This is a genomic window from Pandoraea sp. XJJ-1 (assembly GCF_026802345.1).
Taxonomy (GTDB): Bacteria; Pseudomonadota; Gammaproteobacteria; order Burkholderiales; family Burkholderiaceae; genus Pandoraea; species Pandoraea cepalis.
This window is the reverse complement of the sequence record NZ_CP113827.1, coordinates 402107-458514: the sequence shown is the minus strand read 5'-3', so window position 1 is coordinate 458514 and position 56408 is coordinate 402107. Positions and strand designations below refer to the sequence as shown.

Annotated in this window: 56 protein-coding genes (2 of these 56 running past the window's edge); 44 read left to right on the top strand and 12 right to left on the bottom strand. The window is 65.0% G+C overall.

Annotated features, from left to right (window positions below):
• A protein-coding gene (locus OYT13_RS02020) for an ABC transporter substrate-binding protein (RefSeq protein WP_017233771.1) crosses the window boundary here: on the bottom strand, positions 1 to 421 show its 5' portion. Its footprint begins 731 nt before the window's first position; only the first 421 of its 1152 coding nucleotides appear in the window; its start codon is at positions 419 to 421; the stop codon falls past the left edge of the window.
• A 276-nt stretch (positions 422 to 697) separates the two neighbouring features.
• Positions 698 to 1684, bottom strand: a complete 987-nt coding sequence (locus OYT13_RS02015) for a fumarylacetoacetate hydrolase family protein (protein WP_268567180.1) — start codon at positions 1682 to 1684, stop codon at positions 698 to 700.
• A gap of 249 nt (positions 1685 to 1933) precedes the next feature.
• On the opposite strand from OYT13_RS02015, the gene OYT13_RS02010 reads away from it, so the two are divergent.
• From OYT13_RS02010 to OYT13_RS02000, 3 genes are all read left to right on the top strand, one after another.
• Positions 1934 to 3091 carry a DUF3108 domain-containing protein gene (locus OYT13_RS02010; RefSeq protein WP_261939331.1) on the top strand — a complete coding sequence of 386 codons (1158 nt, stop codon included), beginning with the start codon at positions 1934 to 1936 and terminating at the stop codon, positions 3089 to 3091.
• 214 nt (positions 3092 to 3305) lie between these two features.
• A complete protein-coding gene (pcaD, locus tag OYT13_RS02005; RefSeq protein WP_017232001.1) occupies positions 3306 to 4100 on the top strand; it encodes a 3-oxoadipate enol-lactonase in 795 nt (264 codons plus the stop codon).
• A 172-nt stretch (positions 4101 to 4272) separates the two neighbouring features.
• Complete coding sequence (locus tag OYT13_RS02000; RefSeq protein WP_017232000.1) at positions 4273 to 4530, top strand: BTH_I0359 family protein; 258 nt, start codon at positions 4273 to 4275, stop codon at positions 4528 to 4530.
• A 134-nt stretch (positions 4531 to 4664) separates the two neighbouring features.
• Here OYT13_RS02000 and OYT13_RS01995 read toward each other — a convergent pair whose 3' ends face one another.
• Positions 4665 to 5057, bottom strand: a complete 393-nt coding sequence (locus OYT13_RS01995; RefSeq protein ID WP_017231999.1) for a rhodanese-like domain-containing protein — start codon at positions 5055 to 5057, stop codon at positions 4665 to 4667.
• Between the two features lie 146 nt (positions 5058 to 5203).
• Between OYT13_RS01995 and OYT13_RS01990 the strand changes: the two genes are divergently transcribed.
• The 3 genes from OYT13_RS01990 (at position 5204) to OYT13_RS01980 (ending at position 10116) form a co-directional block, all read left to right on the top strand.
• Positions 5204 to 6346 (top strand): homocysteine S-methyltransferase family protein, encoded by a 1143-nt coding sequence (locus OYT13_RS01990; RefSeq protein WP_017231998.1) that lies wholly within the window; start codon positions 5204 to 5206, stop codon positions 6344 to 6346.
• A gap of 170 nt (positions 6347 to 6516) precedes the next feature.
• Entirely contained in the window at positions 6517 to 9222 is a 2706-nt protein-coding gene (gene metH, locus OYT13_RS01985) for a methionine synthase (protein ID WP_232424500.1), read from the top strand.
• Between the two features lie 183 nt (positions 9223 to 9405).
• Positions 9406 to 10116, top strand: a complete 711-nt coding sequence (locus OYT13_RS01980) for an MgtC/SapB family protein (RefSeq protein WP_026131610.1) — start codon at positions 9406 to 9408, stop codon at positions 10114 to 10116.
• 216 nt (positions 10117 to 10332) lie between these two features.
• Here the strand turns inward: OYT13_RS01980 and OYT13_RS01975 are convergent, their stop codons facing one another.
• The gene (locus OYT13_RS01975) at positions 10333 to 10659 is read right to left on the bottom strand and encodes a DUF1840 domain-containing protein (RefSeq protein ID WP_017231995.1); all 327 of its coding nucleotides are present in this window, start codon (positions 10657 to 10659) and stop codon (positions 10333 to 10335) included.
• 227 nt (positions 10660 to 10886) lie between these two features.
• Here OYT13_RS01975 and argS point away from each other — a divergent pair, with 227 nt between their 5' ends.
• The 6 genes from argS to OYT13_RS01945 all read left to right on the top strand — a co-directional run bounded on the left by argS (position 10887) and on the right by OYT13_RS01945 (position 17337).
• On the top strand, positions 10887 to 12608 hold the full coding sequence (argS, locus tag OYT13_RS01970) for an arginine--tRNA ligase (protein WP_369751547.1): 1722 nt from the start codon (positions 10887 to 10889) through the stop codon (positions 12606 to 12608).
• A gap of 66 nt (positions 12609 to 12674) precedes the next feature.
• A complete protein-coding gene (locus OYT13_RS01965; protein WP_261939332.1) occupies positions 12675 to 13346 on the top strand; it encodes an SPOR domain-containing protein in 672 nt (223 codons plus the stop codon).
• Between the two features lie 249 nt (positions 13347 to 13595).
• Complete coding sequence (locus tag OYT13_RS01960; protein ID WP_017231729.1) at positions 13596 to 14279, top strand: thiol:disulfide interchange protein DsbA/DsbL; 684 nt, start codon at positions 13596 to 13598, stop codon at positions 14277 to 14279.
• A gap of 46 nt (positions 14280 to 14325) precedes the next feature.
• Positions 14326 to 15180 (top strand): SDR family oxidoreductase, encoded by an 855-nt coding sequence (locus OYT13_RS01955; protein ID WP_261939333.1) that lies wholly within the window; start codon positions 14326 to 14328, stop codon positions 15178 to 15180.
• A gap of 99 nt (positions 15181 to 15279) precedes the next feature.
• On the top strand, positions 15280 to 15792 hold the full coding sequence (locus tag OYT13_RS01950; protein ID WP_017231727.1) for a hypothetical protein: 513 nt from the start codon (positions 15280 to 15282) through the stop codon (positions 15790 to 15792).
• Positions 15793 to 16017: 225 nt separating this feature from the next.
• Positions 16018 to 17337, top strand: coding sequence for an MFS transporter (locus OYT13_RS01945; RefSeq protein WP_150562212.1), 1320 nt, complete (start codon positions 16018 to 16020; stop codon positions 17335 to 17337).
• Positions 17338 to 17530: 193 nt separating this feature from the next.
• On the opposite strand, the gene OYT13_RS01940 is transcribed toward OYT13_RS01945, so the two are convergent.
• The gene (locus tag OYT13_RS01940) at positions 17531 to 18613 is read right to left on the bottom strand and encodes an MBL fold metallo-hydrolase (protein ID WP_017231725.1); all 1083 of its coding nucleotides are present in this window, start codon (positions 18611 to 18613) and stop codon (positions 17531 to 17533) included.
• A gap of 128 nt (positions 18614 to 18741) precedes the next feature.
• Between OYT13_RS01940 and OYT13_RS01935 the strand changes: the two genes are divergently transcribed.
• The 20 genes from OYT13_RS01935 to OYT13_RS01840 all read left to right on the top strand — a co-directional run bounded on the left by OYT13_RS01935 (position 18742) and on the right by OYT13_RS01840 (position 41221).
• Entirely contained in the window at positions 18742 to 19179 is a 438-nt protein-coding gene (locus OYT13_RS01935) for a MerR family transcriptional regulator (RefSeq protein WP_261939334.1), read from the top strand.
• Positions 19180 to 19401: 222 nt separating this feature from the next.
• Entirely contained in the window at positions 19402 to 19887 is a 486-nt protein-coding gene (locus OYT13_RS01930; RefSeq protein WP_017231723.1) for a PaaI family thioesterase, read from the top strand.
• A gap of 98 nt (positions 19888 to 19985) precedes the next feature.
• On the top strand, positions 19986 to 21167 hold the full coding sequence (locus OYT13_RS01925; RefSeq protein ID WP_268567179.1) for an isovaleryl-CoA dehydrogenase: 1182 nt from the start codon (positions 19986 to 19988) through the stop codon (positions 21165 to 21167).
• 84 nt (positions 21168 to 21251) lie between these two features.
• A complete protein-coding gene (gene aceK / locus OYT13_RS01920; RefSeq protein ID WP_268567178.1) occupies positions 21252 to 23057 on the top strand; it encodes a bifunctional isocitrate dehydrogenase kinase/phosphatase in 1806 nt (601 codons plus the stop codon).
• Between the two features lie 48 nt (positions 23058 to 23105).
• Positions 23106 to 23786, top strand: coding sequence for a carbonate dehydratase (can, locus tag OYT13_RS01915; protein ID WP_017231720.1), 681 nt, complete (start codon positions 23106 to 23108; stop codon positions 23784 to 23786).
• Positions 23787 to 23930: 144 nt separating this feature from the next.
• On the top strand, positions 23931 to 25115 hold the full coding sequence (locus OYT13_RS01910) for an acetyl-CoA C-acetyltransferase (RefSeq protein ID WP_268567177.1): 1185 nt from the start codon (positions 23931 to 23933) through the stop codon (positions 25113 to 25115).
• A 40-nt stretch (positions 25116 to 25155) separates the two neighbouring features.
• On the top strand, positions 25156 to 25833 hold the full coding sequence (locus tag OYT13_RS01905) for an SDR family oxidoreductase (RefSeq protein WP_150562206.1): 678 nt from the start codon (positions 25156 to 25158) through the stop codon (positions 25831 to 25833).
• Positions 25834 to 25960: 127 nt separating this feature from the next.
• The gene (locus OYT13_RS01900; RefSeq protein WP_017231717.1) at positions 25961 to 26566 is read left to right on the top strand and encodes a 2-hydroxychromene-2-carboxylate isomerase; all 606 of its coding nucleotides are present in this window, start codon (positions 25961 to 25963) and stop codon (positions 26564 to 26566) included.
• 19 nt (positions 26567 to 26585) lie between these two features.
• Positions 26586 to 27008: a YchJ family protein gene (locus OYT13_RS01895; RefSeq protein ID WP_261939336.1), complete on the top strand. Its 423-nt coding sequence runs from the start codon at positions 26586 to 26588 to the stop codon at positions 27006 to 27008.
• 67 nt (positions 27009 to 27075) lie between these two features.
• Positions 27076 to 28683: a carboxyl transferase domain-containing protein gene (locus OYT13_RS01890; protein WP_017231715.1), complete on the top strand. Its 1608-nt coding sequence runs from the start codon at positions 27076 to 27078 to the stop codon at positions 28681 to 28683.
• 34 nt (positions 28684 to 28717) lie between these two features.
• Positions 28718 to 29509, top strand: coding sequence for an enoyl-CoA hydratase/isomerase family protein (locus OYT13_RS01885; RefSeq protein WP_017231714.1), 792 nt, complete (start codon positions 28718 to 28720; stop codon positions 29507 to 29509).
• Positions 29510 to 29822: 313 nt separating this feature from the next.
• Positions 29823 to 31199, top strand: a complete 1377-nt coding sequence (gene bioA / locus OYT13_RS01880) for an adenosylmethionine--8-amino-7-oxononanoate transaminase (protein ID WP_268567176.1) — start codon at positions 29823 to 29825, stop codon at positions 31197 to 31199.
• Positions 31196 to 32404, top strand: a complete 1209-nt coding sequence (gene bioF, locus OYT13_RS01875) for an 8-amino-7-oxononanoate synthase (protein WP_261939338.1) — start codon at positions 31196 to 31198, stop codon at positions 32402 to 32404. Before bioA ends, bioF begins: the two co-directional genes overlap by 4 nt.
• Positions 32397 to 33167: a dethiobiotin synthase gene (gene bioD, locus OYT13_RS01870; protein ID WP_017233229.1), complete on the top strand. Its 771-nt coding sequence runs from the start codon at positions 32397 to 32399 to the stop codon at positions 33165 to 33167. The genes bioF and bioD overlap by 8 nt, the downstream gene beginning before the upstream one ends.
• Before the next feature lie 59 nt (positions 33168 to 33226).
• On the top strand, positions 33227 to 34285 hold the full coding sequence (bioB, locus tag OYT13_RS01865; RefSeq protein ID WP_150562202.1) for a biotin synthase BioB: 1059 nt from the start codon (positions 33227 to 33229) through the stop codon (positions 34283 to 34285).
• Between the two features lie 203 nt (positions 34286 to 34488).
• Entirely contained in the window at positions 34489 to 36510 is a 2022-nt protein-coding gene (locus tag OYT13_RS01860; RefSeq protein ID WP_268567175.1) for an acetyl/propionyl/methylcrotonyl-CoA carboxylase subunit alpha, read from the top strand.
• A 278-nt stretch (positions 36511 to 36788) separates the two neighbouring features.
• Positions 36789 to 37985, top strand: coding sequence for a porin (locus OYT13_RS01855; protein ID WP_017233231.1), 1197 nt, complete (start codon positions 36789 to 36791; stop codon positions 37983 to 37985).
• A 959-nt stretch (positions 37986 to 38944) separates the two neighbouring features.
• Positions 38945 to 39190 (top strand): hypothetical protein, encoded by a 246-nt coding sequence (locus OYT13_RS01850; RefSeq protein WP_017233232.1) that lies wholly within the window; start codon positions 38945 to 38947, stop codon positions 39188 to 39190.
• A 262-nt stretch (positions 39191 to 39452) separates the two neighbouring features.
• Complete coding sequence (locus OYT13_RS01845) at positions 39453 to 40265, top strand: helix-turn-helix domain-containing protein (RefSeq protein WP_017233233.1); 813 nt, start codon at positions 39453 to 39455, stop codon at positions 40263 to 40265.
• Between the two features lie 578 nt (positions 40266 to 40843).
• Positions 40844 to 41221 carry a helix-turn-helix domain-containing protein gene (locus OYT13_RS01840; protein ID WP_017233235.1) on the top strand — a complete coding sequence of 126 codons (378 nt, stop codon included), beginning with the start codon at positions 40844 to 40846 and terminating at the stop codon, positions 41219 to 41221.
• 97 nt (positions 41222 to 41318) lie between these two features.
• Here OYT13_RS01840 and OYT13_RS01835 read toward each other — a convergent pair whose 3' ends face one another.
• Positions 41319 to 42155: an alpha/beta fold hydrolase gene (locus tag OYT13_RS01835; protein WP_017233236.1), complete on the bottom strand. Its 837-nt coding sequence runs from the start codon at positions 42153 to 42155 to the stop codon at positions 41319 to 41321.
• A gap of 141 nt (positions 42156 to 42296) precedes the next feature.
• Here OYT13_RS01835 and OYT13_RS01830 point away from each other — a divergent pair, with 141 nt between their 5' ends.
• The 9 genes from OYT13_RS01830 to OYT13_RS01790 all read left to right on the top strand — a co-directional run bounded on the left by OYT13_RS01830 (position 42297) and on the right by OYT13_RS01790 (position 49036).
• Positions 42297 to 42848: a YaeQ family protein gene (locus OYT13_RS01830; RefSeq protein WP_017233237.1), complete on the top strand. Its 552-nt coding sequence runs from the start codon at positions 42297 to 42299 to the stop codon at positions 42846 to 42848.
• A gap of 343 nt (positions 42849 to 43191) precedes the next feature.
• Complete coding sequence (locus tag OYT13_RS01825; protein WP_017233238.1) at positions 43192 to 44136, top strand: 2-hydroxyacid dehydrogenase; 945 nt, start codon at positions 43192 to 43194, stop codon at positions 44134 to 44136.
• A gap of 49 nt (positions 44137 to 44185) precedes the next feature.
• Positions 44186 to 45127 carry a hydroxymethylglutaryl-CoA lyase gene (locus tag OYT13_RS01820; RefSeq protein WP_268567174.1) on the top strand — a complete coding sequence of 314 codons (942 nt, stop codon included), beginning with the start codon at positions 44186 to 44188 and terminating at the stop codon, positions 45125 to 45127.
• A gap of 58 nt (positions 45128 to 45185) precedes the next feature.
• The gene (locus OYT13_RS01815) at positions 45186 to 45704 is read left to right on the top strand and encodes a YbaK/EbsC family protein (RefSeq protein WP_261939342.1); all 519 of its coding nucleotides are present in this window, start codon (positions 45186 to 45188) and stop codon (positions 45702 to 45704) included.
• 33 nt (positions 45705 to 45737) lie between these two features.
• The gene (locus OYT13_RS01810) at positions 45738 to 45980 is read left to right on the top strand and encodes a DUF1289 domain-containing protein (RefSeq protein ID WP_083902257.1); all 243 of its coding nucleotides are present in this window, start codon (positions 45738 to 45740) and stop codon (positions 45978 to 45980) included.
• Between the two features lie 34 nt (positions 45981 to 46014).
• A complete protein-coding gene (locus OYT13_RS01805; RefSeq protein WP_017233243.1) occupies positions 46015 to 46446 on the top strand; it encodes a MaoC family dehydratase in 432 nt (143 codons plus the stop codon).
• Positions 46447 to 46489: 43 nt separating this feature from the next.
• Entirely contained in the window at positions 46490 to 47413 is a 924-nt protein-coding gene (locus tag OYT13_RS01800; RefSeq protein ID WP_017233244.1) for an MBL fold metallo-hydrolase, read from the top strand.
• Between the two features lie 370 nt (positions 47414 to 47783).
• Complete coding sequence (locus tag OYT13_RS01795) at positions 47784 to 48731, top strand: NAD(P)H-dependent flavin oxidoreductase (RefSeq protein WP_017233245.1); 948 nt, start codon at positions 47784 to 47786, stop codon at positions 48729 to 48731.
• 182 nt (positions 48732 to 48913) lie between these two features.
• The gene (locus OYT13_RS01790) at positions 48914 to 49036 is read left to right on the top strand and encodes a hypothetical protein (RefSeq protein ID WP_261939344.1); all 123 of its coding nucleotides are present in this window, start codon (positions 48914 to 48916) and stop codon (positions 49034 to 49036) included.
• A 33-nt stretch (positions 49037 to 49069) separates the two neighbouring features.
• Here the strand turns inward: OYT13_RS01790 and OYT13_RS01785 are convergent, their stop codons facing one another.
• The 4 genes from OYT13_RS01785 to OYT13_RS01770 all read right to left on the bottom strand — a co-directional run bounded on the left by OYT13_RS01785 (position 49070) and on the right by OYT13_RS01770 (position 52782).
• Complete coding sequence (locus OYT13_RS01785) at positions 49070 to 49918, bottom strand: 3-hydroxybutyryl-CoA dehydrogenase (protein WP_268567173.1); 849 nt, start codon at positions 49916 to 49918, stop codon at positions 49070 to 49072.
• A 286-nt stretch (positions 49919 to 50204) separates the two neighbouring features.
• A complete protein-coding gene (locus tag OYT13_RS01780; protein ID WP_017233247.1) occupies positions 50205 to 51245 on the bottom strand; it encodes a porin in 1041 nt (346 codons plus the stop codon).
• A gap of 463 nt (positions 51246 to 51708) precedes the next feature.
• Positions 51709 to 51984: a hypothetical protein gene (locus OYT13_RS01775; protein WP_017233248.1), complete on the bottom strand. Its 276-nt coding sequence runs from the start codon at positions 51982 to 51984 to the stop codon at positions 51709 to 51711.
• 288 nt (positions 51985 to 52272) lie between these two features.
• Entirely contained in the window at positions 52273 to 52782 is a 510-nt protein-coding gene (locus OYT13_RS01770; RefSeq protein WP_150562185.1) for a hypothetical protein, read from the bottom strand.
• Between the two features lie 661 nt (positions 52783 to 53443).
• On the opposite strand from OYT13_RS01770, the gene OYT13_RS01765 reads away from it, so the two are divergent.
• Complete coding sequence (locus OYT13_RS01765; protein ID WP_157211413.1) at positions 53444 to 53905, top strand: hypothetical protein; 462 nt, start codon at positions 53444 to 53446, stop codon at positions 53903 to 53905.
• 168 nt (positions 53906 to 54073) lie between these two features.
• Entirely contained in the window at positions 54074 to 54478 is a 405-nt protein-coding gene (locus OYT13_RS01760; protein WP_268567172.1) for a hypothetical protein, read from the top strand.
• Positions 54479 to 54554: 76 nt separating this feature from the next.
• Here OYT13_RS01760 and OYT13_RS01755 read toward each other — a convergent pair whose 3' ends face one another.
• Both OYT13_RS01755 and OYT13_RS01750 read right to left on the bottom strand, forming a co-directional pair.
• Entirely contained in the window at positions 54555 to 55136 is a 582-nt protein-coding gene (locus OYT13_RS01755; RefSeq protein WP_017233252.1) for an IMPACT family protein, read from the bottom strand.
• Between the two features lie 22 nt (positions 55137 to 55158).
• Positions 55159 to 56028: a PhzF family phenazine biosynthesis protein gene (locus OYT13_RS01750; RefSeq protein WP_017233253.1), complete on the bottom strand. Its 870-nt coding sequence runs from the start codon at positions 56026 to 56028 to the stop codon at positions 55159 to 55161.
• A 376-nt stretch (positions 56029 to 56404) separates the two neighbouring features.
• Between OYT13_RS01750 and OYT13_RS01745 the strand changes: the two genes are divergently transcribed.
• Positions 56405 to 56408 carry the start of a pirin family protein gene (locus OYT13_RS01745; protein WP_017233254.1) on the top strand. The gene runs 716 nt beyond the window's last position, so only the first 4 of its 720 coding nucleotides appear in the window; it begins with the start codon at positions 56405 to 56407; its stop codon lies beyond the right edge, outside the window.

Sequence of the window (56408 nt, the reverse complement as noted above, 5' to 3'; positions counted from 1 at the left end):
CGTCGGTCTGCGGTGTCTTGAACATCCAATAACGCTTGGCGTCGACCGGTTCGATGATGCGGGCCGACGATGCCAGCGAAATCGTGGGCGTCGTGCCGCTGGCGATCACGTCGATCATCGCGAGCGTGTTCGGCGTGATCGACGACCCGATGATGGCGTCGACATGATTCTCGGAGATGAGCTTCTTGGTGTTCTGAACGGCGGTCGTGGTGTCCGACGCGTCGTCGAGCATGATGTACTCGACCTTCTGGCCACCGATCTCGGTCGGCAGCATGGTGATCGTGTTGCGCTCGGGAATGCCAAGTGACGCGGCAGGCCCGGTGAGCGAGATATTCACGCCGATCTTGACCTGAGCGGCAGCACCGCCGGCCATCGCCAGCAACATCGCACCCAGCAGGGCAGTGCGCACGGGGTTTCGCATGGAGAGTCTCCTGATCTGGTCTGGCCCGCGCTCGGTTTTTCTCTTGCGCGGGCCCCCTGGAAAAGGGGCCTCGCGCCGCGCCGGCGAAAATTAGGGCCGGTTCGCCGACCCGATAGGGGTGCGAACCGACTCAAGGAGACAAAGCATAGCGGAGCCGGAATTCCCTGCCATATCCGGGTTCACCCTATTGACGCATCGCCGCGAACGCCGCAAAGGTCCGCGGGACGCCGACTTTCAAGGCCCACAGGCATTTCCCGCCGCGTTGGCGACAAGAAGTCACTCATCCAGCGGCGAAACGGCCTGATCGATGGCGCCGAAGATCGACTTGCCCTGCGCGTCGAACATTTCGATGCGCACGCGATCGCCGTAGCGCATGAACGCGGTCTCCGGCGCGCCCTTGTCGATTGCCTCCAGCATGCGCTTCTCGGCAATGCATGCGCTGCCGCGACTGCGATCCTTATTGGAGATCGTGCCCGAGCCCACGATGGTGCCCGCGCGCACATTGCGCGTCTTGCACACGTGCGCCACGAGTTGGCCGAAGTCGAACACCATGTCTTCGCCGCATTCGGGCGCACCGAACTTCTTGTCGTTCCACTTCACGGTAAGCGGCCGGTGCACCCGGCCAGCGTGCCAGGCATCGCCCAGCTCGTCGGGCGTGACGGCCACCGGCGAGAAGCTGCTTGCCGGTTTGCTCTGGAAGAAGCCGAACCCCTTGGTCAGTTCGGCGGGAATCAGGTTGCGCAGGCTCACGTCGTTGACGAGCATCAACAGACGCACGCCTTCGAGCGCGCGCGCCGGGGTGGCGCCCATCGGCACATCCGACGTCACCACGGCAACCTCGCCTTCGAAGTCGATGCCGAAGTCTTCGGACGCGCAGACGATGTCGTCCGTCGGTCCAAGGAAGTCATCGCTGCCGCCCTGGTACATGAGCGGATCGGTCCAGAATTCGGGCGGCATGTCGGCCCCGCGTGCGCGGCGCACCAGCTCGACGTGGTTCACATAGGCCGAGCCGTCGGCCCATTGGTACGCGCGCGGCAGCGGCGCCATGCATTCGGCCGGATCGAACGCGAAGGCGTTTCGCGCACGCTGGTGATTGAGTTCGGTGTAGAGCGTCTGGAGCTGAGGCGCGTAGAACGTCCAGTCGTCCAGCACGCGTTGCAATGTGGGCGCGATGGCGTCGGCAATGCAGGCGCTCGACAGGTCGCGCGACACGACGATCAGTTGGCCGTCGCGGGTGCCGTCCTTGCGGGTAGCGAGTTTCATGGGATGGAGTCTGCGGGCCACCTGAGGCCCGATAGAATGGCGCGTGAAGCCGAAGATTCTACCTGAGGGCATCGCCCGCCCGTTGAACGGCCGCCGACACGATCTGTCGAACCGAGTGCATCGCAATGTGAGATCCTGAGCCCGTGACGTTCCGGTGGATTGTGGCTCGTGCCGTCGCTCGCTAAACGTCGGAATCGCCCGCATTGTCCGTCTCGCCCTTATTGCTCCTTTTGCCAAGCAGTGCCCAACGTGCCTCCGGCCCCCATCGATTCCCAGGACGCGGTCTTGCCGCCCGCTGGCCCGACACCGTCAGCGGCGGCTCGCCAGCGCGGGCTTTGGCGCACGCGTGGATTCGTCTGGGCGGGCGTGATGGCCGCCGTGCTCGCCGTCCACGGGCTCATCGCATTGTGGGTCGCGAGCGACCGGTCGTCGATGGAAGACACGCCGATTCCCGAGATTCCGGTCACGCTGATTCCGCTCAAACCTGTCGCACCTCCCGCACCGCCGGCGCCGCCCGCACTCCCCGCGCCGTCAGCGCCCAAGCCGGCCGTCAAGCCGCCCCCCCGCAAGCTCGCCCCCCCCGCGCCGCGGGCCGCCCCCAATACGCTTGCCGCACCGGCCACGGCGAACACGCCCGGGCCGCAGGCGGCCTCGCAGACCGTCGCAAGCGAAGGCGACACGTCTGGAGCGCCCGCCAGCAGCGCGCAAGCCACCTCGCCGCCCGGCCCGCCGCTCACGGCAGCCGCCGCCAATGGCGACAGGTTCGATCCGCCGCCCTCCGCCACGATGGCGTACGACGCGTACATGAACGGCGTGCGCAATCAGACCGGCGAACTGCAATGGGTCAACGCAAACGGCCATTACCGTCTGCGCGTGGCGGTGCCGATCATCTTCTTCGGCACGTTCGAGTTCATCAGCGAGGGCGGTTTTGACGTGAACGGCATTGCGCCATCTCGTTATGTGGAAAAACGCGGTCGTCGCGCCGAATACGTCAGTGACTTCCATCGCGATGGCACGCCGATGCTGCACTTCTCGCGCTCCGGCCAGTCCATGCCGCTCGCGCCCGGCGCCCAAGACCGATTCAGCGTGATGATGCAGCTGGCAAGCTATGCGAGAGGCAATCCGGAACGCTACGCACAGGTCGGCGTGACGCACGAGTTCACGGTGGTCGACACGGACAGCAGCGAAGTCTGGCCAGTGCAGTACGTTGGCCAGGAAACCTTGCGCACGCCGCAGGGCTATGTCGAGACCCGCCACTTCACGCGGTTGCCGCGTAAGGCGGGTGACGAGCGACGCGTCGACATCTGGCTCGCGCCATCGCTCAACTGGATGCCGGTGCGCGTCAAGCAAACCGAGCCGTCGGGCAACGAATTCGAACTGGTCTTCACACAGCAATCGTCGCCTTGAGCCGGCTCGGCTCGGACCTCCGGGGCGCTAAACCCCGCGCCCCCATTCGTTAGAATTTCGAGCGATGTGCACGTCGCACCGCGGCGCGGCGCAGTGTTGTCGTGCTACTACGGTTCGCCAGCAGAAGTCCAAGGTTCCTGACATAATCAGAAACATCCCACTGCACCTACGCCACTTCGCCAACGCATCGACGAGATTTGGGGGACCGCTCACCATGAAAGTCAGTGCCAACGGTGCATCGATTCATTACGCGGTGGAAGGCCACGGTCCGTGGGTGACGCTCGCGCATCCGCTGGGCGCGGATCTCACGATCTGGGACGATCTGGTGCCCGACCTCGCGGCCCATTTCCGGGTGCTCCGATACGACAGCCGCGGCCATGGCCGCAGCGACGTCCCCGCCGGCCCTTACACCATCGAACAACTGGCCGCCGACGCGACCGCATTGCTCAATTCGCTGGAAATCCCACAAACGCACTTCGTCGGCATTTCGATGGGCGGTGCCGTCGCGCAACAAGTCGCGCTCGATGCGCCGGAGCGCATCGCCAGCCTGACGTTGATCGACACCACGGCCGGTTACGACGACGCCGACGCGAAGGTGTTTCGCCAGCGCGCCACGCAGGCACGCGAACGGGGCATGAAGGCGCTTGCCGACGGCACGCTCGAGCGCTGGCTGGGCGAGCGCTTCCGCAAGCGCCACCCCGAGGCATCGGAACGCGTTCGCGCGCTGGTGGCCAAGGCGCATCCTGAGGGTTTCGCGGCCGCCTGCGAAGCGCTGGCCGCGTTCGACGTGCGAGCCAAACTGTCGGAAATCGACGCGCCGACCCTGGTGCTGGTCGGGGAAAACGATCCCTCCACGCCGCCGGCCGTCGCGCGACGCATCGCCAGCGGCATCGCCGGTGCCCGGCTGGAAATCGTGCCCGACGCCGCCCATCTGTCGATCGTCGAGCAGAAACAGTTCGTAACCAATGCCCTTGCAACGTTTTTGCTCGGGGCGTCCTCTAACGTGTGAACCAGCAAGCTGCGGGACCTGTAGCGGGATCTTAGACAAGGAGGGCCAAAACCATTGAATTCGTCAGCCGGTGTGCCGATAAGCGAATCATGGGGCACTGCCTCTTGAAATCGCGCCGCGTCGCCCCTATGTGGGTTACTGAGGACCATGCAGGAACACCAGGAGAGTTGCCATGCTCATGATTTACAACAGCCCGAACTACTATGTGGTCGAGTTTGCCGCGGATAACGGCGATCACGCGCTATCTGCCGGTGGCTATGAAATCGTGGACAAAACCGCTGGCCGTGAGATTTTTCTCGACGGCACGCTTGCCCGGCAATTCCGTGAAGAAGTGCAGAAGTTGATCGCCAGCGAGCCCTCCGAGGACGAAGTCGATGAATTCCTCGGCCAGTTCGATACCTTCATGACGAACCCGGTCGTGCTCCACTGACGCCAACACCGCACGCGGTGCCGCCACCCACACCCAACCCTCGCCACGGCGAGGGTTTTTTCATGGCGCCGAAGCTTACCGGCATGTCATGCATCACCGCCTTATCCCGCACGGCAATGGCCTCGCGCAGGCCCTCAGCACTGTTCCCACGGGAGTCCTTCGAAGCGCCACCCGTTCACGGCGTTGCGGTGATGGGTGCCGTCCAGATCGCCCTCGAAGCCATGCAGCACGGCATACACGTTGCGGAACCCGGCCGCCTCGAGCGCCTCGCCGGCCGCAGTGCTCCGGTTGCCGCTGCGACAGATCAGCAGCACGGGACGCTCGCCTCCGGCGCCGGCGAGCTTGCGCACGCTCTGGACGAAATGGGGGTTGATCTCCCAATCCGGGCCGTCGTTCCACGCCACGTGGATCGCCCCGGCCGGGTGTCCCACGAACAAGTATTCCATTTCGCTGCGGCAATCGACGAACAGGGCATTGGCCTTGGCTTGCAGAAACTGGTGAGCGGCGCTCGGGAGCAGGAATTCCATATCGTTGGCGAAAGCGGGTCAGGACGGCGCGGCGCGCGCGTCACGAATCGCCGCCGGCGCCGCCCGGCAGGCGGCGGCGCGCGGGCGGCGGGCGCGAAAACCATTACAATTATAGGTTTTCCGGCCACTCCAAGGCGACGTCCGTCATGACCACCGCTAGCCCATCCGCCGCCAACGCCCATACGGGGACCGCATCGACCACGGCTCCGGCCCGCTCACAGCCACGCTACACGCGGGGTCAGGCACTGCCCGCGCTGCTCGAATCGCGCATCCTGATTCTGGACGGGGCCATGGGCACGATGATCCAGCAGTACAAGCTGAGCGAAGCCCAGTACCGTGGCGATCGCTTCGCCGACTTCGCGCACGACGTCAAGGGCAACAATGAGCTGCTCTCGCTCACGCGCCCCGACATCATCAGCGAGATTCATCGCAAATACCTTGCGGCAGGCGCCGATATCCTCGAGACGAATACGTTCGGGGCGACGACGATCGCCCAGAGCGACTATCACATGGAGGATCTGGCCGACGAGATGAACCGCGCGTCGGCACGTCTGGCGCGCGAGGCCTGCGATGCCTTCAGCACGCCCGACAAGCCACGCTTCGCCGCCGGCGCCATCGGTCCAACGCCGAAGACCGCGAGCATCAGCCCGGACGTGAACGATCCGGGCGCGCGCAACGTCGACTTCGACCAACTGCGCGACGCCTACTACGCGCAAGCCAAGTCGTTGCTCGAAGGCGGCGTCGATCTGTTCCTCGTCGAGACGATCTTCGATACGCTCAACGCCAAGGCCGCGCTCTTTGCCATCGACGAGCTGTTCGAAGACACCGGCGAGGTATTGCCGATCATGATCTCGGGCACCGTCACCGATGCCTCCGGGCGCATTCTGTCGGGCCAGACGGTCGAAGCGTTCTGGAATTCGCTGCGTCACGCCCGCCCGCTCACGTTTGGCCTGAACTGCGCGCTCGGTGCGACGCTCATGCGTCCGTACATCGCGGAACTGGCCAAGCTGTGCAACACCTACGTGTCGGTCTACCCGAACGCCGGCCTGCCCAACCCGATGAGCGATACGGGCTTCGACGAGACGCCCGACGTGACGTCGAGCCTGCTCAAGGAATTCGCGCAGGCGGGCCTGGTGAATCTGGCGGGCGGCTGCTGCGGCACCACGCCGGAACACATCGCGGAGATCGCGAAGGCGCTGGCTGACGTGAAGCCGCGCCGCTGGCCGTCGCAGTATCGCCCCACCGGCGGCGGCGACGGCACGGATGGCAACGACGGCGACGACGCCTGAGCGTAGCCAGCGTCCGCCCGACGAAGACAAGATTGATTGCAGCAAGCCCGGCGCGCCGCCGTCGCCTCTCACGCACGAGGCACGGCCAACGCGCCAACCACTGAACGGATTGCCCCATGAGCCAAACGCCCTTCCTGACGCCTGTCGAATCCGTCGAGCCAGTGCAGCCGATGCGCCTGTCCGGCCTCGAGCCCTTCAACATCGGCGCGGGCACGCTCTTCGTCAACGTCGGCGAGCGTACCAACGTCACGGGTTCGAAAGCGTTTGCGCGCATGATCCTGAACGGCCAGTTCGATGAAGCCCTCGCGGTCGCCCGCCAGCAGGTCGAGAACGGCGCCCAGGTCATCGACATCAACATGGACGAGGCGATGCTCGACTCCAAGGCCGCGATGGTGCGCTTCATGAACCTGATCGCCTCCGAGCCGGACATCGCGCGCGTGCCGATCATGATCGACTCGTCGAAGTGGGAAGTGATCGAGGCGGGACTGAAGTGCGTGCAGGGCAAGGCCATCGTCAACTCGATCTCGCTCAAGGAAGGCCGCGAAGCGTTCGTGCATCACGCCAAGCGGATTCGCCGTTACGGCGCCGCCGCCGTGGTCATGGCCTTCGACGAACACGGGCAGGCCGACACCTACGCGCGCAAGACCGAGATCTGCGCGCGCAGCTATCGCGTGCTCGTCGACGAAGCGGGTTTCCCGCCCGAGGACATCATCTTCGATCCGAACATCTTCGCGGTGGCCACCGGCATCGAAGAGCACAACAACTACGCGGTCGACTTCATCAACGCCACACGCTGGATCAAGGCGCACCTGCCCGGCGCGAAGATCAGCGGCGGGGTGTCGAACGTCTCGTTCTCGTTCCGCGGCAACGACCTCGTGCGCGAAGCGATTCACACCGTGTTCCTGTACCACGCGATTCAGGCGGGCATGGACATGGGCATCGTCAACGCCGGTCAGCTCGGCGTGTATGAGAACCTCGATCCCGAACTGCGCGAGCGCGTCGAAGACGTGGTGCTCAACCGCCGCGACGACAGTACCGAGCGTCTGCTGGAAATTGCAGAGCGCTTCAAGGGCGGCGCGCAACGGCGCGAAGAGAACCTGGAGTGGCGCAACCAGCCGGTCGAAGCGCGTCTCGCGCATGCGCTGGTGCATGGCATCACCACGTTCATCGTCGACGACACGGAAGAAGTGCGCCAGAAGATCCACGCCGCGGGCGGCCGTCCGATCCAGGTGATCGAGGGCCCGCTCATGGACGGCATGAACGTCGTGGGCGATCTGTTCGGCGCGGGCAAGATGTTCCTGCCCCAGGTCGTCAAGAGCGCGCGCGTGATGAAGCAGGCCGTCGCGCATCTGGTACCGTTCATCGAAGAGGAAAAGGCGCGCATGGCCGCCGCCGGGGAAGACGTTCGCTCGAAGGGCAAGATCGTGATGGCCACGGTCAAGGGCGACGTGCACGACATCGGCAAGAACATCGTGACCGTGGTGCTCCAGTGCAACAATTTCGAGGTGGTGAACATGGGCGTGATGGTGCCCTGCGCCGACATTCTCGCCAAGGCGAAGGAGGAAGGCGCCGACATCATCGGCCTGTCGGGTCTCATCACGCCGAGTCTGGAAGAGATGGCCTACGTCGCCTCCGAAATGCAGCGCGACGATTACTTCCGCCTGCGCAACATTCCGCTGATGATTGGTGGCGCCACGACGTCGCGCGTGCACACGGCCGTGAAAATCGCGCCGCACTATGACGGCCCCGTGATTTACGTGCCCGACGCGTCGCGCTCGGTGTCGGTCGCCTCGAATCTGCTGTCGGACGAAGCCGCCGAGCGATACCTCGAAGAGGTCAAGACGGATTACGAGCGCGTGCGGGCACAGCATGCCAATCGCAGGGCCACGCCGATGGTCTCGCTCGCCACCGCGCGGGAAAACAAGTTCAAGATCGATTGGTCGACGTACGTCCCGCCCAAGCCGAAGTTCATTGGCCGGCGCGTGTTCAAGAACTACGACCTGGCTGAACTGGCGGACTACATCGACTGGGGCCCGTTCTTCCAGACGTGGGATCTGGCTGGCCCCTTCCCCGCGATTCTCAGCGACGCGATCGTCGGCGAGTCGGCCCAACGCGTCTTCGCGGACGGCAAGGAGATGCTGGATCGCATGATCAAGGGCCGCTGGCTGACGGCCAACGGCGTGATCGCGATGCTGCCCGCCAACGTGGTCGGCGACGACGACATCGAAATCTATACGGACGAGTCGCGCTCGGAAGTCGCTTTCACGTGGCATAACCTGCGACAGCAAAGCGAGCGGCCCGTGGTCGACGGCGTGCGTCGCCCGAACCGCTCACTGGCCGACTTCATCGCGCCCAAGGACAGCGGGGTGGCGGACTACATCGGCGTGTTCGCGGTCACGGCCGGTCTCGGTGTCGACGCCAAGGAAGCCGGCTTCCTCGCCACACACGACGACTACAGCGCGATCATGCTCAAGGCATTGGCCGACCGACTCGCCGAGGCGTTCGCCGAGTGCATGCACGCGCGCGTGCGTCGCGAGTTCTGGGGCTACGCCAGCGGCGAGCAGCTGGACAACAATGCCCTCATCAAGGAAGCGTACGTCGGCATTCGCCCGGCCCCGGGCTACCCGGCTTGCCCCGAGCACTCGGTCAAGGGACCGATGTTCCACTACCTGCAAGCCCATGAAGTCGGCATGAGTGTGACGGAATCGCTCGCCATGCTGCCCGCCGCGAGCGTCTCGGGCTTCTACCTGTCGCATCCGGACAGCACGTACTTCAGCGTCGGCAAGATCGGCCCCGATCAGGTCGAGGACTTCATGGAACGCGCCAACGTGGACGAGGCCACCGCCCGGCGCCTGCTGGCCCCGCAACTGTCGTAATCGCATGCCTTCGCGTGACCCGGTGGGCGGCATGACGACTGCACGCCGACGCCGGTGTCACGCCCCTGTCGCAACCGACGCGTAGTGTCCCGCCCGTTCGGGCTGAGCCGGCAGATCGGATCCTCGGCCACCGGCGCCTTGCCATCTGTCGACCGGCTCACTTCGAGAGGTTCCATGCACGCATTGCAAAGCATTCAGAATTTCCACCTCCTGCCGCTGCTCAACACAGCCGTCTCGCTGCTCGTCGCGTTTATCCTGGGCACGATCATCGGTGTGGAGCGTCAGGTCCGCCAGCGCACGGCCGGTCTTCGCACCAACGTGCTCGTGGCCGTGGGGGCCGCCGCCTTCGTCGACTTGTCGATGCGGCTCATGCCCGGCGATACGCGCGTGATTGCCTACGTCGTGTCGGGGGTCGGCTTCCTCGGGGCCGGCGCCATCATGAAAGACGGCGCCTCGGTGCGCGGCCTGAACACCGCCGCCACGTTATGGGGCTCGGCCGCCGTGGGCGCCGCCGCCGGGGCCAGTCTGATCGTCGAAGCAGTCGTCGTCGCGGGCTTCGTGCTGGCGGCCAATACGTTGCTGCGTCCGGTTGTGAACCGCATCAACCGCGCCCCGATCAACGAGGCGACGTCGGAGGCGACTTACGCGCTGTCCGTCATCTGCGCCCGCACGACGCAACGAGAAGTGCTCGACAAGGTGGAAGCCTGGCTCGAAGCGTCGAACTATCCCGTGCGCGCGCTCGATATTCACCCGTTCGGCGAAGCCGACGTCGAGATCGAAGCGCTGTTGCTGCCCACCGCCGTGCAGGCTGGCGAACTCGACGCCCTCTCCGATCATTTGGAAACGCTGCCGGGGGTGAATCAGGTGTTCTGGTCGAGCCGTTCGGACGACTAGGGGAAACATGCCGAGTGATGCGCGATGACGGCCCATGTGAGGGCGTCGCCGCATCGATCGCTGGCACTGAAAGTTGCAGATTCCGGGACGGGGAACTCACGCGAAAGCGAGAGGGTTGGCGAGCGACGCGCTCGGACGAGGGGCGCGTCGTGCCGGACGAGGGGGGGGGCGCCTGCCCTGCGCTGTCTGCGAGGGCCTGCCGTTGCCTTCGACCGCTTAGCGGCGGCCAGTCTCCCACATCACGGCGACGTTTTCCTTGCGGGACTCGCGCAGCATATCGAGCAGCGGATACGCACGTTGCGCCAGGCGCAGACGATCCTCTTCCTCTCGTTCGCCGGACTTCTTGCCTTCGTTTTCCTTCTTCGCGGCGGCATTGTCTTCCGCGATGGCGGCTTCCAGCTTCGCAATGGCCTCGCCCATTTCGTCCTCGCCGATGGCACCGCGCTCGCCAAGCTTCTTGCCGACCAGCCCGAGCAGAAACTGCGCGAGATTTTCCAGCATGGTGATTGTGGGCGAAGCGTGCGACTTGAACGTTACCAGCATGGTTGTCTCCCTATTGGCGTTGTGACCCCCTCCGCCGCCCCGAGCGCATGTCACGCAACGCGTGGGATCAGCGGGTACCGTGACTTCATCATACACCTGTTAAAATCCGGTGCTGACGATTCAATTGCCTGTCCGGACGCGTCCGGACGCACCCGAAACACCCGCCAATGCTACCTGCACAAAAGAATGCTCTCGTCGCGCTGATCGGCGACGTCGTCGCCGGTCTGATGCCCGCAGACGGCACTGCGACCCCCGCGCAAAATGCGCCGGCCTTGCCGACTATCCTGCTCGAACGCCCGAAAGTCGCCGCGCATGGCGATCTGGCCTGCAACGTGGCAATGCAACTCGCGAAGCCGCTGCGCGCCAATCCGCGCGAGCTGGCCCAGAAGATTGCCGACGCCATCCTCGCCGACGCCCGCGCGAGCGGACTCGTCGACGCGGTTGAGATCGCCGGCCCCGGCTTCATCAACCTGCGTCTGGCCAACGCCGCGAAGCAGTCGGTGGCGCGCGCGATCCTGACCGAAGGCGCCGCCTTCGGCCACTGCGCTGTGCGCCACGACGACGCGCCGGTGCTCGTCGAGTTCGTCTCGGCCAACCCGACCGGCCCGCTGCACGTGGGTCACGGCCGTCAGGCCGCGCTCGGCGACACGATCTCGGCGCTGCTGGGCACGCAAGGCCATCCGGTCCATCGCGAGTTCTATTACAACGACGCCGGCGTGCAGATCCAGACGCTCGCCACCTCGGTGCAGGCGCGCGCACGCGGCCTCAAGCCGGGCGACGCCGAGTGGCCGGAATCGGCCTACAACGGCGACTACATCGGCGACATCGCACAAGACTTCCTCGCACGCAAGACCGTGCAGGCCTCCGACGGCGCCCCGGTCACCGGCAGCGGCGACATCGAGGACATCGATTCGATCCGCGCATTCGCCGTGGCCTATCTGCGCCGCGAGCAGGACATCGATCTGCAGACCTTCGGTGTGCGCTTCGATCAGTACTACCTCGAGTCGTCGCTCTATGCCGACGGCAGTGTCGAGCGCACGGTGCAGGCGCTCGTCGACGCGGGCGTGACGTACGAACAGGACGGCGCGCTGTGGCTGCGCACGACCGATTACGGCGACGACAAGGACCGCGTGATGCGCAAGTCCGACGGCACGTACACGTACTTCGTGCCGGACGTTGCCTATCACACCCGCAAGTGGGCGCGCGGCTTCCATCAAGTCATCAACGTGCAGGGGTCGGACCACCACGGCACTATCGCCCGCGTGCGCGCGGGGTTGCAGGCCCTGGGCATCGGCATTCCGACGGGCTACCCCGACTACGTGCTGCACAAGATGGTCACCGTTATGCGCCACGGCGAAGAGGTGAAGATCTCCAAGCGCGCGGGCAGCTACGTGACGGTGCGCGACCTGATCGAGTGGTCGGGCGGCATCACGGCCGAAACCCCGGTCACGGATCCGGCCGAGCGTGAAGCCGCCCTGCGCCGTGGCCGCGACGCCGTGCGCTTCTTCCTAATTTCGCGCAAGGCGGACACCGAATTCGTGTTCGACGTGGATCTCGCGCTCAAGCAGAACGACGAGAACCCGGTGTACTACGTGCAGTATGCGCACGCCCGCATCTGCTCGATCCTCACGCAATGGGGCGGCGACGACGCCCGTTTGGCCCACGCCGACCTCGCGCCGCTCGACAGCGAACGCGCGCTCGCGCTGCTGCAACTGCTCGCCGAATACCCGGACATGCTCACACGCGCGGCCGAGGAACTTGCGCCGCACGCCGTGGCCTTCTATCTGCGGGATCTGGCGGGGGCGTTCCACTCCTTCTACAACGCCGATCGCGTGCTGGTCGACGACGAGACCGTCAAGCACGCGCGTCTGGCGCTGCTGGCGGCCACGCGTCAGGTGCTGCGCAACGGTCTTGCCGTGCTGGGCGTGTCGACCCCGGCCAAGATGTAAGCCCCAGTTATCCAACCCTTCCGAACGGCAAACGCATCGGAACTCTGTAAGGACGGAATCGACTCGATGGCACACACACGTCGGCCTCCCCGCCAGCGGGGCGGTACTTTTCTGGGCATCGTGCTCGGCCTGATCGTTGGGCTGGCCGTTGCCGTCGTCGTCGCGCTCTACATCACGAAGACGCCGACCCCATTCGTCGAAAAGACGCCGCCGCGCCCGGCCGATAACTCGCCGGCCGCGCAAGCGCCCGATCCGAACAAGTCGCTGCAGCCGCGCACGCCGCTGCCGGGCGCCGCGTCGGCCGTGGCCGGGCCGGAGTCGGCCTCGCAGGCCGTGACGTCGCCGCTCGTACCCGGCACACCGGTCACGTCGCCCACCGCGTCCGCGCCCACGGCACCGGCCCCGACAAAGCCGTCGCCCGCCGATATTCTCAGCGGCAAGTCGACGGTGCCGGTCGCGCCGCAGACCACGCCGCCCGCCAGCGCGACGGACACCGCCAACACGGGCTACTACCTGCAAGTCGGCGCATTCAAGTCGCAGAGCGACGCCGAGCAACTGCGCGCCAAGTTGGCGCTCTCGGGCTTCGAGGCGAAAGTCACGCAGCGCGATGCCAACGGTCTGACGCTCTACCGCGTGCGCCTCGGCCCGTATGGCAAGCTCGACGAGATGAACCATGTGCGTCAGCGCCTGCAGGATGGTGGCTACGACACGGCCGTGATCCGCTTCACGAAGCAATAAACGCAAGAGGCGTTGCTCGATAAGGGCAACGCCTTTTGTTTCGTCGCCCGGCACCGCGTCGCGCCCGTGCGGAATGCATGCCCCACCGGCGGCATCGCTCGGGAAACGCCGGGGTTGCCGGGAGGTTGAACCCGGCAGCGCGGCGCTGGTCATACGCACTAGCTTATCTGTCTGAATCCGGGATATGGTTTCGCAGGAACGCCGACCAACCGATGGCTGGCGCGTCTGCCTCACTCCTCAACAACGATCATGAAAAAACTTCTTGGTACCGTTCTGCTGTCTTTCGGTTTCCTTTGCGGCGCCGCCTCGGCCTCGCCCGAAGCCCCGGTCGCGGGAACCGATTACCTGGTGTTGCCGCAAGCACAGCCCACGTCGGCCGGCGCGGGCAAAATCGAAGTCACCGAATTCTTCTGGTATGGCTGCCCGCACTGCAATGCGCTCGAACCGTCGCTGGAAGCGTGGGTCAAGAAGCAAGGCAAGGATGTCGTGTTCAAGCGCGTGCCGGTCGCCTTCCAGGACCGCTTCGAGCCGCACACCCGTATGTTCTACGCACTCCGCGCGCTGGGCCGCGAAGCCGAACTCACGCCGAAGGTCTTCAACGAGATCCACGTCAAGCACAACTATCTGCTGACGGCGCAGACCCAGGCCGACTTCCTCACGCAGTTCGGCATCGACAAGCAGAAGTATCTCGACGCCTATAACGGCTTCTCGACCCAGGCCAGCGTGAAGACGGCCAACAAGACGTGGCAGGACTACAAGATCGACGGCGTGCCGACGATCGCGATCCAGGGCAAGTACCTGGTCTCGCCGGCCACCTCGGGCGACGCCCTGCAAAAGGCCGGCAAGCCGGCCACGACCGAGCAGCAGACGTTCGATGCGGCGCTCAAGACGGCCGACGCCATCATCAACCAGATCCGCGCGAAGAAGCTGTAAGCTTCGCCGCTCACCCAGCCCGGCCCCGGCCGGGCTTTTGCATTAGATGGCAACACACACGACATCACCGAAGGTCTTTATCACGGGCGCCTCGAGTGGATTGGGCGAAGCACTCGCACGCCACTACGCCGCGCAGGGCGCCATCCTCGGGCTGGTGGGCCGACGCGGCGACAGGCTCGCCGATCTGGCCGCCTCGCTCCCCCATCCGCATGCCGTACATAGCTACGCGCTCGACGTGCGTGACGCGCTCGCGTTGCGCGCGGCGGCCGACGACTTCATGGCGCGTCACGGCGTACCGGACATCGTTATCGCGAATGCCGGCATCAGCCACGGCGTGACGACTGAAGACCCGGCCGATCTGCCGCACTTTGCGTCGGTCATGGACACCAACTGGCTGGCGATGGTGGCCACGTTCAGCCCCTTCGTCGCGCCAATGCGCGAACGCAAGCACGGCACGCTCGTCGGTATCGGCAGCGTGGCCGGTGTGCGCGGTCTGCCCGGGCATGGCGCCTACAGCGCATCGAAGGCCGCCGCGATGACGTACCTCGAAAGCCTGCGAGTGGAATTACGCGCCGCCAAGGTCGCGGTCGTGACGATTGCGCCCGGCTACATTCGCACGCCAATGACGGATGGCAATCCGTTTCCGATGCCGTTCCTGATGCCCCCGGACACGTTCGCGCGCAAGGCGGCCGCGGCGATCGCTCGACGCAAGCGCTTCGTGGTGCTGCCGTGGCCAATGGGCGTGGTGGCCTGCGTCATGCGATGCCTGCCGCGCTGGCTTTACGACGTGCTCTTCGCCCGTGCGCCGCGAAAGCCACGGTTGTCCGAGCGCAACGTACAAAACGCCCCCTCGGCCCATGCCGACCCGCCGCCCGACGATCCCTCAACAGGCCCCAAATAGCGGCCAACGCAGGGATATTCCCCAAATCCAAGGGTGAAACCGGGGGAAGCTCAATGTCACGCGTTACATTGCTCCGAATCCCTAACGCGCGACGTCCCCATGAACGCCATGTCAACGCAAGCCGCGTCACGCGCTTGCCCCAATCGCGGCGTCGCGCTACACCGACGCATCGCCCTCATCCTTAGCCTGCCGCTTGCCCTGATGGTTTCCGGGTGCGCGGCGTTGGACCCTGGCAACTGGCAAATCGTCGGCCCGCCGGAGTCGTACATCCGCCCCGCCCCGACCCTCGTCGCGCCCGCCCCCATGGTCGTCGCCCCTGCACCGGTGATCGTGACGCCGGCGCCCACCATCATCGCGCCCGCCCCCGTCATCATTGCGCCGCGACCGCCCGTCGTCATCGCGCCCGCGCAGCCATACATCGTCGTGCCGCAGGCGCGACCACGCACGTCGCGCGATGCCGCTCACTTCCTGAGCGAGAAATGCTATCTGCAGAAGGGCGGCTGCTACACCAGCGAATACCGGGAAGGCTACGAGTTCAACCCCTACACCGGCACGTGGGAATGGGTCGGTCAACGAGACTACCGGTGGAAAGGCAGCCGCGGGAATCGATAGTCCGACACGCCCAAGTTTCTCCCTTGGAACACGCGCCGGCCGCCGTGGCAGCGCGGATTATTGAACCGTTGTGGTGCATTGCGAACCTGCGCTAGAGTGCTTGTGTAACTTCGATAGAGGTACACACGACGTTAAACCGGTCTTGCCGTCAGCGAGCGGACGGATGTCGACGGACGTTAGCAGACCGATCCGACTGCGGCACGCCCAACCAAGCAGGAGAGGCATATGCAGGCAACCCCCACCGGCGCGCCGGTCATCGATCCGGCACTGCGACGCAAAGCGGTGATCGGTTCCACGCTGGGCAATGCATTCGAGTGGTTCGACTTTACGGTCTACGGTCTCTTCGCGGTCATCATCGCGAAACTCTTCTTCCCTGCGGAAAACGATACGAACTCGCTGCTCGCGAGTGTGGCGTCGCTTGGCGTAGCGTTCTTCTTCCGTCCCATCGGCGGGCTCGCATTCGGTTTGTACGCCGACCGGGCCGGGCGCAAGTCGGCGCTCTCGGTCATGGTGTTGCTCATGGCGCTGGGCACGGGCCTGATCGGCATCGCGCCGACGTATGCGGCGATCGGCTTCGCCGCGCCGCTGCTTATCCTGCTGGCACGCGTCATTCAGGGCTTCTCGGCGGGCGGTGAATTCGGCGGCTCGACGGCCATGCTCATCGAGTTTTCGCCGCCCCACCTGCGCGGCTTCTACGGCAGTTTTCAAATGTGCTCGCAGGCACTGGCCGTCGCGTTCGCCGGGCTGTGCGCGTATGTGCTCAACACGTCGCTCACCAAGGAGGCACTCGAATCGTGGGGCTGGCGGCTTCCGTTTCTGTTCGGGATTCTGATCGGTCCGGTGGGTTTTTATATTCGACGTCGCATGACCGAGTCGCCAGAGTTTCTGGCCTACGCGGCCGCGCGTGCACCGACCCGCCGCACACCGCTCGCCGACGTCTTCTCGCATCACTATCGCGCCCTCATCGCCGGCTTCGGCCTGACGGTTGCCGCAACGACGTCGTTCTACGTCACGCTGATCTATACGCCGATCTACGCAGTCAAGCAGTTGGGATTGACGCAGGGCGCCGCGAGCCTGTCGACGTTCATCGCCGCCATGCTGATCGCCGCGCTGTGCCCGCTCACGGGCTGGATTTCGGATCGCGTGGGCCGCAAACCGCTGATTCTGCTGTTCGTGCTGCTCTACGGCCTGACGTCGTTCTGGATGTTCACGCGGCTGCACGGTGCGCCGTCGATGGGCAATCTGCTGCTCGCGCAGATTCTGCCGGCCGTCTGCATGGGCTTCGTGTGGGGCGCGTTCCCGACGGCGGTCACCGAGGTGTTCCCGGTCGGCGTGCGCTCGACGGGCGTCTCGATTCTCTACAACGTCTCGGTGATGTTGTTCGGCGGTCTCGCGCCGTTCTGGATCACGTACCTGATCAAGGCGACGCAGAACCCGCTGGCCCCCGCGTATTACATTCTGATGACGGTGACGATCAGCCTGGTGACGTACGGTTTGCTTGGTCGCGACGGCCGCAACACGGCGGCATCGACGCAGCACGCCTGACGTCGCACGCGACGCCGAAAGCACGCGCGCAAAAGCAATGCCCCGGCGACCTGATTCGGTCACCGGGGCATTGTTTTCTGGTCAACCGATCCAGTCGGCCGATCATATGCGACGCTCGCACCTGTCGCTCGTACCTGTCACTCGCACCTGCCGCGAAGGCAGGTCTCCGTGCAGGTCGGTCACGCAGGTCCGATCAAACTGGGGAAAAGCGCCAGACGCCCTTCGCATCCTGCTCGCGCTTGAGTTCCCCCGAACGCCAGAGCATGTGCAGGTGCGCCAGCGCTTCGCCCATGGCGAAGGTGGTCTGGTGCGCATCGAGCTTGCGATGGAACATGATCGGCACGATATCGCCCGCGCTTTGCGGCGACCGGGCGCAGGCGTCGCGCACCTCCTGCAGCCGCGCGGTGTGGTGATCGCGCAGTTGGCCGATGCGGGTGTGCAGTCCGGTGAACGGCCGGCCATGCGAGGGCAGCACGAGACAATCGGCGGGCAGATCGAGATAGACGCCGAGCGAGTCGAGGAACAGTTGCAGCGAGTTGGCTTCGGGTTCGATGTCAAAGACGCTGACATTGGTCGAGATGCGCGGCAGCACCATATCGCCGGAGATGAGCACGTTGTGCTGTTCGGAGTACAGCGCCATGTGCTCCGGCGAGTGGCCATAACCCGCGATCAAACGCCAGTCGCTGCCGCCGATGCGCAGGGCCTCGCCATCGCGCAAGCGGAAGAAGCGCGACGGCACTTCGGGCACGAGATCGCTGAAGTAGGTCTTGCGGTGGCGGATCTGGTCGATCATGGCCTCATCGGCGAGACCATGCGAAATAAAGTGCGCCACGGCGAACTCTCCGCCGGCATTGGCGGCGTTGTTGTTGACGGCCTCCGACATGAGGCGGCCCCATGCGTAGTCGCCCTGCGACATGGCGAGCCGGGCCGACCAGCGGGGTTTGTCGCCGCCCTTGCAGATCCAGTGCGCGAGGCCGAGGTGATCGGGGTGGCAATGCGTGACGACGACACGCAGAACCGGCTCGCCGCCGAGCGCGTTCTCGAACACTTGTTCCCAATAGGCCTTGATCTGCGGATGGGTGATGCCGCAATCGACGACGGTCCAGCCTTTGACGCCGTCAATATCGTCGCGCAGCAACCACAGGTTGATGTGATCGAGCACGAACGGCAGCGGCATGCGCACCCAGAAGACGCCTGGCGCCACTTCGTGCACGGTGCCGCCTTCCGGCAAGAATTCTCCGAGGGGGTAATTCAGTTGTTGTTCAAGGGCATTCACGAGGACCACGCTCCAGATGGACTTGTTCTGTCGTTATCGGTTAACGCCGTCACCGATTGCATAGGAAGCAACTTGACGCTAACGTAAACGGCAATTCTATCTGCAATGGTAAGCACCTGCTTAACCCGATGCTCACATACACGATTACCGAGCTTGCCCGCGAGTTCGACATTACGCCCCGCGCGATCCGTTTCTACGAGGATCAGGGGCTGCTCACACCGGCCCGCGAAGGTCCCGGCGGGCGCCACCGCGTCTACACCGGGCAGGATCGCACGCGTCTGAAGCTGACGCTGCGCGGCAAACGTCTAGGACTCACGCTCTCGGAGATCAAGTCGATTCTCGATCTCTACGAGTCGCCCAAGGATACGGTGTCCCAGCTTCGCGTGTTCCTCGAAACGCTGTCCCAGCATCGGCAGGTGCTCGAGCAGCAACTCGAAGACCTTCACGCCACGCTCGACGAGGTCGCGCAACACGAAGCCCAATGTCTCGCGCTGCTCGAGGCTGCCGGCGAAGCCGCACCCGCCGACGTCGCTCAACGGTCGAAGACGACGTCCGTGTCGCACTGATTCGTCAGGTTTCGACTTCTGTTTCGGCCTTGGCGTCGGCCTCGGTTTCAACCACTTACTGCCCCAACCCGCCTCAACCCGCCTCGCCCTGCATCCTGTCCGGGGTCGCCTCCCGCCCGGCCGACCTTCGCGCTTTCGATGCTGGAAAGCCCTTACTTTACGTTTACGTAAACGTAAAGTAATATCTGGGCACTCGGCTTTGTCCGTACTTTCGCTCCCATCATGGCCAACCTCCCTGTCTCTCACGCTGCACCGCTCGACGACGCCGTCGCCGCAAAAATCCGCGCCAGCTTCGACCAACAGGGCGTCATGACGCATTGGGGCGCGTTGCTCTCGCATCTTGCCGACGGACACTGCGAAATCTCGCTGCCGTTCTCGGACAAGGTCAACCAGCAGCACGGCTTTTTCCACGGGGGAGTGATCGGCGCCATCGCGGACTCCGCCGGCGGCTACGCAGGCTACACCCGCATCTCGCCGGACCAGGAACTGGTCACCGCCGAATACAAACTGAACATTCTCGCGCCCGGCAAGGGCGATACACTGATCGGACGCGGCCAGGTCGTGAAAGCCGGTCGCACGCTGATCGTCGCCACCGCCGAACTGTTCGTTGTCGACGACGACAAATGGACGCTTTGCGCACTGATGCAGCAAACGCTGTTCGTGCTGGCGGCAAGTCCCTCGGCAACGTCGTCTCCCAAGACTCGCTGAGCGCCCCCGCCACCGGATCACCGAATCAACCTCATCAGCCGCACCATCGAACCCATGCGCGGGCTAACGGCCACGCGCCACCCTCTGGAGACTGTGTCATGACCCTGTTGCCCGGACTCAATTTCATGCTCGGCGAAGACCTCGATATGCTGCGCGAATCGGTCGCGAACTTCGCGTCCAAGGAAATCGCCCCGCGCGCAGGCGAAGTGGACCGCACCGACCAGTTCCCGATGGACCTCTGGCGCAAGATGGGCGACCTCGGCGTGCTCGGCATGACGGTTTCGGAAGAGTACGGCGGCGCGAACATGGGCTATCTGGCCCACATGATCGCGATGGAGGAAATCTCGCGCGCCTCGGCGTCGATCGGCCTGTCGTACGGCGCGCACTCGAACCTCTGCGTCAACCAGATCCACCGCAATGGCACCGCCGCGCAAAAGGCGAAGTACTTGCCCAAGCTGGTGTCGGGGGAGCATATCGGCGCCCTCGCGATGAGCGAGCCGAACGCCGGCTCGGACGTGGTCAGCATGAAGCTGCGTGCCGAGAAGCGCGGCGACCGCTTCGTGCTCAACGGCACGAAGATGTGGATCACGAACGGCCCGGACTGCGACACGCTGGTCGTCTACGGCAAGACCGATCCGGAAGCGGGCGCCCGCGGCATGACGGCCTTCCTTGTCGAGAAGGGCATGAAGGGATTCTCGGTCGCGCAGAAGCTGGACAAGCTCGGCATGCGCGGCTCGCACACGGGTGAGCTGGTGTTCGAGAACGTGGAGGTGCCGGAGGAGAACGTGCTGGGCCAGGTCGGCGGCGGCACGAAGGTGCTCATGAGCGGTCTGGACTATGAGCGCGCGGTGCTCGCCGGCGGCCCGCTGGGCATCATGCAGGCGGCCATGGACGTGGTCGTGCCCTATATCCACGACCGCAAGCAGTTCGGCCAGTCGATCGGAGAGTTCCAGCTCATCCAGGGCAAGGTCGCGGACATGTACACGATTCTGCAGGCAAGCCGCGCGTATCTCTACGCGGTGGGCCGCCAGCTCGATTCGCTCGGTCGCGATCACGTGCGTCAGGTGCGCAAGGACTGCGCGGGGATGATTCTGTACACGGCCGAAAAGGCGACGTGGATGGCCGGCGAGGCAATCCAGATTCTGGGCGGCAACGGCTATATCAACGAGTACCCGGTCGGCCGCCTGTGGCGCGACGCGAAGCTTTACGAAATCGGCGCGGGCACGTCGGAGATCCGCCGCATGCTGATCGGCCGCGAGTTGTTCGCGGAAACGATGTAAGCCCACGACACATCGACTGACATTCAGGCGCAGGCAGCGGCGCTACAATCCCTTGAGATCGCCCCTGCGCCTGTCCCGACCGGTATGAATCACTTCCCGAAACTCCTGTCGTCGCAGTTTGCTTACGATGTCGCCCGCACGATGCTGGAGGGCTTCGACAAGCATTACCGCATTTTCCGCGATGTATGCATCGCGGCGCAGGCGTGTTTCGAGGCGGGCGATTTCATGGGTATCCAGAAGCTCCAGCGCGACCGCATCGCCTATTACGACGAACGCGTGCGCGAATGCGTCGTGACGCTCGAAGACGAGTTCGACGCCCAGTCGCTCGACGACGATGTCTGGCAGCAAGTGAAGCTGCATTACATCGGCTTGCTCACCGAGCACCGTCAGCCGGAGCTGGCCGAGACGTTTTTCAACTCGGTGTGCTGCAAGATCCTGCACCGTTCGTATTTCAACAACCGCTTCATCTTCGTGCGCCCCGCCGTGGCGACGGAGTACATCGAGAACGACGCGCCCGCCGCGAAGCCGACGTATCGCGTCTATTACCCGGCGCAAGACGGCATGGCCCCCACGATCGCGCGCATCGTCACGAATTTCCAGCTCAAACGCCCGTTTGCCGATCTGACGCGCGACGTCGGTTATGTGATGCGCGCCCTCGATGAGACGCTCGGCGACTTCGTGCCCGCGCCGAATTTCCAGATTCATGTGCTCGCGTCGCTGTTCTTCCGGAACAAGGCCGCCTATATCGTGGGACGTATCGTGAACGGCGATGTGACCACGCCCTTCGCCCTGACGATCATGCACGACGCGAACGGCATGCTGACGCTCGACGCCGCTCTGCTGCGCCGCGAGGAACTCCGCGTGGTGTTCGGCTTCACACATGCCTATTTCATGGTCGATATGGAAGTGCCGTCGGCCTACGTGCAGTTCCTGCGCACGATCATGCCGGGCAAGCCGAAAGCGGAGATCTATACGTCGGTCGGTCTGCAGAAACACGGCAAGAACCTGTTCTATCGCGATTTCCTGCATCACCTGAAGCATTCGAGCGACCTGTTCGTGAGCGCGCCGGGCATTCGCGGGCTGGTCATGCTGGTTTTCACGCTGCCCTCGTATCCGTACGTATTCAAAGTGATTCGCGAGCGCTTCGCGCCACCCAAGGAGACCACGCGCGAGCAGGTGAAAGCGAAGTACCTGATGGTCAAGCAGCATGATCGCGTGGGCCGGATGGCCGATACGCTGGAGTTCTCGAGCGTGGCCTTCCCGCGCGCGCGTTTCGACGACGCCCTGCTCGCCGAACTCCAGCGCGAGGTGCCCTCGCAGCTCGAAGTCGACGGTGACGCCCTCGTGATCCGCCACTGCTACATCGAGCGCCGCATGACGCCGCTCAATCTGTGGCTGCAAACGGCATCGGACGCCGAGGTCGACCACGCCATGCGCGAGTACGGCAACGCGGTGAAGGAGCTGATGGCGGCGAACATCTTCCCCGGCGATCTGCTGTACAAGAATTTCGGTGTCACGCGCCACGGCCGGGTGGTCTTTTACGACTACGATGAACTGGAATATCTGACGGATTGCCACATCCGTCGAGTGCCGGAACCCCGTAACGAAGAAGAGGCGATGTCGGGGGAAGTCTGGTACCGTGTAGGCCCGCACGACGTGTTTCCGCAGACGTTCGAGACGTTTCTGACAGGAGACGCGCGCGTGCGGCACTCCCTGAGCCAGCATCATCCGGATTTTTTCGACCCCGGCCTGTGGCAGGACTACCAGGACCGGGTGCGAGCCGGACAGATGCACGACTTCTATCCGTACGATGTCTCGCTGCGTTTCGTCAATCGCTACGGCACCGGCCACGGTGCCACCAGCGCCCCGCCCCGCGCGGCGGCCGCTTGAGCATGCGATGTCTCCCAGCACACGACACGTTCACCGGATGACACGATCATGACCGAAGACAAAGACCAACCTCTCCTCCATCTGCTCGATAACAACCGCGCCTGGGTCGCCAGCGTGAACGCGGAAGATCCCGCATTTTTCGAGCGGTTGTCAAAGCTGCAAACGCCGGAGTACCTCTGGATCGGCTGCTCGGACTCGCGCGTGCCGGCTAACCAGATCACGGGCCTCGCGCCGGGCGAAGTGTTCGTCCACCGCAATATCGCGAACGTCGTGGTGCACAGCGATCTGAACTGTCTGTCGGTATTGCAGTTCGCCGTCGAAGTGCTGAAGGTTCGCCACATCATGGTGGTCGGCCATTACGGTTGCGGCGGCGTAGGCGCGGCGCTCGACGGCGCGAAGATGGGCCTCGTCGACAACTGGCTGCGCCACGTGCGCGATGTGTACGAGCGCCACGTCGAGCAAATCGACGCGCTGCCGTCGCGCGACGCGCGTCACGACCGACTGTGCGAACTGAACGCCATCGAGCAGGTGGTCAATATCTGTCATACGACGGTATTGCGCGACGCCTGGGCCCGCAATCAGCCCGTAACGGTGCACGGCTGGGTGTACGGCCTGCGCGACGGGCTGGTGCGCGACCTGCGCATGTCGGTCAACAGCCTCGAAGCCCTGCCGCGCATTTACGACCGCTGCGTGGCCGCGATGGCCGAATTACGCAATCCGCGCGCCTGAGCGAGCCACGTTGCCCGGCCACGCCGGACACCCCTCGCCGGGCGCGCGGACGATGCAAGGACTGAAGCATTGGATATTCAGGGGCTGACGACCCGGTTCGCAAGGACGATCGTCGGCCCCCGCAAGCAATTACAGGAGACTGCCATGCAACACGACCCGATCGTTATCGTTTCCGCCGCGCGCACGCCGATGGGCGGCCTGCAAGGGGTATTCGGCGATGTGACCGCACCGCAACTGGGTGCCGCCGCCATTCGCGCCGCCGTCGCACGCGCCGGAATCCAACCCGAGCAGGTCGACGAAGTGGTCATGGGCTGCGTGCTGCCCGCCGGCCAGGGTCAGGCGCCTGCGCGTCAGGCCACGCTCGGCGCCGGTCTGCCGCTCGCCGCCGGGGCGACCACCGTCAACAAGATGTGCGGGTCGGGCATGCGCGCCGCCATGTTCGCGCACGACATGCTCGTGGCCGGCAGCGCCGACGTGATCGTCGCCGGTGGCATGGAAAGCATGAGCAATGCCCCGTATCTGCTGCCGAAGGCACGCACCGGCATGCGCATGGGACACGGCCAGGTCATCGACCACATGTTTTACGACGGTCTGGAAGACGCCTACGACAAGGGCCGCCTGATGGGCACCTTCGCCGAGGAATGCGCCGACCGTTACGTCTTCACCCGCGAGGCCCAGGACGCCTTCGCCATCGCCTCGCTCGAACGCGCGCAAAAGGCCACGAAGGACGGCGCGTTCTCGTGGGAAATCGCGGCGGTGACGGTACCGGGTCGCAAGGGCGACACGGTGGTCGATCAGGACGAGCAGCCGTTCAAGGCCAACCCCGAAAAGATCCCGACGCTCAAGGCAGCCTTCCGCAAGGACGGCACGGTGACAGCGGCAAATTCGTCGTCGATCTCGGATGGTGCCGCGGCCTTGGTACTGATGCGCGAATCGACGGCCAAACGTCTCGGCCTCGCGCCGCTCGCGCGCATCGCCGGACACACCACCTTCGCCCAACAGCCGGGCCTCTTCACCACGGCGCCGGTCGGCGCGATGCGCAAGCTCTTCGAGAATACCGGCTGGTCGACGAACGACGTCGATCTGTATGAAATCAACGAAGCCTTCGCGGTCGTCACGATGGCCGCGATGCACGAGTTCAACCTGCCGCACGAGAAGGTCAATATTCATGGCGGCGCCTGTGCGCTCGGCCACCCGATCGGCGCCTCCGGCGCCCGCATCCTGGTCACGCTCATCGGTGCGTTGCGCCAGACCGGCGGCAAGCGCGGCGTAGCCAGCCTGTGTATCGGCGGCGGCGAAGCGACAGCGATGGCCATCGAACTCGTTTGACCCCGCAGGCTCACGCACTGGCCCACAGGAATCACAGGTCATGAAAACAGCGCTCATCATCGGTGCCTCGCGCGGCATCGGCATGGAATTCGTCAGACAGTATCGCGACGACGGCTGGCGTGTCTTCGCTACAGCACGCCATGAGGACGGTCTGGCGGCCTTGCGCGAGTTGGACGCCGAGCCGTTGCAGCTCGACGTCACGCGTGTGGAGTCGCTCTCCGGCCTGTCGTGGCAACTCGATGGCGTGGCCCTGGACGTCGCGATCTACAACGCAGGCGTGAATTCGGAGCGCACCACGGGCCTCGCGCCGATCACCATGGCCGAGTTCAACCGCGTGTTCCACACGAATGTCCTCGGCGCCATGCAGGCCGCGCCGCTCGTGTTGCCGTTCGTCGAGGCCGCCGGCGGCGCGTTTGGCTTTCTTTCGAGTCGCATGGGCAGCATCGCCCTGATGGAGACGAATGGCAGCTGGCTTTATCGGGCAAGCAAGGCGGCCGTGAATTCGGTCGTCAAGGCCACGTCGCTCGAAGCGCGGCGCGCCACCTGCGTCGCAATGCATCCGGGCTGGGTGCGCACGGACATGGGCGGCGAGAACGCGGACATCGACGTGCAGACGAGCGTGGCCGGCATGCGGCGTGTGCTCGCCCGAGCACCGGGCGAGCGCGCCACGCACAACGGAGGTTTCTTCAATTACGACGGCAACGCACTTGCGTGGTAATCGCAGGAAAAAATAAATTCGCGACCGGGCAGACATCGTCCGGCGCGAAACGGAATAACAAGCTGTAGCCACACCGCCGCATCTTTTGATTCGCGGGCCAGACACGTCACTCGGAAACGGAGCCCACATGACGTCCGCCATCGACTTTTATTTCGATTTCGCATCCCCGTATGGGTATTTTGCGAGCACCTGCATCGACGACATCGCGACGAGACACGGGCGTGGCGTGGCGTGGCATCCGATCCTGCTCGACATCGTCTACAAGGTGAACGGCACGGGCGCACCGACGCAGCATCCGATCAAGACCGCGTATCTGCGGCATGACGTGGAGCGCACCGCGCGGTTTCATGGCATCGCGTACAAGCGGCCGACGCACTTCCCGATTCCGACGCAAGCCGCCGAGCGCGCCGTGCTCTGGGTGCAGGATCATCACGGCGGCGACCTGTCCGCCGAGTTCGCGAAGTCGATCTTCCACGCGCTTTACGTCGACGACGTGAACATCGGCGACCCGGCGGAACTCGTGCGTCTCGGCGAGGCCCTGGGCATCGACGGCACGAAGCTCGACGCCGGCATGCACTCGCCCGCCGCCAAGGACCATCTCAAGGCCGAAATCGATCTGGCGATGGCGCGCGGGGTGTTCGGCTCGCCCTTCGTGATCGTGGACGGCGAACCGTTCTGGGGCTTCGACCACTTCCCACAGGTCGAGGCCTGTCTGAAGCAAGGCAAGATCTGACAACAAGGCAAGACTCACGATGGCAAGACCCCAAACGTCGCGCAGCGCAACGACGCCAGACCTCGAGCGCGACACCTGCCCTTGCGGCGGGCCCACGTTCGACGACTGCTGCGCGCGCTACCTGGAACACGGCGACATGGCGCCGAGCGCCGAAGCGCTGATGCGCTCGCGATACACGGCGTTCGTGCGTCACAACGCCGCGTACCTGCTCGACACCTGGGCGGCGCGCACGCGTCCCGCCACGCTTGACTTCGACGACGCACCGCAATGGCTTGGCCTGCAGATCAAGGCCCATCGCCAAAGCGATGCGTCGCATGCCGAAGTCGAATTCGTCGCCCGCTACAAGGTCGGCGGACGGGCGCACCGGCTGCACGAACGCAGCCGCTTCGAGCGCTCGGACGACGGCCGCTGGCGCTACATCGACGGCGACCTGTTCGACTGACCCCGCCGCGGTGCACGTCCACGAAACGCCTCCAACGACTCCCTCACTCTCCACCGGATTTCGTCACATGCCGATTCTTGAAAGCAAGCTCAACCCGCGCGGCGAAGACTTTGCACGCAACGCGGCCACGATGCAGACCCTGGTCGACGACCTGCGTGCCCGCATTGCACAACTGGCCGGTGGCGGCGGTGAGGCCGCGCGCAAGAAGCACATCGCGCGCGGCAAGCTGCTGCCGCGTGAGCGCGTACAACAGTTGCTCGATCCGGGCTCGCCGTTTCTCGAACTCTCGCAGCTCGCGGCCATCGGCATGTATCACGACGACGCCCCGGGCGCCGGCATCATCACCGGCATCGGCCGTGTATCAGGCCAGGAGTGCGTGATCGTCTGCAACGATGCCACGGTCAAGGGTGGCACCTATTACCCGATGACGGTCAAGAAGCACCTGCGCGCGCAGGAGATCGCCGAGCAGAACCATCTGCCGTGTATCTACCTGGTCGACTCGGGCGGCGCCAACCTGCCGAACCAGGACGATGTCTTCCCCGACCGCGATCACTTCGGGCGCATCTTCTACAACCAGGCGCAGATGTCCGCGCAGGGCATTCCGCAGATCGCCGTGGTGATGGGGTCGTGTACCGCCGGCGGCGCCTACGTGCCTGCGATGAGCGACGAGTCGATCATCGTCAAGGAACAGGGCACGATTTTCCTCGGCGGCCCGCCGCTCGTGAAAGCGGCCACCGGTGAGGAAGTGAGCGCCGAAGACCTCGGCGGCGCCGACGTCCACACGCGCCTGTCGGGCGTGGTCGATCACTTCGCGCAGAACGACGCGCACGCGCTGTCCATCGCGCGCAGCATCGCCGCGAATCTCAACCGTCGCAAACCGGCCACGGTTGCGGTCAAGCCACCGGTCGAGCCGAAGTACGACGCCCGAGACCTGTACGGTGTGATTCCGTCCGACACGAAGAAGCCGTTCGACGTACGCGAAGTGATTGCGCGCCTGGTCGACGGCTCCGAGTTCGACGAATTCAAGGCGCGCTACGGCACCACGCTCGTGTGCGGCTTCGCGCATCTGTGGGGCTATCCGGTCGGCATCGTGGCGAACAACGGCATCCTGTTCTCCGAGTCGGCCCAGAAAGGCGCGCACTTCATCGAGCTGTGCTGCCAGCGCAAGATCCCGCTGATCTTCCTGCAGAACATCACCGGCTTCATGGTCGGGCGCAAGTATGAGAACGAGGGCATCGCCAAGCACGGCGCGAAGATGGTGACGGCGGTCGCCACCGCGAACGTGCCGAAGTTCACGGTCATCATCGGCGGCTCGTTCGGCGCCGGCAACTACGGCATGTGTGGCCGGGCCTACTCGCCGCGCTTCCTGTGGATGTGGCCGAACGCCCGTATCTCGGTGATGGGCGGCGAGCAGGCCGCGTCGGTGCTCGCCACGGTCAAGCGCGACGGCATCGAGGGCCGTGGCGGCCAGTGGAGCGCCGAGGAAGAGGATGCCTTCAAGCAGCCGATTCGCGATCAATACGAGCGCCAGGGCCATCCGTACTACGCCAGCGCCCGCCTGTGGGACGACGGCGTGATCGATCCGGCGGATACCCGCACCGTGCTCGGACTGGGGCTGTCGGCCACGCTCAACGCGCCCATTCCCGAAACGCGCTTCGGCCTGTTCCGCATGTAATCGCCCGCAACGGCCCATCGAGGAATTCCACGTCATGAATCTCGTCACGTTAAAAGTCAGCGTCGACGCCCACGTCGCCACCGTCACGCTCAATCGTCCGGACGTGCGCAACGCGTTCAACGAAACGGTCATCGAGGAACTGACGGGCGCGTTTCGCGCGCTCGCCACGAACGACGACGTGCGCGCCATCGTGCTCGCCGCAGAAGGCGTCGCCTTCTGCGCGGGTGCCGATCTGAACTGGATGCAGAAGATGGCCGGCTACTCGGACGCCGAGAACCGCGCCGACGCGATGACTCTGGCCGTCATGCTGAGCACGATCTATCGCTGCCCGAAGCCGGTGATCGCCCGCGTGCAGGGCGACGCGTACGCGGGCGGCGTGGGTCTTGCCGCCGTGGCCGACATGGTCGTGGCGGTCGACACCGCGCACTTCTGCCTGTCGGAGGCAAAGCTGGGCCTGATGCCGGCAACGATCGGCCCCTACGTCATTCGCGCCCTCGGCGAGTCGGCTTCGCGCCGCTATTTCCTCACGGCGGAGCGCTTCACCGCCGCGACCGCCCACCGTCACGGTCTCGTGCACGAAGTCGTGAGCGCCGAGGCGCTCGACAGCACCGTGCAGGCACTGGCCAAGGCGCTCGTCGACAACAGCCCGAACGCAGTAAAAGAGTGCAAACGGCTCGTGCAGGACTTCGCGAGTCGAGAGATCGACGACGGCGCCATCGCCGACACGGCGGACCGCATCGCGAAGATCCGCGCGTCCGACGAAGGCCGCGAAGGGGTGCGCTCGTTCCTCGAGAAGCGCGCGCCAGCATGGCGCGAAGCGTCCTGAGCGACGCACGTGCGTCAGGCCACATCATCGGTTACAAATTTTTTGGGGGAGGGGTGACGGCGGAGATGCCGCAACGTTATCGGCGGGTTTTGCGAATTTATCGATAACGTCACGCTACGGCACACAAAACAGCGATTTTTCGCACCAATTCCGCCTATTGCCCTACTAAAACGCTTTGCCTACCATGCGTCCATCCCCCCACCTCCGGCCCCGTGCGGCAGCGCCCTGCGCAATGCCCGTCACCGGCCAGCCGAACGGACGGCACACATTGGCTTGTGAGCGTCGTCCGTCGCGGCCAACCAAGGAGTCACCGATGGACGCCTCTTCGCGCCCCCCCGCCGGTCCCGGCGATCTCGCCGCGCGCAGTCTGCGACAGGTCTGGCACCCCTGCACGCAGATGAAGCAACAGGCACAGCTACCGCTCGTCGCGTTGTCCCACGGCGAAGGTCCCTGGCTCGTCGATACCGACGGCGAGCGTTACCTCGACGCCATCAGCTCATGGTGGGTCAATCTGTTCGGCCACGCGAATCCGCGCATCAACGCGGCACTCGTCGATCAGCTTGGCCGCCTCGAACACGCGATGCTCGCAGGCTTCACCCACGAACCGGTCGTTGCCCTGGCCGAGCGTCTGTCGGCGCTGACCGGCGGCGTGCTCGGCCATGCGTTCTTCGCGTCCGATGGCGCGTCGGCCGTCGAGATCGCCCTGAAGATGAGCTTTCACGCGTGGCGCAATCAGGGCCACAGCGACAAGCGCGAATTCGTCTGCGTGCGCCACGGCTATCACGGTGAGACGCTCGGTGCGCTCGCCGTGACCGACGTTGCGCTCTTTCGCGATGCCTACGACCCGCTGCTGCGCCACGCCCACGTGGTGGCCTCGCCCGACGCGCGTGACGCCCGCGACGGGGAGACGCCGGCCGACGTCGCGCGTCGCGCCGCGGCAGACCTCGAGACGTTGCTTACGCATCGCGAGGGACGCATCGCCGCCGTCATCGTCGAACCGCTGGTGCAATGCGCGGCCGGGATGGCAATGCACGATCCCGAGTATCTGCGCCGCGTGCGCGCGCTGTGCGACCAGCACGGCGCGCATCTGATCGCCGACGAAATCGCCGTTGGGTGCGGACGCACCGGCACCTTCTTCGCGAGCGAGCAGGCCGGCATCTGGCCCGATCTGCTCACCCTGTCCAAGGGCATCAGCGGCGGCTATCTGCCCCTGTCGCTGGTGCTCTCGCGCGACGCGATCTACAACGCCTTCTACGACGACGAGACCGCACGCGGCTTCCTGCACTCGCACTCGTACACCGGCAATCCGCTGGCGTGCCGCGCCGCGCTCGCCACGCTCGACATCTTTGCCGACGACGACGTGCTCGCCAGCAACATACTTCGCGCACAACGCCTCACCCAGGCACTCGCGCCGTTGGCCGACGATCCGCGGGCCAGGCACTTGCGTCATCGCGGCATGATCTGGGCGTTCGATGCGGTGTTGCCGGACACCCCCGGCGCCGCCAGCGCCTTCGCGAAACGCTTTTACGCCGAAGCCCGGGCGCGCGGCGTGCTGCTGCGCCCCATCGGGGCCACGGTCTACCTGATGCCGCCGTACGTGCTCGACGACGACACCATCGACTGGCTCGCGGCGCAAACGCTTGCGGCCTTCGACGCCACGACGACGCACGGCACGGAGGTGCCCGCATGACAACCCATCCCCTGTTCGCCCGGCTCGACGCCGGCCTGGCCGACATCGACCGCGCGCATCTGCGACGCCGCCGCCGCGTGGTGTCCACGCCCTGCCAGCCCCATGTACGCGCCGACGGCCGCGACGTGCTCGCATTCGCCAGCAACGACTATCTCGGTCTGGCAGCGCATCCGAAGATTGTCGAGGCGCTCATCGAGGGCGCGCGGCGCTACGGCGCAGGCAGCGGCGCATCGCACCTCATCAGCGGCCATTCGCAGGCCCACGCGGAACTCGAAGACGCGCTCGCCGACTTCATGTCGCCCCATCTCGTCGACGGCCGCGCGCTGTACTTCTGTACCGGTTACATGGCCAATCTGGCGACCCTCTCCGCGCTCGCCAACAAGGACGCCGACATCTTCTCCGAAGCGCTCAATCACGCCTCGCTGATCGACGGCGCACGTCTGTCCCGGGCGCGCACGCACGTCTACCCGCACGGCGACGTCGACGCCCTGGCCGCGCTGCTCGACGCCAGCACCGCCGAGACGAAGCTGATCGTCACCGACGGCGTGTTCTCGATGGACGGCGATATCGCGCCGCTGCCACAACTGCTTGCACTGGCCGAACGACACAACGCGTGGCTGGTGGTAGACGATGCGCATGGCTTCGGCGTCGTCGGCGAGACGGGGCGAGGCGTGTTCGAGCATTTCGATCTGTGCTCGCCGAACCTTGTCATCATCGGAACGCTCGGCAAGGCCGCCGGCGTCGGCGGCGCATTCGTCGCCGCCAACGAGCGTGTCATCGAATGGCTCGTCAATCGTGCGCGGCCGTATATCTTCACCACGGCCGCCGCGCCGTCGCAGGCCCACGCACTGCTCACGAGCCTGGCGCTGATCGCCGGCGACGAAGGCCGCGAGCGCCGCGCCGCGCTGCAAGCGCGCATCGCCCAACTGCGCGACTCGCTCACGCTGCGGCATTGGCGGCACAGGGTCTCGCCCACGGGCGTGCAGCCGATCATCCTCGGCGAGAATGCCGCGGCACTGCACGCGCAGGCTGGGCTGGCCGAAGCGGGACTGTGGGTGCCCGCCATCCGCCCGCCGACCGTGGCACCCGGCACGTCGCGACTGCGCCTGACGCTCTGCGCAACGCACACGGCCGACGACGTCGACCGGCTCGCCACCGCCATCAACCAGTTGGATCGAGACTGGACGGAGCACGCCCATGGCTGATCCGCGTCTCGTCGCTCCCCTCGATATATCTATCGATACGCCCGCCGCCCGGGCCACGTCGGCGCGCCATGCGTTCTTCGTTACCGGCACCGACACGGAAATCGGCAAGACGCTCGTGTCGTCTGCGCTGCTCCATGCCGCCTCTCGGCGCGGGCTGGTGTGCGCGGGGCTCAAGTCGGTCGCGGCTGGCGCCTCGGAGCATAACGGGCGCTTCGTCAACGACGACGTCGAGCAGTTGCATCAGGCAAGCAACCTGAAGCTGCCCGACGACTGGTACTGCCCGTATGTGCTCAAGGACGCCACGGCGCCCCATATCGCCGCCGCCGCTGAAGGCATCGCGCTCGATTGCAGCGTGATTCGTGCGGGTTACGCGCGGGTCGCCGCGCGGGCCGATCTGGTGATCGTCGAGGGCGTGGGCGGCTTTCGTGTGCCGCTCGGCGCCGATGCCAATGCACCGGATACGGCCGAGCTGGCGCGCCAGCTCGGCCTGCCGGTGATCCTGGTCGTCGGTTTGCGGCTCGGCTGCATCAACCACGCCCTGCTCACCGCCGAAGCCATCACCGCCCGCGGGCTCACGCTCGCGGGCTGGGTCGCCAATCACGTCGATCCGGAGATGCGTCACGTGGCGGCAAACATCGACACCCTTGCCGCGCGCTTGCCCGCGCCGCTGCTCGGGCGCGTGCCGCATCTGGCGCACCCCGATGCGGCGACCGCCTCCGGCTATCTCGACATCGGGCCGCTCGTCGACATGACGCGGCCCTGAGCGCGCCACTGCCCTATCGCGCGACATCAACGAACTCACCGAATTCAAGGAATCACATCATGCAAGTTCACGCCCACACCGCCGCTCACGGCCACGACGAAGCCCTGCGCCGCAACGACACGCCCTGGAGCGTCGCCGACATCGAGGCGCTCTTTGCACTGCCGTTCAACGACCTGATCTTCCGCGCACAGCAAGTGCATCGCGAACACTTCGACGCCAATGCCGTGCAGCTCTCGACGCTGCTCTCGATCAAGACTGGCGGGTGCCCGGAGGACTGCGCCTATTGCCCGCAATCGGCGCGCTACGACACCGGCGTGGAAGCCGAGAAGCTCATGCCGGTGGAGGAAGTGGTCGCCGCGGCGCAGCGCGCCAAAGATGCCGGGGCCACCCGCTTCTGCATGGGCGCCGCCTGGCGCAGCCCGAAGCCGCACCAGGTCGACGCGGTGGGCGAGATGGTGCGCAGCGTCAAGGCGCTGGGCCTGGAGACATGCGTCACGCTCGGCATGCTGCGTGACGGGCAAGCGCAGCAATTGCGCGACGCCGGCCTCGACTACTACAACCACAACCTCGATACGTCGCCCGAGTTCTATGGGCAGATCATCACCACGCGCACCTATCAGGATCGCCTGGACACGCTGGCCCGCGTGCGCGACGCTGGACTGAAGGTGTGCTGCGGCGGCATCGTCGGCCTGGGCGAGACAAGCCGCGAGCGCGCCGGCCTGATCGCACAGCTCGCCAACCTGTCGCCGTATCCCGAATCGGTGCCCATCAACAACCTGATGAAGGTCGAAGGCACGCCGCTGGAGAACAACGACGCCGTCGATCCGTTCGACTTCGTGCGCATGATCGCCGTGGCGCGTATCACGATGCCGCGCGCGATGGTGCGGCTGTCGGCCGGGCGCGAGATGATGGACGACGCCCTGCAATCGTTGTGCTTCCTCGCCGGCGCGAATTCGATGTTCTACGGCGAAAAACTGCTCGTCACCCAAAACCCTCAGGCCGAACACGACCGCGCGTTGCTCGCGCGTCTCGGCATGCACACGTCGACCGAGGAAAAGCTCGGCGCCGCCGAGCCCGCAGGCGAGTGCGATGGCCTGACGGCCTGCGCCACGCACTGAGCGTTATCGGCACGGCGAAGGGCTGGCGTTGAAGGATGTGTTGACAGGTTAAGCCGCCACGACGGCGACGAGATCGCAAAAGACGATCCGCCGTCGCGGCGAAGTTGGATAGCAAAGAGAATGGCGCGAGTGCAGTGGCCCTTCGTCACAAGCGAAGTGCGATGCGCAGGCGCCGCCCCAATCGATCATTTTCCGGAGGCAGCATGTTCGACAAGATCCTCATCGCCAACCGCGGCGAAATCGCCTGCCGCGTGGCCGCCACGGCCGCACGGCTGGGCATCCGCACGGTGGCCGTCTATTCCGACGCCGACGCGCACGCCAAGCATGTCGCCGTGTGCGACGAAGCGGTGCACGTGGGTGGCGCCGCCGCGCGCGAGAGCTATCTGCGCATCGATGCCATCATCAACGCCGCCAAGGCCACCGGCGCCCAGGCCATCCACCCGGGCTACGGCTTCCTGTCCGAGAACGAAGCCTTCGCCGCCGCGTGTCACGAGGCCGGCATCGTCTTCATTGGCCCGCCGGTCGGCGCCATTCACGCGATGGGCAGCAAGAGCGCCGCGAAAACCCTGATGGAAGGCGCCGCAGTGCCGCTGGTGCCGGGCTACCACGGCGACAATCAAGACGCCGCGTTCCTGCACGAGCGCGCCGACGAAATCGGCTACCCCGTGCTGCTCAAGGCCAGCGCGGGCGGCGGCGGCAAGGGCATGCGCGTGGTTGAGCGCAGCTCGGCGTTTCGCGCCGCGCTCACGTCCTGCCAGCGCGAAGCCGCCAGCAGCTTCGGCGACGAGCGCGTGTTGGTCGAAAAGTATCTGACGCGTCCGCGCCATATCGAGATTCAGGTATTTGCCGACGCGCACGGCAACTGCGTCTATCTGTTCGAGCGCGACTGCTCGGTGCAGCGCCGTCACCAGAAGGTCCTGGAAGAAGCCCCCGCCCCGGGCATGACCGACGAGCGTCGTCGCGCCATGGGCGAAGCCGCCTGTAATGCCGCGCGGGCCGTGGGCTATGTCGGCGCGGGCACGGTCGAGTTCATCGCCAATCAGGACGGCTCGTTCTACTTCATGGAGATGAACACGCGCCTGCAGGTCGAGCATCCGGTCACGGAGATGATCACCGGGCTCGATCTGGTGGAATGGCAATTGCGCGTGGCGGCGGGCGAACCGTTGCCGCGCAAGCAGGACGCGTTGCGCATTCACGGGCATGCGCTCGAAGCCCGTATCTACGCCGAGAATCCGGATAACAACTTCCTGCCATCGACGGGCACGCTCTGCACGTTGCGTCCGCCCGCAGCGGTCCAGTTCGAGATCGGCAGCGCCGACGTGCCGGCCGCGGTGCGCATCGACTCCGGGGTGCGCGAAGGCGACACCATCTCGCCCTTCTACGACCCGATGATCGCCAAGCTGATCGTGTGGGGTCGGGACCGCGACGAAGCGCTCGCCCGCATGCGACGCGCGCTAGGCCAGTATCGCGTGGTGGGCGTGCAGACAAACATCGCGTTCCTCGGACGCCTGGTCGCCAGCGAGCCGTTCGCCGCGGCCGATCTCGACACCGGGCTGATCGAGCGCCATCGCGACACGCTGTTCCCGGCCGCCGCCCCGGTACCGGCGACCACGCTGGCACTGGCCGTCGCGGCGCAGCTGGCCCGCGAAACCGTGATCGGCCGCCGCAAATATCAGGACAGCATCGATCACCACTCGCCGTGGCAGCTCGCCACCGGGTGGCGCCTGAACGGCGACTACCAGCGCACCCTCGCCTTCGATCACGACGAGACGCGGCTGTCGGTTCTCCTCACGAGCGGGCCACAGGCGAGCACGCTCACCGTGGACGGGCAGACGTATCCGTATCGCTACGCCCACGACGCCGGGGTGTATCGCGTGACGCTCGGCGATCGCCGCGTTCAAGGGCATGTCGACTTCGAACACGACGCCGCGCACGTCTTCGCGGACGGTCAGTCCTGGACGCTGCGCTGGCACGATCCGCTGGCACAGGCCGGGGCGCAGGAAGGGGGCGAGGGGCGGCTGACGGCGCCGATGCCGGGCAAGGTCATTGCCGTGCTCGCGCCAGCCGGTACGAAGGTCGAGAAGGGCGCGCCGCTGCTCGTGATGGAAGCGATGAAGATGGAGCACACCATCAGCGCACCCGAGGACGGTGAAATCGAAGAGGTGCTGTTCGCCGTCGGCGACCAGGTGCCGGAAGGTGCCCAGTTGCTGGCGTTCAAGCGATAACGATCGTCCTGGCGCGGTGCTCCGGCATCACGCCGCAGCGCACGCCGGTGCGGATCCACATTGACTCGCGCAGGACGGTGCTTTCCGCGCTACCGCTTACTGCGGTAGCGCGCGATGAAATTTGAGGACACTTCCTAGAAACTTCGGCAGCGCCCCCGACAGGGGGTCGCTGCCATGGGGATTTCAGTGCATTCGGAATTTTCATAAGGAATCCGAATGGCTGTTCGGAAATATTCTCGGTGTCGATTTCCACCATGCGCGGTTAAGCGCTCGACACCATGACTCAACGTCCTCACTCGTTCATCGGCCCGCGCGCCATTGCGCTCGCCGCCACACTCACCCTCCTGACTTTGTCTGCCAGCGCCAATGCGCAAAGCAACGTCACCCTCTACGGCACGATCGATTCCGGCTTCGTCCACGCCAATCACACGGACGGCCTCAACGGCCCGCAATCGCGATCGATGATCACGAGCAACATCATCTCCGGCAGCCGCTGGGGCTTGCGTGGCACCGAGCCGCTGGGCCGCGGACTGTCGGCGATGTTCCAGATCGAAAGCGGCTTCAATGCGGTCAACGGCGAGATGGGTAACGGCGGCCGGGCGTTCGGACGCAAATCCATCGTCGGCCTGACGAGCACCGAATGGGGCGAAGTGACCATCGGCCGTCAGTACGACCCGGTCGTCAATCTCGTGCAGGGCATGACCGCAGACGGTTACTTCGGTGGGTTCTTTGCCACGCCGGGTGACGTCGACAACTACGACAACGGCGCACGCATCAACAACTCGATCCGCTACGCCACACCGAACTTCGGCGGCTTGCAGTTCGAAGGCATGTACGCATCGGGCAACGTGGCCGGGGAAACCGGGGCCGGCCGGTCGTACGGCGTCGCCGGTGCCTACAACAACGGTCCGCTCGCGCTCGGCGCCGGTTTTTTCTTCGCGGACGGTGGCAACACGCGGGCGGCCTACGGCTATCGCGAGTGGACCAGCAGCGCGGGCTCGCTGTTCAACTCGCCGATCAACAGTGGCTTCCGTACGGCGAGCAAGGTACGCATCGCGCGCGTGGCCGGCAAGTACGCCGTTGGCCCGGCGATCCTTGGGCTGTCGTATTCGAATGCCCAGTACGCGAGCGATGGTCTGTCGGAATTCACCGGCACGGCGACATTCGACACCGTGAACGCCTTCGCCACATATGCCCTGACGCCGGCGATCAACACGGGCATCGGCTATAGCTACACGCGAATGCGCGGTGCGCGCAACCTCGGCGCTCACTACAACCAGTTCAATGCCGGCGTCACCTATGCGCTGTCCAAGCGCACGTCGACCTACGTCATCGGTGGCTATCAACAGGCCATCGGCAAGACGCTGGATAGCGGTCAAACGGTGGAAGCCACCGCGTCGGTCGGTTCGTACGGCTTCAACGCCGGCGCACGAACGCAGTTGCTGGTCGGCATGGGCCTGAAGCACAGCTTCTGACCCCCTTCGTCCTGATCGGGCCGAACACGTGGAAGCCCGCGGGTTCGGGCCGATTTTTCCAATGAATTTAAGCACCTGGAATTCAAACGATCGTTTGGACGATTCCGATTCCTCTGTCTTAAAAAATACACAATTTGCTTAATTGGTATTTACCCTATCCGGGAATCTATTTAGAATTCGCTCCTGTTGAAGTTTGTTGCGGTAGCAACCGACTTGCGACGACTGGCGTCCCCGCTTTCTGAATTTCGCCTTGCGGTCAACGCGGGCCGATGTCTCTCGCGCTGCTGCCACTCGGGCCGGTCGTCATTGGACACAGTCATCGCTTACGTCTGTTGTTACGCCGCGCTGTCGTCGCTTAGGGAGAGGGTTTGTGATTTTCGTCATTTGGCTAGGGGTCGCGACGCTCGCCGTCACGGCGACAGTGGCACGTGTCATGCAACTGCAACGCGCTGCGGCACGCACCGCAGCGGCGACCCACGTCTCACGTGTCCTGCGATATCGCCGTAGTCATCGTCGTACCCCTTGCTCGCGCATTCGCTTGAAGGACGCCGCGTAATTTAACGTTGGCCGGCCACCGCTGGGGCCGACGCTGCCGGAACCGAAGCGGTCAGTCGCCGTTCAACGAGTCGCACCGAGTTGTCGTCGTACTTGAAATCGTAGTCCGTAGTCCGCAGTACTCATGCTGTATTCCGGCACCGATGTCCTGGCCGGATAGAGAGTCATCCCTCCCCGCCGTTACGAGGCATCGCTCTCACGCGTTAGCGCCGTACCGCCGCCCACGACTTGGGCGGCCAATTTCGCGCCCACAGCCTCGTATTGCCCACGCATTGCATTAGCCCCCGACGCCCTCCATCGCGCGCCGTCGGATCACGCTCGCTCGCGTTATCGCGTGGGCGCTTCGGCATGCGCTTCACCCGCGCGGCATGCCCAATGTTTTGAACCAGAGAAAATTGGCAGACATGAACACCGCCTCAGAGCGCATTACCGTCACCCTTGAGCTGCATCCGAACGATTTGAAACAGCTCGATATCGCCTGCGAGCGCGTCGGTATGAATCGAGAAGATTTCTGCCGGCTGGCCACTCACCTGGAGGGCGCTCGCGTGCTCAATGGCGAGGGCCTGGCCGCGCTGTCGCGCCCGTTCGGTTTCGCCGCCGCGCTGCCCGCCGTCCTGCGCGGCGCGCTAGCCCGCTTCTGCCTGCGCTGATCGACATCATCGGCCTACGCCACGGCCAGCACCATCCGATGCACTGGCGCCGTTCCATGTCAGCGTGTCGCCCCATCGGCTGACAACGTCTCGTGTGATGGCGCGGCCCCATGAATTGGGAAGCGTCCGATAAGTTTTGCGCTATAGAGGTCGCCGACTCTGTATAGAGGCCCGCCTGTAACGCATGGGGAGGAGAGCGATATAACGTCGCAAGACGCGGGGGGATTGATTACGCTGTGTGACTCGTCAACGGAGTTCCGCCATGCAAACGAATCCACTCGCGCTGTTCGGAGACCATCTGGCCTGCTTGCGCAAGGCGCGCGGCTGGTCGCAGGAGAAACTGGCGCTCGAGAGCGGTCTGGCTCGCTCGTACGTCAGCGGCATCGAGCGCGGTCGACGCAACGTCGCCCTGGTCAATATCTGCGTACTGGCCGATACGCTCGGCGTGCCAACGTCCGAAATGCTGCGCTTTGCGCAGGCGGCCGGTGCCGCTGACACCGCAGCGCTACCCGATCGCACGCCATTGCCGCAGATCAGCCGTTCGTTGTGCCGCCTCGAAAACCGCGATCAGGTCTGGCTCGCCGAGATCATTCGAAGCCTCAGCTCCCGCCTGAGTCAGGCGGCGCCGCCGTCGGCGACCGACGCTTACGCAGACCGATGCGGCCCCTTGTCTGTCGCACACGGCGGTGCCTGTGGCGATGCGCGAGATAGGCGCAATCGGCACGAAGCGCGCGACGGCATCGACGATACCGAGGATCTCGACGATTTCGACGACCTCGATGACGCCGCCGCCCCGCCCGCGGCTCTCCCCAACGCCGCTAGACGGACGCCCACCGCCCCAGCGTTCTCCGCAGGCTTTCCTGCCCATCTTCAACTCGCCGCGCCGAGGGAAGCTGGCTACCGCGTTGCCGACGGCACCGGCACCGACGCCGCCCATCCCGTCGCGCGCATCTGTGACCCCGGGCGCACCCCATCCGAACGCCACGACACATCCGTCACGTCGGCCAATGCCGCCAGATCCGACGCCATCGCACGCGATGACTCCCGGCGTTTCCCCACCGGCGATGACGAGTGAGCGAAAGCGAGGCAATTGATTCTTAGGACATTACGCAAAGTCCCCCCAGCATCGCGGGGACGCTGCGTGAGCGTTCGTCTTGTAAGCGTGACCTGGCCTTCCGTAAAAACGCTCGCTTCGTCGAGCGTCTTACATCCCCGCAATGGACGTATCACCGCGCCGTGCCTATTTCATGCACGCCAAGCCTATCAAGCATGACAGCCGGCCGATGACTGCCGACCATTCGCGCCGCTCGACACAACGTCCGGTTCGCCCCGTCAACATCGAGTGACATCCCAAGGCGGAAACTTTCAGAATCGCGTGATGGCTTGCGCCGGCATGTCCGGTGTCACACTGCGCGGCTCCGGTTCACGGGAGTGCGACAAAGCGTATCGAAATGCCTGCAGAGCGGTACGCAAACTGGCGCCACCACTACCGTCTGAAAGCACGCACTCCTTGTGCCTTCTCCGAAAGTCCGCAAAAAATCCGCGTTGCGGACCCGGTAGTTCGTGCCTCGCAAACGGGGGATACCCGAGGCACCGTCCCCAATGCCGGCTTTTTGTTTCAATCTTCTTGTCCCTAACAAGGAAAACATTCTTATGGACACCAATTTATTCAGATTCGGCCGACACCTGGCCGGTTTGCGCAAGAAGTACAACTGGGCGCAAGACAAGCTTGCCCTGGAAAGCGGTCTGGCGCGCTCATACCTGAGCGGTGTCGAGCGAGGCAAGCGCAATATCTCGCTGCGCAACATTTGCATTCTCGCCGACACGTTGGGACTGCCACCGCATGAGTTGCTGGCGTTCGATTCGTCGAACGGCATGCTGGCTGACGCGGGGGTGGCGGTGCCCTGCGATCCGTATCCCTCGCTCAACCGGGCAATGCAGAAATTGTCGGACCGCGATCAGGCGTGGATGGCCGATCTGGTCCGCACGCTGAGCTTGCGTCTGGGCCACGGCGTGTTGCGCGACGAATGAGAACGGGGCGATTGATCGCGGGACGCGACGTCCGCGCAACGCGCGCGTGTCCGGCGCCGGGCGACGCCGGCCCGCGCGCCGGCGTCGCTCCTCGGGTTCAGTCGTTCCCGAGGAAGGCGTCCACCGCGCGGTGAAACGCAATCGGATTGGCCAGATTCATGCCGTGCGATGCGTCCTGGATCACCATGCGACGGGCTTCCGGCATGGCGCACGCGAGCGCGTTCAGCACGTCGGGATAGGGTGCGGGACTTTGCGCGCCGCCCATCAGAAGCACCGGCGCATGCAACGCGCCAAGGGCGTCGATCGGCAACGGCGTACGCGGCTCGGCCACCTGACCGATCAGGGTGTGAGCGTTGTCGCGCACCATCTGCTTGAACCACGGCACCATGCGCCGCCACGTATCCGGGCCGCTCACGGTGTCGATAAAGATCGCCAGTCCGCCGTCGATATCCCCGGACTCGATGGCAGCAAGCGCCTGCTCGCGGAAGCTGCCCCGCTCGCGGTCGAGTGGCGTCTGCGCCGGGCCGCCGCTGATTTCCACGCCCGGGTCCGCCAGTATCAGCGAGCGTACGGTGTCGGGCGCGAGCAGTGCCGTGCGCAACGCGACATAGCCGCCGCGCGAATGGCCGAGCATATGGACCGGGCCGACGCCCAACGCCGTGACGAATGCGGCCAGGTCCTCGGCGTGCTGCTCCCCCGAGAACGTACCGTCATGGCCGCCCCAGGCTTCGGGCCAGTAGTGACGCAGACTCACCGAGATGACCCGCCGCCGCTGCCCCAACGGCGCCATGTTCGGCTTGAAGTAACGGCAATCGCAAAGCGAACCGTGAACCAGCAAGAGCGGCGCGCCACTGGCGTCGGCGGGGGCAGGGGTCTCGACGTACGCCATCGGATAACCGTTGACGTCGATCGTTTGCGGTACAGGAACCGGCATGGGAGACACATCAGGTAAGGCGGGGCCGCCAGTATACCGAGCTTGCCGCGGTGCGCCATCGGCATGCCATGGCGCCTTGGAGAGCGGGAACAACGCGCTAGTGTATGCTTGCGACTCCCTTCATTCCTGCGGTTTCCCGGTATGGCACTCAAAGCCACCATATACAAGGCCGAGGTGCAGATCACCAACCTCGACCGCCACTACTACGCCGCCCATAGCCTGACGCTCGCCCGACATCCGTCGGAAACCGACGAACGCATGATGGTGCGCCTGCTGGCCTTCATGCTGTATGCCGATGAACGGCTCGCGTTCGGCAAGGGCCTCTCCAACGCCGACGAGCCCGACCTGTGGGAACACGACTTCGGGGGCGACATCGTCCGCTGGATCGACGTCGGGCAACCCGACGCGCGGCGCCTTGTCAAAGCCGCGGGCCGTGCGACGCATGTCGACGTCGTGGCGTACGGTGGCAAACCCGCCGCCGTCTGGTGGCAGGCGACCGAGTCGCAGATCACCCGCTTGTCGAACCTCACGGTGCGCATGCTCGATGAGGCGTCCGCCGAGGCGCTCACGGCACTCGCCGCGCGCACGATGCGCCTCCAGTGCACGATTCAGGACGGTGAAGTCTGGATCGCCGACGACAGCCACAATTTCGCCGTCAACCTCGTGACGTTGCGCGCGGCCGCCAACGACTGACCGGCTTCGGTCATTCCCCGACGGCGGAGCGGCGCGCTGTGCCGCTGCGCCGCGTCACAACGTCACCGCCCCGCCCTCGCCTTCCTCGCCCACCGCACCCTCCTCGCGGCTCGTCGCCCTCCGCGACTCCGGCCTCGCCGCAGTACGCGCGACACCACAAGCTGCGTTACACTTGACGTTAACGTCAATCGAGTGAACGCGGCTGCGCCGTCGACGCCTGCCGGAAGGACCGGACATGTGTGCCATGCGCCCGCGCCGTTACCGTCAGTGCGGTAGGTGCGTGCCGCCCCCTCGCTGGCCCTATCGCCATGACTCATTCCTATACGCGTCTGCCCCGCAACTCATGGACATCCTGATCTTTTCTCCGGACGGCAAGACCGCCGCCTACGAAGCCGGCCTCGCCGAGCATCTGCCGCAGGCCGGCATTCGCGGCTGGCAGCCTGGCGATGCAGCACCCGCCGACTACCTGGTGCTCTGGAAGCCGAATGCCGAAGTGTTGCAACCGCGCGAGCGCCTGAAAGCGATTTTCAACCTGGGCGCCGGGGTGGACGGTGTGCTCGGCACGCACGGCGAAGACGCGCATCGCCTGCCGGCGGGCGTGCCGCTGGTCCGTCTCGAAGACGCCGGCATGGCCGACCAGATGGCGCAGTACGTGAGCGCCGCCGCATTGCGCTACTTCCGCCGTCTCGACGAATTCGATGCGCAGCAAACCCGAGGTCAGTGGAAGTTCCAGAAGCCGAACCGTCTCGCGGATTTCCCCGTCGCGGTGCTCGGTTACGGCACGCTCGGCGCGCACGTCGCCCAGGCACTGAAGGCGTTCGGCTTTCCGGTACGTGCATGGACCCGCAGCCAGCGCAGCGACGATAGCGGCATCGAATTGCACCACGGCGACGCCGGCTTCGATGCCTGCGTGTCCGGCGCCCGCATACTCGTCAACCTGCTGCCGCTCACGCCGCAAACGGTCGATGTGCTCAACGCCAAGCTGTTTGCGAAGTTGGCGCAAGGAGCGTTCCTGATCAACGTCGCGCGCGGCGCGCACCTGGTGGAAGACGACCTCCTTGCCGCGCTGGACAGCGGCCAGATCGCCGCAGCCACGCTCGACGTGTTTCGCACCGAGCCGTTGCCGGCAGACCATCCGTTCTGGCACGCACCTCGCCTGACGCTCACACCGCACATTTCCGCCCTGACGTTGCGCGACGAAACGGTCGCGCAGATCGCCGGGAAGATCGCCGCGCTCGAACGCGGCGAAGCCATCACCGGCATCGTCGACCCGGCGCGCGGCTACTGAGCCGTCGCCCACGCGCGTCATTGCCCGAACCCCTCCAAGGAGACACCGCATGTCCTTGTCCACGCCTAATCTGCCGAAGCACGTGAAAGTGGTCGAAGTCGGCCCGCGCGACGGTCTGCAAAACGAAAAACAGCCGGTACCGACCGATATCAAGATTGCGCTGATCGACCGACTGTCGGCCGCCGGCTTCGCCAATATCGAAGCCACCTCGTTCGTCTCGCCCAAATGGGTGCCGCAGATGGCCGACGGCGCCGAGGTGATGGCGGGCATTACGCGTCGTCCCGGCACGATCTACTCGGTGCTCACGCCGAACCTGCGCGGCTTCGAGGGCGCGGTGGCGGCCAAGGCCGACGAAGTGGTGATCTTCGGCGCCGCGAGCGAAGCGTTCTCGCAACGCAATATCAACTGCTCCATCGTAGAAAGCATCGCGCGCTTCGAACCCGTCGCGCGCGCGGCGAAGGACGCCGGCCTGCGCCTGCGCGGCAGCATCTCGTGCGCGCTCGGCTGCCCGTACCAAGGGGAAGTGTCCGTCGCGAGCGTGGTCGACGTCGTGCAACGACTCGCGGCGCTCGGCTGCGACGAAATCGACATTGCCGACACCATCGGCGTGGGCACGCCCTCGCGCACCCGCGAAGTCATGGAAGCCTGCGCGAAGGTGTTCCCGATCGAGCGTCTGTCCGGCCACTTCCACGACACCTACGGCCAGGCGACGGCCAACGTCTACGCCGCGCTGCTCTCGGGCATTTCGATTTTCCACTCGTCCGTCGCCGGTCTCGGCGGCTGCCCGTACGCCAAGGGCGCGACGGGGAACGTGGCGACGGAAGACGTGGTGTATCTGCTGCATGGTCTCGGCATCGAGACCGGCATCGATCTGGACGCCGTCGTACGCACGGGCGACTTCATTTCGCGCGCCATCGACCGGCCGAACGCGTCACGCGTCGGCCGCGCCATGCTCGCGAAACTGCAGGACGGCGCGCCCACCTGTGCGTGATACCGCGCGGGCCAATGTGCCCGCGTCGACCCTGTGATTCGAAGACACTGACACGACCATGAGCGAGACACCCCGGACTCCCGAACCCGCCCAACAGGACGCTCTTCCCGAAGGCGCACGTCACGTTGCACGGCTGCTTGCCGGCCTGGGCCACGACCAGCCGATCGTGCTGTTGCCGAGCACCGGCAAGACCTCGGCCGAGGCCGCTGCCGGCCTGGGGTGCGATGTGGCCCAGATCGCCAAGTCGATCCTCTTTCGCCGCGCCGCCGACGACACCCCGGTGCTGGTCATCGCGAGCGGCATCAATCGCGTCGACGAGAAGAAGGTGGCGGCACAGGTCGGCGACCTTGCCCGCGCCGATGCGCGTTTCGTCAAGGAGAAGACAGGCTATTCAATTGGTGGCGTCAGCCCGATCGGGCACGTCGTGTCGCCGCTCACGCTGATCGACGAAGACCTGCTCAAGCTCACCAGTCTGTGGGCCGCCGCCGGGCACCCGCATGCCGTGTTCAACCTCACGCCGATGCAGCTCGTGGCGATGACGGGCGCGCCCGTCGTCGACGTGGCGCTGCGCGACTGAGCGAACGCTTCCCTACGTCACCCCAAGGCCATCATGACCCTGCCCGCGTCCCCTGTGCCATCGCCCTGCACCAACATCTGCCGCATGAATCCAGCGACGGGGTGGTGCTCTGGCTGCTGGCGCACGCTCGACGAAATTGCCGCATGGTCGACGATGGCCGAGGACGACAAGCGCCACATCTGGTCGCTGTTGCCCGCACGACGTGTCGAACACGAACCGCCGCCGGTGCAGTATCGCCGCGTGATCGCCAACGACCCCGGCTCGGGCAACGCATGACGCGCCCCGACGCATAACGCTTTCAATACCGCATATGGGAAAAATCGTTGCCATTGGTGAGACCTTCGCCGCCACCCACCATTTTTCGCCTGACTCGATCCGCGAATTTTCCGCGCTCGCACACGACTTCAATCCACTGCACCACGACGCGGATTACGCGGCCGCAGACCTGCGCTTCGGCGGACTGATCTCGTCGGGCACGCAGCAGATGTCGTATCTGGCCGCCCTGCTCGCCACGCACTATTCGAAAACGGCCCAACCGCTCGGGCTTGAATTCGACATGAAGTTGCGCCGCGCCGTGCACGCGGGCGACGACATCACCGTGCGCTGGACCGTGACCGACAGCCTGTGGAAGGACAAACTCGCGGGCGACATCGTGTCGCTCGACGGCGAGGCCGTCAATCAACGCGGCGAGACAGTGATCGCCGCCACGGCCAAGATCCTCGTGAGCGCCAAGCCGGCGTGACACGCCGCCAGCGCCCTGTGTTCCCTCTTATGCCCCTACGTCCATGACCTCGCATGCCCTGCCCGCCGGGCTTCGCGTGTTCGAGCGCGGCTGGCTCTCCTCGAACAATGTCCTGTTCCTCGGCGACGCGCCAACACTCGTCGACAGCGGCTACGTCACGCATGCCGAGCAGACGCTCGCGCTCGTCGCGCACGCGCTGCCGCATGGCCAGTCGCTCGAACGGCTCGTCAACACGCATCTGCACTCCGATCATTGCGGCGGCAACGCGGCACTTCAAGCGCGCTACGGTTGCCGTACATGGGTCCCCGCCGCCGATGCCGACCCCGTGCGCCACTGGGATGCACGGCGTCTGTCGTTCGAAGCAACGGGCCAGCAGTGCGCGCGCTTCACCTTCGACGACACCCTCTCGCCCGGCGACGCGATGACGCTCGGCGAGCGCGAATGGCTCGTTCTCGGTGCCCCGGGCCACGATCCGCACGCGCTGATGCTCTACAACGCCACCGACGGCATCCTGATTTCCGGCGATGCGCTGTGGGAACGCGGCTTCGGCGTGATCTTTCCGGAGCTCGACGGCGAGTCCGGGTTCGCCGAACAGGCCGCCGTGCTCAATCTCATCGAGCAACTCGATGTGGCGCAGGTCATTCCCGGACACGGCAAACCGTTCGGCGATATCGACGGCGCACTCGCCACCGCGCGCGCACGCCTCGACTATCTGCAAAGCGATCCGGCACGCAATGCGCGCAACGCCCTCAAGGTGCTGATCGTCTTCCGTCTCATGGCCGAGACGGAGATGACGGGCACGGTGCTCAAGGCCACCCTCGACACCGCGCGAGCCTGGCGCAGTGCGGCCGCGATGCTTGCGCCGCCGTCGGCCTGGCCCGACCTGCTCGACCGCCTCGTCGCGGAACTCGCCAAAGCAGGCGCCGTGCGCTACGAGCGTGAGACGGATACGTTGTACGCCGTCTAGGCGCACCGGGCTTTCGAGATCTTTGAAAAAACAACGCCGCTTGCCAGTCACGGCAAGCGGCGTTTGAGGACGTGACGTGCCGGACGAACGTTGCGGTCGCTAACGCGGCGCCCGTCCTGTGGCGTCTTGATGCTGACGCCGCTTGGCACGCGCTTTCATCCTAGTCGCGACGCCCTAGTCCCCCAAGGGGACTTTCCCTGATACGCGCGCGAATTCCCTCCACGGAACCGAAGCTTTCTTCGAGTGCCCGCTCACCGGACGACGAACGATTCCCCCTATAATCGAACGATCGTTCGCGAAATTAACCCGCTGCGAATTGAGCGCCGACGCAATGATGTCGTTCGCCGAACGTCCTGCCCGAGGAGACTTCATGGCCCTTCCCAAGATTCTGCAAAACCTGGCGCTGCCTGTCGTGGCGTCGCCGATGTTCATCGTGAGCTACCCGGAACTGGTGCTCGCACAGTGCAAGGCCGGGATCGTCGGCTCGTTCCCCGCGCTGAACGCGCGTGAGCCGCAAATTCTTGAAGACTGGCTCTCTCGCATCACCGAGGAACTCGCCGCGTATCAGGCGGCGAATCCGGACGCCATCGTGGGTCCACTCGCCGTCAATCAGATCGTGCATCAGTCGAACCAGCGCCTCGAACACGACGTGCGGGTATGCGTGGAGCATCGCGTGCCGATCTTCATCACGAGCTTGCGCGCGCCGCCCAAGGAGGTGCTCGACGCAGTACACAGCTACGGCGGCATCGTACTGCACGACGTGATCAATCTGCGCCATGCGAACAAGGCGCTCGAAGCCGGTGTGGATGGGCTGATCCTCGTCGCCGCTGGGGCGGGCGGGCACGCGGGCATGCTCTCGCCGTTCGCTCTGGTGGGCGAGGTGCGCAAGATCTTCGACGGCCCGATCGTGCTCTCCGGCGCGATTGCCAACGGCGGCTCGGTCCTGGCTGCCCAGGCCATGGGCGCCGATCTCGCCTATATCGGCACGCGGTTCATCGCCTCGTCGGAAGCCAACGCCAGCGACACGTACAAGCAGGCGATCGTCGAGGCGAGTGCCAACGACATTATCTACACGAACCTGTTCACCGGTGTGTCCGGCAACTACATTCGACAGAGCATACTGAATGCCGGCCTCGATCCCGATGACTTGCCCACGGCCGACAAGAGCGCCATGAACTTCTCCAAGGCGAAGGCATGGAAGGACATATGGGGTGCGGGTCAAGGGGTGGGATTGATGGACGATATTCGTCCGACGGCCGAAATCATCGCGCGTCTGAAGCAGGAATACGAGGACACGCGCAAACGACTGGCCTGCTGAGAGCGCAGGCTCGCGCCAAGCGCCAAGCGCCTTATGGTCTCGGCGCGCCGCGGTCCGACGAGCCGGCTGAGCAACGCCTGAAGATCGACGATGCGCAGGCCGTCGACGCGGAATGGCTTGCCGCCGCTCACGGATTTCGCATCGAAGGCGAGCGCGCATATCTTCAGGGATACGAACAATCATTGCCGCCAGAGTCGATTCAGGGCGGACAGCAGCATCAGTGGATGACGGCCAACGGTCGCCAGTACCTCGGCGGTGAATCCGGCGATTACCACGTGACGCCCGGGCAACGCGCCGGCGCGTAACTCGCGCCGGCCTGCCGTCCGCTCGACCGGCGGTCAATACGTATATACGCCGCGCCCGGTCTTGCGTCCGAGATACCCGGCGGCGACCATTTCCTTGAGCAACGGGCACGGACGGTACTTCGAGTCCGCAAATGATTCGTAGTAGACGTTCATCACGGACAGGCAAACATCGAGACCGATCATGTCGGCGAGCGCCAACGGTCCGATCGGATGATTGCAGCCGAGCTTCATGCCTTCGTCGATCTCTTCGGGCGACGCCAGATGCTCGGCCAGCACGAAGAAGGCCTCGTTGATCATCGGCACCAGGATCCGGTTGACGACGAAGCCCGGCGCGTTCTTCACCGTGATCGGCGACTTGCCGAGTCGGCGCGCGAGGGCATCGACACGCGCATGCGTCTCGTCGGTCGTCTGCAAGCCGCGAATGATCTCCACGAGCGCCATCAGCGGCACCGGGTTGAAGAAGTGCATGCCGATGAATTGGGCCGGCTTGGCGACCACGGCGGCAAGCTGAGTGATCGAGATCGACGACGTGTTGGACGCGAGAATCGCACTGTCCTTCGTCGCGCCCTCGAGCTGTTTGAGGATCTTGACCTTCAGATCGAAGTTCTCTGTGGCCGCCTCGATCACGATGTCGGCGTCGGCCAGCGAGGCGTAGTCGGTTGAGGTCGTGATGTGCGCCAGTGCGGCTTGCTTGTCGGCGGCCGTGAGCTTGTCTTTTTTAATCAGGCGATCGAGGCTGCCGGCAATCGTCGCCACGCCTTTCTGTACGGCGGCATCGCTGATATCGACCATCGTCACCGGCAGCCCGGCCACCGCACAGGCCTGTGCAATGCCGTTGCCCATGGTGCCTGCGCCAATGATGCCTACGTGTTGAATCGTCATGTCGTCTCTACTCCGTTTGTGCTCGGGGGATGGCGGGAATACCGTCTTGCGCGGTGCACAAATCATAGCGCGGACCCGTGGATTCGGTGACACATGAAACCGCTCTGCGAAACGACGCTGACGCGGGCGTGTGATCTGCCGGGCGTGTCGGTGTCGGCATCCACATCCGCAAACAATGACATCGCGATCGACCTGACGAACGAAGGGGGCAGACGCGCCCAATCGGCGTCTGCCCCCTTCGATGATTCCTTCGGCACGCGCATAAAGTCCGCGTGCGCGGGGAATGTCAGAACTTCATGCGAACGCCGCCGCCGAAGGTATCGCCACCCGAGAGCGTGCTCACCTTGTCGTTCATGTACGCGGCGTAGACATCCGTGCGCTTCGAGAGTGGGTAGTCATAGCCGAGCGCCCACGTCTTGCGGTTGACGTTGCTCGCGCCAGAACTCTTCGTATAGGCATACGACGCGAGCACGCTGCCGTTGCCCAGCGGCACCGACACGCCGAGCTGGCCACCGTTCTCCGACACACCGCCGCCGGCGATGTTGTTGCGGATGTACTGATACTGACCGAACAACTTCACCACGTGCAGGTCGTACGTCGCCCCCAGTTGCACGGCCTGCTGGCTGCGAAAGCCCGTCATGCCGGCGAGGTCGTCCGGTTGCGAATCGAACTTCACCTGCTGGTAAGCGACGGTCGCCGCAAACGGACCGTTGAAGTACAACGCCGACGCGCTCCACTTGTTCTGCCCCGTCTCACCGGCCTTGTTGCCGAACGCATACGAGACGCTGCCCGACAGCCCCTTGAAGTTCGGCGTCGTGTACATCACCGCGTTGTTCCAGCCGGAGTCGCCCACGATGCCCTGACCGGCCACGCCGATGTACGTGTGGAACACCATCGGACTGAAGGTGTACGAATCGACGAACGGGTTGAACAGGATGGTCGAGACGAAGTACGACGTGGTGAGACGGCCGAGAGTGACCGTGCCGGCGGTGTCCGACGACAGACCGACGTATGCGTTGCGCGAGAACATCGAGTCGCCCTGGAAGCGGCCGTATTGACCGTTCTGCGGACGGAAGAAGTCTTCCAACACGAACACGGCCTTCAGGCCGCCACCGAGATCTTCATTGCCCTTCATGCCCCAGTACGACGTCGACATGCCGCCGCCGCCCTGCGTCCAGGCGCGATCGCTTCCCGGGTTCTTGACTGCGCCCATCCAGGCGTCGACCTGACCGTACAGCGTGACGTTCGATTGTGCGAACGCCGGCGCGCTCATGCATGCGCCCAACACGAGTGCCCCGCCAATGCCCTTGGCCATGCTCCGCTTCATTCACTTCTCCTTGGTTTATGTCTTTTGTGTGCCCGTTCCCGGTGTGCACGGGAGCGGCCGGCGCCCGCTGGCGAAGCGCCTCCCTGATAAACGGCCGTGATTCTCGCACAGGCTCGCCATGCGCAGATAGGCCGAAACGTCGAGAAAAAACGCACCACACGAAGTGGCCGGGAAATGGTGGGGAGACAAAATTCAGCCGACCATCCGCGCCAAAGTTAGTCTCGGTATAACGAAATCGATATGTCCCTTACATCAGCAAGTTAGCGATTGCTCACATTCGCCGTGATGTCGGGAAATAATGGAGGCGTGGGACGCGTGATTGGCAGACGTTGCTGGGAATGGGCGAGCGTATCCGATGTTGCACATGTGCAACGCCTGGTTCGTCCGAGGACATCGGAGGGGAGGGGAAAAACGGGAAACGGGGACAGCAACGCCGGCGCGGAACCGCGCGCGGCAACAAGCGTCAGCGACCGCGACGGCCGCCACCGCCACCGCCACCGCCGCGCGACCCGCGTGGCTCGCCTTGCGGCGAGTATTGGCGCTCACGCGGCTCCGCCGGGGCCGCCCAGTTCGGATAGGCCGCCTGACCGCGACCGCGATCGGCGCTGAAGCGGCTGATGTCTTCCCGCAGCGATGCCTTGTTCAAATCCAGCATGTCGCGCCCGCGCCCGCCCCCTGCCCAGGCAGGATAGGCACACACAAGCAGCAACAGGAAACAGTAACGAAGTCGGGCACTCATTTGGGTTCAGCCATCGCACCCGGCCCTAAGGTGGGGCCGGTTGGCACGAGACGCGGACGGCACCGGTGGGTTGCCTGTGCGCCATACGCCTCAAGAATGACTGTACCGGGTCGGTCGAATGAGCGTCGACCGAAAAGATGTTAACGCGTGGCGCGGTCTGCAACCGTTTGTAACGGCAGCATCACGGTGGCGCCAGACGCATCGCCAGCCCCGTTCGGCGGGACTGGGCGCGCCGCCCAGCCGCCGATGGCGAGACGGTGTTCAACCTCGGCAACGGTAACGTACCGCTTACTTCTCGATCTGCTTTTCGACGGACAGCGAGATTTCTCGCAGGCGCTCGCCGCGCGACGTGATCAAGTCCTGTGCCGTGACGGTGAAGTTGACCGGATGCGCATACTTCCGGCTCGCGCTCTGCCATTCGGCGGGCAAACCGGCAGCGTTTGTCGTGGTCGTGCGCAGCGTGGTCACGCCCCGGGTGCAGCGCGAGACCTGCGTGGCGAATCCCTGCGCCTCGCGGCGCAGATCCGCCGGCGTGATCTTCTGGTAATCCCAGACACATTCGTAAGTCGGTGCGAGACCCTTTGCCCGGAATACCTTGCAGTCGCCGCCCGGTACCGAGTAGGTCGCCTGATAGCTTTCGCCGCGGTCGTTCTTGGCCGCAAGCGGGCCGGAGATGTTGTCGAAGCCGGTCTGCGCGCTCTTGGCCAGCATGAGGATACCCTCGCACTGGTCGGCGGCGATCGCCGACTGCGCCGCACAGAGGCAGGCAAGCAGGGTCCATCGTTGTAGAGAATTCATTGCCATCGTTGGAATGTTCGACTGGGGCCCGGCGTCGTATCGCGCGATGACGATGCGGAAAGCCGCATGCCTTGCGATTACGTCGTGAATGGTGACATTAGACCCCAAAGTCGGCGCGGACGAAACCGGGGGCATGAGGGAAATCCTGTGTCAATTCGGGCGCTTGCCTACCGAACGGTTCGCCCTTGGCGCCCCCCTCATCCGAAAAGTCGATTCGCTTACCCGCGCGCGACCTATACTCAAGGGGCAGTCAAACTGCATGGGCGCGGCCGGGAACTGGAAACGGTTCAGTGCATGACGGCAATGCCTTCCGGTGCCAAGTCTACTTGGCCCATACCATGCCGCGCCGGTACACGCGGCTGGCGACGCCCCGATGGGGCATCAACCGGCGGCTCAGTCCGCCGGTTTTCATTGGGTCGTCGCGTGCCACCTATTCCCTGCCGCCGTCCGGCGCGGGATCGTCGGCGCCTCATGCCGACGGATTAGGCGAAAGTGCGGATTTCGCCCGTTGCAGTCGTCTGCAACTATCAAATCACTAGACCAATATTCGCCGGGCACGCAACTTCGGGAAGTCAACGGAGTGTTTGTGGATACCTGTACGTTATCGGCAATACTTGGCTTGCCGCGCGCACGCATGGTCGTGCGTTACGCGGGGTGAACCATGGGACACCCGACCCTTCCCGGCCGTCTTCGCCCCGGCACGCCAGACCCTGACATTGCGCTGGCGCATGACCCGTCGTGCCTGATGGAGTGCGTTCGCGGTCACGGCGGCACGCTGGCCCACGTGCTCGGCGCCCTCGGCACGTTCCGCTCCCGGCACGGTCATTGGCCCCGCCGCCTCTATCTCTATCCCGAGACGCTCGCCGCGCTGGTGCAGGATCTCACGCCACTGGGCTTCTACCGATGTCAGCAACGGCTCGACATCGTGGCGGATCTGGAGCGCGACCTGTTCTGTGCCGACGAAAGTGGCAACGTGTCGATCTACCGCATACAAGCCACGGTGGACCCGGTAGGCATTGACGCGGCCGCCGTCTGGCTGGGCCTGGCGCCACCGATGGCCGGCAACGCGCACGGCCCGGACGACACGCCACGTTCGTTGGCCACACCGAAACCACCCCGCTGACGACGACTTCCAAACCGCGGACAGCTGTCACGGCGCTATCGCATTGCGTGGCTAGTCTGGCCTGCCGCCAAGTACCGGCACCTTCATCTGACTGTTGAACCGCAACCGGACCCCGTCGCCTTGCGCGGGGCGATCTCACCTCCGCACCTTTTTCGTCGGAGAGATGTCATGAACCGAACCGCGATTGTTCTGGATGGTTTGATGCTGCTTTATCTCGCTGCGGCAACGGTCGTCGGCGTGCAATCGAGCGCCGCCGACGGGCATGCACTGCTCGCCAGCGTGCTTGGCGTGCTCCTCGCGCTTTGCGTGCTGGCGCTGATCGCCGCCCCGTTCTATGTCTCGCTGGTCGTGCTCGTGGCGCAATCCGAGCGGCATCTGCGGCTGGCGACGTGGCTGCATCGTGCGATGCTGGCGATCATGGTGGCGTTGACACTCGTCTCGCTGCTCGCGCGCGACACCATCGAAGTCTCCGCGCCCCTCTTCGCGCTGGTTGCGCTCGCGTGCATCGTCAATCTCGTGGCGCTCTCGCGACGGCGAAACCATTTCGAGGCCTTCCACCTCTTCGAGCATTGACGCCGCGCCTCGCCGCCCTGGCCCCCTGTCCTGCCACGGCGCGCCGTCTCACGCGACGACCGGCCGTCTCATCGCCTCAATCGCTCCGCTTGAGGCCGCCGCTGAGGGCTTGCGTCGCGTCGGCTTCGAACGCCGCCACGTCACGCACCTTCAGGCGTAACCGCAGCGTGACGGCGTCATCGTAGCCAGCGTCGAGCACCTCGGCGCCATGACGCTCCGCCAACCGGCGCAGCGTCGCTTCGTGGGCAAAGGTGCAGCGGTAGCGCGGCTCGGTCGTCGGCTCGACCGCCGTGAGCGTGGCGAGCTTGAGCGCTTCGCTCACCGCCTGCCCGTAGGCACGGGTCAGGCCGCCCGCGCCCAGTTTGATACCGCCGTAATAGCGCACGACGACCGCCAGCACATTCGTCAGGCCCTTGTGCATGAGCACGTTGTACATGGGCTTGGCCGCCGTGCCGCCCGGCTCGCCATCGTCGTCGAAACCCGACGCGCCCTCGCACAACAACACCCAGCAATAATGCGTGGCGTTGGGATAACGCACGCGCAGCGCGCCGAGTTCGCGCATGGCCGCCTCGCGCGACGTTACCGGCATGACGATGCCAATGAACCGGCTCTTTTTGATGTCCAGCTCGGTCTCGACCGGCGCTGCCAATGCATACATACGGCTATGGTCCCCGGGCGCCTTACAGGCGCACCTCGCCGCGCGCGAGTTCGATGACGTTGCCGCCCACCAGGATCCGACGATCCGCCGTGACTTCGAGCGTCAACCGGCACGGTCGCTCGATGGCGTCGCCCTGCGACACGCGCGCGCGCACCGGCAGCGGATACCCTTGTCCGATCAGCCAGCCGCCAAGGTTGGCGCAAGCGGATCCCGTGCCCGGGTCCTCGCTCACACCGCCGCCCTGCGTCGTGAAGAAGTAGCGGGCCGTGACCTGCAACTCGCCGCCCGTCTCCTCGTCGATGGAAAACACGTAACCCGTTTTACGCTCCAGACTCGAGAGCGGCCAGCGCTCCAGACGCGCGCTGTCGGGTTGCGCCCGCGCGACCGCGTCGGCGTCGCGCAGCGGAATCAGTAGTTGATCGGCCCCGGTGTCGACCCATTGGGGCGACTGTGCGAGATCGTCGCGCCCCAGCCGCACCAGCGCCGCGATGTCGGCATCGGCCTCGCTCGCAGGCTTGATCTTCGGCTCGCCCGACGACGGGGCCGTGAGCGTCCAGTGATCGCCGCTCGCCTGAACCGGCACCAGGCCGGCGGCAAATTGCAGCGTCACGCGGTCACCCAGGGCGCGCATGGCACGCAGCACGTGCGCCGTCCCCAGCGTGGGATGCCCGGCAAAACGCATCTCGTAACCGGGCGTGAAAATTCGCACGTGCGCATCGGCCGTCTCGGAGGGCAGAATGAACGTCGTCTCGGACAGATTGAACTGTCGCGCCAACGCGCCCATCTCGTCGTCGCTCAGCCCGCGCGCGTCTTCGAAAACGCACAGCGGATTGCCTCCGAAGGTCGTCTCGGCGAAAACGTTGACGATACGAAATGCATAGGTGCGGCTCATGACGAATCTCCAGTGGGGGCGGGTCGGACGACTGCACGGCCCTCAAGCCATGCGCGCACAAGTGTCCGATAACAGCCTGCCGTGCCTGCTCGCGCATTGGCCGGCCAGCTTTGGGAAAGAAGGTCCGTAGTCTCGCACATCGCGCACCGGCACGCGCGCCAACGCCCGCGCTTTCGGTCGTTTGAACCCCACGCATTAAGAATCGTCCACCTCGCGCCCGGAAGATCGGCGATTGTCATCGGCCTCAATTGTCACCTATAACGCGACAATTATTCCACAATCAAGCGGATTGTGGTTTCTCGCCAGGACTCTAAAATGACATTCATCGAGGCCAACCCAGCCTCTCAATGAAACGACGAAGACACAGGAGCCCATCATGC

What these genes read in the sequence shown, in the direction of transcription:
- OYT13_RS02015 (WP_268567180.1), bottom strand. Translation starts at nt 1,684, where the DNA reads ATGAAACTCGCTACCCGCAAGGACGGCACCCGCGACGGCCAACTGATC.
- pcaD (WP_017232001.1), top strand. Translation starts at nt 3,306, where the DNA reads ATGAAAGTCAGTGCCAACGGTGCATCGATTCATTACGCGGTGGAAGGC.
- OYT13_RS02000 (WP_017232000.1), top strand. Translation starts at nt 4,273, where the DNA reads ATGCTCATGATTTACAACAGCCCGAACTACTATGTGGTCGAGTTTGCC.
- OYT13_RS01995 (WP_017231999.1), bottom strand. Translation starts at nt 5,057, where the DNA reads ATGGAATTCCTGCTCCCGAGCGCCGCTCACCAGTTTCTGCAAGCCAAG.
- OYT13_RS01990 (WP_017231998.1), top strand. Translation starts at nt 5,204, where the DNA reads ATGACCACCGCTAGCCCATCCGCCGCCAACGCCCATACGGGGACCGCA.
- metH (WP_232424500.1), top strand. Translation starts at nt 6,517, where the DNA reads ATGCGCCTGTCCGGCCTCGAGCCCTTCAACATCGGCGCGGGCACGCTC.
- OYT13_RS01975 (WP_017231995.1), bottom strand. Translation starts at nt 10,659, where the DNA reads ATGCTGGTAACGTTCAAGTCGCACGCTTCGCCCACAATCACCATGCTG.
- argS (WP_369751547.1), top strand. Translation starts at nt 10,887, where the DNA reads ATGCCCGCAGACGGCACTGCGACCCCCGCGCAAAATGCGCCGGCCTTG.
- OYT13_RS01965 (WP_261939332.1), top strand. Translation starts at nt 12,675, where the DNA reads ATGGCACACACACGTCGGCCTCCCCGCCAGCGGGGCGGTACTTTTCTG.
- OYT13_RS01960 (WP_017231729.1), top strand. Translation starts at nt 13,596, where the DNA reads ATGAAAAAACTTCTTGGTACCGTTCTGCTGTCTTTCGGTTTCCTTTGC.
- OYT13_RS01955 (WP_261939333.1), top strand. Translation starts at nt 14,326, where the DNA reads ATGGCAACACACACGACATCACCGAAGGTCTTTATCACGGGCGCCTCG.
- OYT13_RS01950 (WP_017231727.1), top strand. Translation starts at nt 15,280, where the DNA reads ATGAACGCCATGTCAACGCAAGCCGCGTCACGCGCTTGCCCCAATCGC.
- OYT13_RS01945 (WP_150562212.1), top strand. Translation starts at nt 16,018, where the DNA reads ATGCAGGCAACCCCCACCGGCGCGCCGGTCATCGATCCGGCACTGCGA.
- OYT13_RS01935 (WP_261939334.1), top strand. Translation starts at nt 18,742, where the DNA reads ATGCTCACATACACGATTACCGAGCTTGCCCGCGAGTTCGACATTACG.
- OYT13_RS01930 (WP_017231723.1), top strand. Translation starts at nt 19,402, where the DNA reads ATGGCCAACCTCCCTGTCTCTCACGCTGCACCGCTCGACGACGCCGTC.
- OYT13_RS01925 (WP_268567179.1), top strand. Translation starts at nt 19,986, where the DNA reads ATGACCCTGTTGCCCGGACTCAATTTCATGCTCGGCGAAGACCTCGAT.
- aceK (WP_268567178.1), top strand. Translation starts at nt 21,252, where the DNA reads ATGAATCACTTCCCGAAACTCCTGTCGTCGCAGTTTGCTTACGATGTC.
- can (WP_017231720.1), top strand. Translation starts at nt 23,106, where the DNA reads ATGACCGAAGACAAAGACCAACCTCTCCTCCATCTGCTCGATAACAAC.
- OYT13_RS01910 (WP_268567177.1), top strand. Translation starts at nt 23,931, where the DNA reads ATGCAACACGACCCGATCGTTATCGTTTCCGCCGCGCGCACGCCGATG.
- OYT13_RS01905 (WP_150562206.1), top strand. Translation starts at nt 25,156, where the DNA reads ATGAAAACAGCGCTCATCATCGGTGCCTCGCGCGGCATCGGCATGGAA.
- OYT13_RS01900 (WP_017231717.1), top strand. Translation starts at nt 25,961, where the DNA reads ATGACGTCCGCCATCGACTTTTATTTCGATTTCGCATCCCCGTATGGG.
- OYT13_RS01895 (WP_261939336.1), top strand. Translation starts at nt 26,586, where the DNA reads ATGGCAAGACCCCAAACGTCGCGCAGCGCAACGACGCCAGACCTCGAG.
- OYT13_RS01890 (WP_017231715.1), top strand. Translation starts at nt 27,076, where the DNA reads ATGCCGATTCTTGAAAGCAAGCTCAACCCGCGCGGCGAAGACTTTGCA.
- OYT13_RS01885 (WP_017231714.1), top strand. Translation starts at nt 28,718, where the DNA reads ATGAATCTCGTCACGTTAAAAGTCAGCGTCGACGCCCACGTCGCCACC.
- bioA (WP_268567176.1), top strand. Translation starts at nt 29,823, where the DNA reads ATGGACGCCTCTTCGCGCCCCCCCGCCGGTCCCGGCGATCTCGCCGCG.
- bioF (WP_261939338.1), top strand. Translation starts at nt 31,196, where the DNA reads ATGACAACCCATCCCCTGTTCGCCCGGCTCGACGCCGGCCTGGCCGAC.
- bioD (WP_017233229.1), top strand. Translation starts at nt 32,397, where the DNA reads ATGGCTGATCCGCGTCTCGTCGCTCCCCTCGATATATCTATCGATACG.
- bioB (WP_150562202.1), top strand. Translation starts at nt 33,227, where the DNA reads ATGCAAGTTCACGCCCACACCGCCGCTCACGGCCACGACGAAGCCCTG.
- OYT13_RS01860 (WP_268567175.1), top strand. Translation starts at nt 34,489, where the DNA reads ATGTTCGACAAGATCCTCATCGCCAACCGCGGCGAAATCGCCTGCCGC.
- OYT13_RS01855 (WP_017233231.1), top strand. Translation starts at nt 36,789, where the DNA reads ATGACTCAACGTCCTCACTCGTTCATCGGCCCGCGCGCCATTGCGCTC.
- OYT13_RS01850 (WP_017233232.1), top strand. Translation starts at nt 38,945, where the DNA reads ATGAACACCGCCTCAGAGCGCATTACCGTCACCCTTGAGCTGCATCCG.
- OYT13_RS01845 (WP_017233233.1), top strand. Translation starts at nt 39,453, where the DNA reads ATGCAAACGAATCCACTCGCGCTGTTCGGAGACCATCTGGCCTGCTTG.
- OYT13_RS01840 (WP_017233235.1), top strand. Translation starts at nt 40,844, where the DNA reads ATGGACACCAATTTATTCAGATTCGGCCGACACCTGGCCGGTTTGCGC.
- OYT13_RS01835 (WP_017233236.1), bottom strand. Translation starts at nt 42,155, where the DNA reads ATGCCGGTTCCTGTACCGCAAACGATCGACGTCAACGGTTATCCGATG.
- OYT13_RS01830 (WP_017233237.1), top strand. Translation starts at nt 42,297, where the DNA reads ATGGCACTCAAAGCCACCATATACAAGGCCGAGGTGCAGATCACCAAC.
- OYT13_RS01825 (WP_017233238.1), top strand. Translation starts at nt 43,192, where the DNA reads ATGGACATCCTGATCTTTTCTCCGGACGGCAAGACCGCCGCCTACGAA.
- OYT13_RS01820 (WP_268567174.1), top strand. Translation starts at nt 44,186, where the DNA reads ATGTCCTTGTCCACGCCTAATCTGCCGAAGCACGTGAAAGTGGTCGAA.
- OYT13_RS01815 (WP_261939342.1), top strand. Translation starts at nt 45,186, where the DNA reads ATGAGCGAGACACCCCGGACTCCCGAACCCGCCCAACAGGACGCTCTT.
- OYT13_RS01810 (WP_083902257.1), top strand. Translation starts at nt 45,738, where the DNA reads ATGACCCTGCCCGCGTCCCCTGTGCCATCGCCCTGCACCAACATCTGC.
- OYT13_RS01805 (WP_017233243.1), top strand. Translation starts at nt 46,015, where the DNA reads ATGGGAAAAATCGTTGCCATTGGTGAGACCTTCGCCGCCACCCACCAT.
- OYT13_RS01800 (WP_017233244.1), top strand. Translation starts at nt 46,490, where the DNA reads ATGACCTCGCATGCCCTGCCCGCCGGGCTTCGCGTGTTCGAGCGCGGC.
- OYT13_RS01795 (WP_017233245.1), top strand. Translation starts at nt 47,784, where the DNA reads ATGGCCCTTCCCAAGATTCTGCAAAACCTGGCGCTGCCTGTCGTGGCG.
- OYT13_RS01785 (WP_268567173.1), bottom strand. Translation starts at nt 49,918, where the DNA reads ATGACGATTCAACACGTAGGCATCATTGGCGCAGGCACCATGGGCAAC.
- OYT13_RS01780 (WP_017233247.1), bottom strand. Translation starts at nt 51,245, where the DNA reads ATGAAGCGGAGCATGGCCAAGGGCATTGGCGGGGCACTCGTGTTGGGC.
- OYT13_RS01775 (WP_017233248.1), bottom strand. Translation starts at nt 51,984, where the DNA reads ATGAGTGCCCGACTTCGTTACTGTTTCCTGTTGCTGCTTGTGTGTGCC.
- OYT13_RS01770 (WP_150562185.1), bottom strand. Translation starts at nt 52,782, where the DNA reads ATGAATTCTCTACAACGATGGACCCTGCTTGCCTGCCTCTGTGCGGCG.
- OYT13_RS01765 (WP_157211413.1), top strand. Translation starts at nt 53,444, where the DNA reads ATGGGACACCCGACCCTTCCCGGCCGTCTTCGCCCCGGCACGCCAGAC.
- OYT13_RS01760 (WP_268567172.1), top strand. Translation starts at nt 54,074, where the DNA reads ATGAACCGAACCGCGATTGTTCTGGATGGTTTGATGCTGCTTTATCTC.
- OYT13_RS01755 (WP_017233252.1), bottom strand. Translation starts at nt 55,136, where the DNA reads ATGTATGCATTGGCAGCGCCGGTCGAGACCGAGCTGGACATCAAAAAG.
- OYT13_RS01750 (WP_017233253.1), bottom strand. Translation starts at nt 56,028, where the DNA reads ATGAGCCGCACCTATGCATTTCGTATCGTCAACGTTTTCGCCGAGACG.